General features: G+C 39.2%; 54 protein-coding genes and 2 pseudogenes (1 of these 56 running past the window's edge). 11 read left to right on the forward strand and 45 right to left on the reverse strand.

Features of this window, described 5'->3' with window-relative positions; all coding sequences use genetic code 11:
- Positions 1–195: 195 nt before the first annotated feature.
- The 3 genes from QNI22_RS33880 to QNI22_RS40525 all read left to right on the forward strand — a co-directional run bounded on the left by QNI22_RS33880 (position 196) and on the right by QNI22_RS40525 (position 1,299).
- Positions 196–381 carry a hypothetical protein gene (locus QNI22_RS33880; protein WP_314518071.1) on the forward strand — a complete coding sequence of 62 codons (186 nt, stop codon included), beginning with the start codon at positions 196–198 and terminating at the stop codon, positions 379–381.
- A gap of 271 nt (positions 382–652) precedes the next feature.
- Positions 653–997: a DDE-type integrase/transposase/recombinase gene (locus QNI22_RS33885; RefSeq protein WP_419836261.1), complete on the forward strand. Its 345-nt coding sequence runs from the start codon at positions 653–655 to the stop codon at positions 995–997.
- 41 nt (positions 998–1,038) lie between these two features.
- Positions 1,039–1,299, forward strand: coding sequence for an integrase core domain-containing protein (locus QNI22_RS40525; RefSeq protein WP_474004539.1), 261 nt, complete (start codon positions 1,039–1,041; stop codon positions 1,297–1,299).
- A 175-nt stretch (positions 1,300–1,474) separates the two neighbouring features.
- On the opposite strand, the gene QNI22_RS33890 is transcribed toward QNI22_RS40525, so the two are convergent.
- Positions 1,475–1,855, reverse strand: coding sequence for a winged helix-turn-helix transcriptional regulator (locus tag QNI22_RS33890; protein WP_314518072.1), 381 nt, complete (start codon positions 1,853–1,855; stop codon positions 1,475–1,477).
- A gap of 95 nt (positions 1,856–1,950) precedes the next feature.
- Between QNI22_RS33890 and QNI22_RS33895 the strand changes: the two genes are divergently transcribed.
- Positions 1,951–2,403, forward strand: a complete 453-nt coding sequence (locus QNI22_RS33895) for a DUF2147 domain-containing protein (protein ID WP_314518073.1) — start codon at positions 1,951–1,953, stop codon at positions 2,401–2,403.
- A gap of 9 nt (positions 2,404–2,412) precedes the next feature.
- Entirely contained in the window at positions 2,413–3,435 is a 1,023-nt protein-coding gene (locus QNI22_RS33900) for a zinc-binding dehydrogenase (RefSeq protein ID WP_314518074.1), read from the forward strand.
- Between the two features lie 261 nt (positions 3,436–3,696).
- Here QNI22_RS33900 and QNI22_RS33905 read toward each other — a convergent pair whose 3' ends face one another.
- The 11 genes from QNI22_RS33905 to QNI22_RS33955 form a co-directional block, all read right to left on the reverse strand.
- Positions 3,697–3,921 carry a hypothetical protein gene (locus QNI22_RS33905; RefSeq protein ID WP_314518076.1) on the reverse strand — a complete coding sequence of 75 codons (225 nt, stop codon included), beginning with the start codon at positions 3,919–3,921 and terminating at the stop codon, positions 3,697–3,699.
- 92 nt (positions 3,922–4,013) lie between these two features.
- Positions 4,014–5,414: a hypothetical protein gene (locus QNI22_RS33910; RefSeq protein WP_314518080.1), complete on the reverse strand. Its 1,401-nt coding sequence runs from the start codon at positions 5,412–5,414 to the stop codon at positions 4,014–4,016.
- A 164-nt stretch (positions 5,415–5,578) separates the two neighbouring features.
- Complete coding sequence (locus tag QNI22_RS33915) at positions 5,579–6,220, reverse strand: tetratricopeptide repeat protein (RefSeq protein ID WP_314518082.1); 642 nt, start codon at positions 6,218–6,220, stop codon at positions 5,579–5,581.
- A 308-nt stretch (positions 6,221–6,528) separates the two neighbouring features.
- On the reverse strand, positions 6,529–6,696 hold the full coding sequence (locus QNI22_RS33920; protein ID WP_314518084.1) for a hypothetical protein: 168 nt from the start codon (positions 6,694–6,696) through the stop codon (positions 6,529–6,531).
- Positions 6,697–7,034: 338 nt separating this feature from the next.
- A complete protein-coding gene (locus tag QNI22_RS33925; RefSeq protein WP_314518085.1) occupies positions 7,035–7,952 on the reverse strand; it encodes a helix-turn-helix domain-containing protein in 918 nt (305 codons plus the stop codon).
- Positions 7,953–8,311: 359 nt separating this feature from the next.
- Positions 8,312–9,118, reverse strand: a complete 807-nt coding sequence (locus QNI22_RS33930; RefSeq protein WP_314518091.1) for an SDR family oxidoreductase — start codon at positions 9,116–9,118, stop codon at positions 8,312–8,314.
- A 24-nt stretch (positions 9,119–9,142) separates the two neighbouring features.
- A complete protein-coding gene (locus QNI22_RS33935) occupies positions 9,143–10,006 on the reverse strand; it encodes an SDR family oxidoreductase (protein ID WP_314518093.1) in 864 nt (287 codons plus the stop codon).
- A gap of 79 nt (positions 10,007–10,085) precedes the next feature.
- Positions 10,086–10,778 carry a hypothetical protein gene (locus QNI22_RS33940; protein WP_314518096.1) on the reverse strand — a complete coding sequence of 231 codons (693 nt, stop codon included), beginning with the start codon at positions 10,776–10,778 and terminating at the stop codon, positions 10,086–10,088.
- A gap of 219 nt (positions 10,779–10,997) precedes the next feature.
- Positions 10,998–11,720, reverse strand: coding sequence for an SDR family oxidoreductase (locus QNI22_RS33945; RefSeq protein WP_314518098.1), 723 nt, complete (start codon positions 11,718–11,720; stop codon positions 10,998–11,000).
- 90 nt (positions 11,721–11,810) lie between these two features.
- Positions 11,811–12,290 carry an SDR family NAD(P)-dependent oxidoreductase gene (locus QNI22_RS33950; protein ID WP_314518099.1) on the reverse strand — a complete coding sequence of 160 codons (480 nt, stop codon included), beginning with the start codon at positions 12,288–12,290 and terminating at the stop codon, positions 11,811–11,813.
- A 72-nt stretch (positions 12,291–12,362) separates the two neighbouring features.
- A complete protein-coding gene (locus QNI22_RS33955) occupies positions 12,363–13,067 on the reverse strand; it encodes an SDR family NAD(P)-dependent oxidoreductase (protein WP_314518101.1) in 705 nt (234 codons plus the stop codon).
- A 160-nt stretch (positions 13,068–13,227) separates the two neighbouring features.
- On the opposite strand from QNI22_RS33955, the gene QNI22_RS33960 reads away from it, so the two are divergent.
- Positions 13,228–13,560 carry a hypothetical protein gene (locus QNI22_RS33960; RefSeq protein ID WP_314518103.1) on the forward strand — a complete coding sequence of 111 codons (333 nt, stop codon included), beginning with the start codon at positions 13,228–13,230 and terminating at the stop codon, positions 13,558–13,560.
- Between the two features lie 279 nt (positions 13,561–13,839).
- Here QNI22_RS33960 and QNI22_RS40415 read toward each other — a convergent pair whose 3' ends face one another.
- The gene (locus QNI22_RS40415) at positions 13,840–13,995 is read right to left on the reverse strand and encodes a winged helix-turn-helix domain-containing protein (RefSeq protein WP_419836263.1); all 156 of its coding nucleotides are present in this window, start codon (positions 13,993–13,995) and stop codon (positions 13,840–13,842) included.
- A gap of 26 nt (positions 13,996–14,021) precedes the next feature.
- Here QNI22_RS40415 and QNI22_RS33965 point away from each other — a divergent pair, with 26 nt between their 5' ends.
- Positions 14,022–14,306, forward strand: a complete 285-nt coding sequence (locus QNI22_RS33965; protein ID WP_314518106.1) for a hypothetical protein — start codon at positions 14,022–14,024, stop codon at positions 14,304–14,306.
- Between the two features lie 79 nt (positions 14,307–14,385).
- Here the strand turns inward: QNI22_RS33965 and QNI22_RS33970 are convergent, their stop codons facing one another.
- From QNI22_RS33970 to QNI22_RS40420, 3 genes and pseudogenes are all read right to left on the reverse strand, one after another.
- Complete coding sequence (locus QNI22_RS33970) at positions 14,386–14,772, reverse strand: DUF6876 family protein (RefSeq protein WP_314518109.1); 387 nt, start codon at positions 14,770–14,772, stop codon at positions 14,386–14,388.
- Between the two features lie 454 nt (positions 14,773–15,226).
- Positions 15,227–15,472 (reverse strand): JAB domain-containing protein, encoded by a 246-nt coding sequence (locus tag QNI22_RS33975; RefSeq protein WP_314518111.1) that lies wholly within the window; start codon positions 15,470–15,472, stop codon positions 15,227–15,229.
- Positions 15,458–15,619: pseudogene (locus tag QNI22_RS40420) on the reverse strand (IS982 family transposase); the annotation flags it as partial. The gene QNI22_RS33975 and the pseudogene QNI22_RS40420, both read right to left, overlap by 15 nt.
- 319 nt (positions 15,620–15,938) lie before the next feature.
- On the opposite strand from QNI22_RS40420, the gene QNI22_RS33980 reads away from it, so the two are divergent.
- Positions 15,939–16,526 (forward strand): Crp/Fnr family transcriptional regulator, encoded by a 588-nt coding sequence (locus tag QNI22_RS33980; protein WP_314518114.1) that lies wholly within the window; start codon positions 15,939–15,941, stop codon positions 16,524–16,526.
- A gap of 290 nt (positions 16,527–16,816) precedes the next feature.
- On the opposite strand, the gene QNI22_RS33985 is transcribed toward QNI22_RS33980, so the two are convergent.
- The 5 genes from QNI22_RS33985 to QNI22_RS34005 form a co-directional block, all read right to left on the reverse strand.
- Positions 16,817–17,749: a haloalkane dehalogenase gene (locus QNI22_RS33985; RefSeq protein WP_314518116.1), complete on the reverse strand. Its 933-nt coding sequence runs from the start codon at positions 17,747–17,749 to the stop codon at positions 16,817–16,819.
- A gap of 963 nt (positions 17,750–18,712) precedes the next feature.
- A complete protein-coding gene (locus QNI22_RS33990) occupies positions 18,713–20,560 on the reverse strand; it encodes a RagB/SusD family nutrient uptake outer membrane protein (protein ID WP_314518120.1) in 1,848 nt (615 codons plus the stop codon).
- A gap of 31 nt (positions 20,561–20,591) precedes the next feature.
- The gene (locus QNI22_RS33995) at positions 20,592–24,029 is read right to left on the reverse strand and encodes a SusC/RagA family TonB-linked outer membrane protein (RefSeq protein ID WP_314518122.1); all 3,438 of its coding nucleotides are present in this window, start codon (positions 24,027–24,029) and stop codon (positions 20,592–20,594) included.
- A gap of 196 nt (positions 24,030–24,225) precedes the next feature.
- On the reverse strand, positions 24,226–25,353 hold the full coding sequence (locus QNI22_RS34000) for a FecR domain-containing protein (protein WP_314518124.1): 1,128 nt from the start codon (positions 25,351–25,353) through the stop codon (positions 24,226–24,228).
- A 77-nt stretch (positions 25,354–25,430) separates the two neighbouring features.
- Complete coding sequence (locus QNI22_RS34005) at positions 25,431–26,033, reverse strand: RNA polymerase sigma factor (RefSeq protein ID WP_314518127.1); 603 nt, start codon at positions 26,031–26,033, stop codon at positions 25,431–25,433.
- Positions 26,034–26,830: 797 nt separating this feature from the next.
- Here QNI22_RS34005 and QNI22_RS40425 point away from each other — a divergent pair.
- Positions 26,831–27,016: pseudogene (locus QNI22_RS40425) on the forward strand (Tn3 family transposase); the annotation flags it as partial.
- Positions 27,017–27,958: 942 nt separating this feature from the next.
- On the opposite strand, the gene QNI22_RS34010 reads toward QNI22_RS40425, so the two are convergent.
- The 7 genes from QNI22_RS34010 to QNI22_RS34040 form a co-directional block, all read right to left on the reverse strand.
- Positions 27,959–28,609, reverse strand: coding sequence for a helix-turn-helix transcriptional regulator (locus QNI22_RS34010; protein ID WP_314518129.1), 651 nt, complete (start codon positions 28,607–28,609; stop codon positions 27,959–27,961).
- A gap of 463 nt (positions 28,610–29,072) precedes the next feature.
- Positions 29,073–30,188 (reverse strand): ABC transporter permease, encoded by a 1,116-nt coding sequence (locus QNI22_RS34015; RefSeq protein WP_314518131.1) that lies wholly within the window; start codon positions 30,186–30,188, stop codon positions 29,073–29,075.
- Positions 30,189–30,278: 90 nt separating this feature from the next.
- Entirely contained in the window at positions 30,279–31,553 is a 1,275-nt protein-coding gene (locus tag QNI22_RS34020; RefSeq protein WP_314518133.1) for an ABC transporter permease, read from the reverse strand.
- The gene (locus tag QNI22_RS34025) at positions 31,547–32,260 is read right to left on the reverse strand and encodes an ABC transporter ATP-binding protein (protein WP_314518135.1); all 714 of its coding nucleotides are present in this window, start codon (positions 32,258–32,260) and stop codon (positions 31,547–31,549) included. Before QNI22_RS34025 ends, QNI22_RS34020 begins: the two co-directional genes overlap by 7 nt.
- Positions 32,261–32,495: 235 nt before the next feature.
- The gene (locus tag QNI22_RS34030; protein WP_314518137.1) at positions 32,496–33,908 is read right to left on the reverse strand and encodes a TolC family protein; all 1,413 of its coding nucleotides are present in this window, start codon (positions 33,906–33,908) and stop codon (positions 32,496–32,498) included.
- A gap of 92 nt (positions 33,909–34,000) precedes the next feature.
- A complete protein-coding gene (locus QNI22_RS34035) occupies positions 34,001–35,251 on the reverse strand; it encodes an efflux RND transporter periplasmic adaptor subunit (RefSeq protein ID WP_314518138.1) in 1,251 nt (416 codons plus the stop codon).
- 487 nt (positions 35,252–35,738) lie between these two features.
- A complete protein-coding gene (locus QNI22_RS34040; protein WP_314518141.1) occupies positions 35,739–36,659 on the reverse strand; it encodes a sensor histidine kinase in 921 nt (306 codons plus the stop codon).
- An 874-nt stretch (positions 36,660–37,533) separates the two neighbouring features.
- Between QNI22_RS34040 and QNI22_RS34045 the strand changes: the two genes are divergently transcribed.
- Positions 37,534–38,214 carry a LytR/AlgR family response regulator transcription factor gene (locus tag QNI22_RS34045; RefSeq protein ID WP_314518146.1) on the forward strand — a complete coding sequence of 227 codons (681 nt, stop codon included), beginning with the start codon at positions 37,534–37,536 and terminating at the stop codon, positions 38,212–38,214.
- Positions 38,215–38,379: 165 nt separating this feature from the next.
- On the opposite strand, the gene QNI22_RS34050 is transcribed toward QNI22_RS34045, so the two are convergent.
- The 11 genes from QNI22_RS34050 to QNI22_RS34100 all read right to left on the reverse strand — a co-directional run bounded on the left by QNI22_RS34050 (position 38,380) and on the right by QNI22_RS34100 (position 48,677).
- Positions 38,380–39,153, reverse strand: coding sequence for a glycosyltransferase family A protein (locus QNI22_RS34050; RefSeq protein ID WP_314518153.1), 774 nt, complete (start codon positions 39,151–39,153; stop codon positions 38,380–38,382).
- 52 nt (positions 39,154–39,205) lie between these two features.
- Positions 39,206–39,340, reverse strand: coding sequence for a hypothetical protein (locus QNI22_RS34055; RefSeq protein ID WP_314518157.1), 135 nt, complete (start codon positions 39,338–39,340; stop codon positions 39,206–39,208).
- Positions 39,341–39,376: 36 nt separating this feature from the next.
- Entirely contained in the window at positions 39,377–40,765 is a 1,389-nt protein-coding gene (locus tag QNI22_RS34060; protein ID WP_314518161.1) for a nucleotide disphospho-sugar-binding domain-containing protein, read from the reverse strand.
- Positions 40,766–41,012: 247 nt separating this feature from the next.
- Entirely contained in the window at positions 41,013–42,104 is a 1,092-nt protein-coding gene (gene lepB / locus QNI22_RS34065) for a signal peptidase I (protein WP_314518165.1), read from the reverse strand.
- A gap of 323 nt (positions 42,105–42,427) precedes the next feature.
- Positions 42,428–43,309 carry a hypothetical protein gene (locus tag QNI22_RS34070; protein WP_314518168.1) on the reverse strand — a complete coding sequence of 294 codons (882 nt, stop codon included), beginning with the start codon at positions 43,307–43,309 and terminating at the stop codon, positions 42,428–42,430.
- Positions 43,310–43,442: 133 nt separating this feature from the next.
- Positions 43,443–44,585, reverse strand: coding sequence for a cupin domain-containing protein (locus QNI22_RS34075; RefSeq protein WP_314518171.1), 1,143 nt, complete (start codon positions 44,583–44,585; stop codon positions 43,443–43,445).
- 116 nt (positions 44,586–44,701) lie between these two features.
- Positions 44,702–45,178 (reverse strand): hypothetical protein, encoded by a 477-nt coding sequence (locus QNI22_RS34080; RefSeq protein ID WP_314518174.1) that lies wholly within the window; start codon positions 45,176–45,178, stop codon positions 44,702–44,704.
- Between the two features lie 15 nt (positions 45,179–45,193).
- On the reverse strand, positions 45,194–46,441 hold the full coding sequence (locus QNI22_RS34085) for a DUF4221 family protein (protein WP_314518176.1): 1,248 nt from the start codon (positions 46,439–46,441) through the stop codon (positions 45,194–45,196).
- A 240-nt stretch (positions 46,442–46,681) separates the two neighbouring features.
- Positions 46,682–46,900: a hypothetical protein gene (locus QNI22_RS34090; RefSeq protein ID WP_314518178.1), complete on the reverse strand. Its 219-nt coding sequence runs from the start codon at positions 46,898–46,900 to the stop codon at positions 46,682–46,684.
- A 69-nt stretch (positions 46,901–46,969) separates the two neighbouring features.
- A complete protein-coding gene (locus tag QNI22_RS34095) occupies positions 46,970–47,188 on the reverse strand; it encodes a hypothetical protein (RefSeq protein WP_314518181.1) in 219 nt (72 codons plus the stop codon).
- Positions 47,189–48,527: 1,339 nt separating this feature from the next.
- Positions 48,528–48,677 (reverse strand): hypothetical protein, encoded by a 150-nt coding sequence (locus tag QNI22_RS34100; RefSeq protein WP_314518183.1) that lies wholly within the window; start codon positions 48,675–48,677, stop codon positions 48,528–48,530.
- A 453-nt stretch (positions 48,678–49,130) separates the two neighbouring features.
- Between QNI22_RS34100 and QNI22_RS34105 the strand changes: the two genes are divergently transcribed.
- Positions 49,131–50,339 (forward strand): NUMOD4 domain-containing protein, encoded by a 1,209-nt coding sequence (locus QNI22_RS34105; RefSeq protein ID WP_314518184.1) that lies wholly within the window; start codon positions 49,131–49,133, stop codon positions 50,337–50,339.
- A gap of 375 nt (positions 50,340–50,714) precedes the next feature.
- Here the strand turns inward: QNI22_RS34105 and QNI22_RS34110 are convergent, their stop codons facing one another.
- The 6 genes from QNI22_RS34110 to QNI22_RS34135 all read right to left on the reverse strand — a co-directional run.
- The gene (locus tag QNI22_RS34110; protein ID WP_314518187.1) at positions 50,715–51,659 is read right to left on the reverse strand and encodes a HipA domain-containing protein; all 945 of its coding nucleotides are present in this window, start codon (positions 51,657–51,659) and stop codon (positions 50,715–50,717) included.
- On the reverse strand, positions 51,652–52,044 hold the full coding sequence (locus QNI22_RS34115) for a HipA N-terminal domain-containing protein (RefSeq protein ID WP_314518190.1): 393 nt from the start codon (positions 52,042–52,044) through the stop codon (positions 51,652–51,654). The genes QNI22_RS34110 and QNI22_RS34115 overlap by 8 nt, the downstream gene beginning before the upstream one ends.
- Before the next feature lie 27 nt (positions 52,045–52,071).
- Positions 52,072–52,278, reverse strand: coding sequence for a helix-turn-helix domain-containing protein (locus QNI22_RS34120; protein WP_314518193.1), 207 nt, complete (start codon positions 52,276–52,278; stop codon positions 52,072–52,074).
- A 748-nt stretch (positions 52,279–53,026) separates the two neighbouring features.
- The gene (locus QNI22_RS34125) at positions 53,027–55,606 is read right to left on the reverse strand and encodes an ATP-binding protein (RefSeq protein WP_314518196.1); all 2,580 of its coding nucleotides are present in this window, start codon (positions 55,604–55,606) and stop codon (positions 53,027–53,029) included.
- Positions 55,607–56,315: 709 nt separating this feature from the next.
- Positions 56,316–56,867 (reverse strand): redoxin domain-containing protein, encoded by a 552-nt coding sequence (locus tag QNI22_RS34130; protein ID WP_314518198.1) that lies wholly within the window; start codon positions 56,865–56,867, stop codon positions 56,316–56,318.
- A 241-nt stretch (positions 56,868–57,108) separates the two neighbouring features.
- Positions 57,109–57,671, reverse strand: the final stretch of a protein-coding gene (locus tag QNI22_RS34135; protein WP_314518200.1) for a sensor histidine kinase. It continues 964 nt past the right edge of the window; the window shows 563 of its 1,527 coding nt (coding positions 965–1,527); its start codon lies off the right edge, out of view; it ends in the stop codon at positions 57,109–57,111.

Here is a 57,671-nt window from a genome sequence, read left to right on the forward strand (position 1 = left end):
GTCCTTCTATCCTGTTAACTATTTGACTTTCTTCTAATTGGCATTTAGGAAAACACTTCATAAAATAGAGATAAATATTTATCTCTATTTACTAAATTCTCTTCTCTTAGCCTGACGGCTATGTCAGCTCTGATCCGCGAGCCTAGATTACAAGATTTTAAAAGATGTAGTAGAAAAACCTGTCAAGCCATCGGCATGAAAGCTATAAGGTCCGCTGAAGCCAAAGGGATTGTTGATTACATTCGAAAAGAGCATGGAAGCAGCATTAGCCGGGCCTGTCGTATCATTGGTTACAGTCGGTCAGTGATGTATTACCGGTCTCGCAAGCAAGATGAGCCAGTGGCTGAAAAACTCCATGAATGGGCAGGGAGAAAACCATGAATCAGATACGATTCATTGAAGGCTTCTAGAAACCATTTGGCCGCATTCGTAGTGAAGGGCTGATGTGGAAATGTAGATCTCATGGGATATACTTAAGCGAGTACACAGGGTCTACAAGAAGCTGGGAATGAATTAACCTCAGATGCTCATGATGGCAGGTTGAAACGTAAGTACAAACGTCGCTTGCCCAAAAGAATAAAAGAACCATTAGTTCAACCTGGGCAGACTAATCAAACTTGGTCTATTGACCGTATCTAGTCAATAGGACTTCATGAGTGATGTGTTAACTACTGGCATGCGTTTTCGAACGTTAAATATCAACCTGCTACGTGCCTGGCATCGGCTCGATGATTACAATCGGGAAGTGTTAGCTATTGAAATAGATACTGTGCACGTAGCAAATGTAGATACTTCTCTGCCTGCTCTCAGAGTCAAGAGGGTACTTGAATCCGTGATTGAATGGAGAGGAAAGCCTACCCAGATTCGTATTGACAACGGGCCTGAGTTTTTAGCTGGGGACTTAGTGGATTGGTGTAACGCAAATAAGATTCACTTGCAATACATCCAGCCAGGCAAACCGACTCAAAATGATACTGGATCAGAGATGATTCATTGAACGTTTCAATGGCAGCTTTCGGAAAGATGTATTGGATGCGTATGTATTCAGCAGCTTATCACAAGTTTAGTAGCTTATCACAAGTTCGGATATTGACCCAAGATATATGCTTGTCGGCCGTTGAAGAGTGGATGCAGGATTACAATCATCTCCGCCCGCATGAAGCGTTAGATAATTTATCAGCTGTCCAATTTAAGCAGCGACAAATCGAGCAGCGGGCCATGAACAGAGGAAAAAAGCGTCAGAAAATTGCCAGACGCAAAACTACCCCTGAAATTTCCCACAGTTCACAACCTTGGTAGTAGTAATTGAAAAAATATTTAATTGAAATTTTCTATCTCAAACCTGTTTGAAAACAGAGGAGCCGACAAATTGTACCGCTCAGGTTGAACCAGTAAAACATCTATCTGTAGTAGAAGTCGGTGCCAGTCACCAAGGATTACAAGTCAATGAAATAGCTACCAGAAAAAATGATATTTATGACTGGACTTCTTTTAATCCTGTCTTTAATTTCATTAAATGCGATTCTCCCCAGTTACCGAGGGCAAGCACAACCTCTTCTAAACTGTTACTATATTCGGTAAGTTCGTAGAGAACGGTCACCGGAGTATCTTCTGCATAAACTCTACGCTTGATAAAACCATTGGCTTCAAGATCTTTTAATTCATTTGACAACACCCGGGCGGAAATACCTTCGACTGCTCTCTTAAGATCATTAAATCGTTTGCTTTGAGCAAAAAGCGCAATAATGATTGGCAGTTTCCATTTGCCGCCAATGACATACAACGCGTCAGCAACTGACTTTACCAGTTTTTGAGACATTATCTGATCACGTATATCAATACAATTCTGTTCCATTTAAAGTTAGGTTACCTTAAGGATACTAGTAACCTTTAGTTTACTGGTATCTTTTAATTACTAATATTAAGTATTTTTGAAAAAAAACAATTAGTATGAAAAAGAAACTAATGCTTTCCCTGTCCCTTTTTGTATTGTTCACTTTTACCGGATTTGCACAGGAAAATTTACCAGATAAAATTCTGGGTACCTGGCTGATAGAAAATAAGGAATCGAAGATCGAGATTTTTAGAAAGGGCAACACATTCAACGGAATATTGCTTTGGTCAAAAGAGATGTATGAGGCGGATGGCAAAACCTCAAGGAAAGATGTCAACAATAAGGATGCAGCTTTGAGGTTGAGAGACCTCAGGAACCTGCCCTTAGTATCCGGCTTTGTGTATAATGGAAGTGAATGGAAAAACGGGACAATCTATGATATAAAAAGTGGGGAAAACTATAGCTGCATCATCAAAATGAATGGTCCTAATAGTATGCTGGTGCGTGGCTATGTTGGGATAGCACTGCCTGGCAAAACAGTTTCCTTTTCAAGTGTAAAAAATCAATAATCTGTGACCATGATTCAAAATCCATATGATCTGAGCGGCCTGAAAAATAAAAAGGTGATTATCAGAACGCCCGGGCCGGCTGAAGTTTGCGAAATCTTTGAAGAGGATCTACCATCCCTGAATGCTGCCCAGGTTCTGGTAAAGGTAGAATATTGTGGTGTTGCCCTGGGCGATATCCTATTTCGTGAAGGCATTAGCCCTGTTGAATATCCGATGACACCCGGTTATGATGTAGTAGGCCATATCGTTGCTATTGGTACAAAGGTTTATGGTTTTAAGCCCGGCGACCGTGTTGCAGCACTTACATTAAAGGACGGTTATTCTTCATACGTATGTATAGACAGTGAAATCATTGTAGCTGTGCCCCAAGGAATAACTTCGGAGAAAGCCATTGGTGCGATGCTTAATTATGTAACGGCCTATCAGCTTCTGGTCAATAAAGCCAAATTACCTGCGGGCAGTTCCATTTTAATACATGGAGCCGCGGGAGGAGTAGGCCTTGCCGTTCTTGGCTTGGCTAAGGTTTTAAATATTACTGCTTATGGAACGGTGTCTACCCATAAAGTCAGTACAGTAACGGTCGCAGGTGGTATACCGATCGATTATACGCAAACTGATTTTGTAAAAGAGATACTTATAAAAAACGGAAAAGGTGTTGATGCGGTATTTGATCCTATTGGCGGCTCAAATTTGTGGCGGTCCTACAAGGTATTGGATAAAAACGGCCAATTGATTAGTTTCGGCGTAGGAGAAGCGTTGAAAAAAGAGGGGAATGCCAAATGGCGTTTGTTTAAAGCTGTTTGGCCGCTTATCGTATTAAAATTACTCCCAAATTCCCGAAAGGTTCGGCTTTATACCACCAGTCCCAAAAATCGACATCTTAAAGAAGTTATTGAAAGAGTATTCGCCTTCGTCGAATTAGGTAAAATTACACCGGTGATCAGCAAGGTCTTTCCGTTAACGTCAGTTATCGATGCACATAAATATCTGACCGATCAACGGCCTATGGGTAAAGTGCTGTTAAAACCATAATTGCTTGTTAATGGAGGAAACCAGGACATTGACCATCTGTCATTATAAAGAGTGACTATGTGATTTTCAAAATTTTGAAAGTGTATATCATTTGATGTTTGACCTCCTCCCATAAAAATGGACCGTAGGGAAGTAGAAAAAATCGGTGATTGCCCCACCAAATTTGAGTAAAGTCACTTTTAGAGCAAAAATTTATGCATCTGGCAAAGTATATCTCGTTTGCCAGATGCATTAGAGATTTTGTTCATTCAAACCACATGTTCATTCAAACCAATGGAAATATTCTGCAAGTTTGAAGAATATAGAAACCAGAATATTGCTTAGACATTTAGCACCAAAATCTGCTAATCGACTTTTAAACAATTCTGTCCTTTTTAATACCTCCTTGTTATTATTTCGGGTATTACGACTAGTACTAGCATCACGTTTTCCTTTTACACTTGCTTTAGTCATCCGATTATTTGGCATATTGACTTTTGCTTTCATATTTGTTTTATATTCGTTAAACATAAAGCAAAAGTCGCAGGAAGATCTTCCCTAAATTATCACGGTTAATTTATTGGGAAGAACGGGAAGAACTACTTTATAACACTCTCGAAATCAGGAGTATACTCATTTTCAGCTGTAGTGATAGTTCGAAAATTAGATGCATCCTTTGACAAGGAAAGACCTGGAAAGCGTTTTTCAAGCAATCTGCTCAACTTTTGATCATTAATGGTTTTTATTTTAGATTTTTTCCTTAAAACAGCAACCCAGGCTAAAAGCACGCTTTTATTTGGTTTCTTTTCAATCCAGGTTTCATTACTGGATATTATTCCTGTCCGTCTGTTTTCATTCTTCCCTACTCTTATATTTTTCAATGCATCAATACAAGGTTTTATCTCTTGGGAGTTATAAAATAACTCATCGAAAGAGTCAAACTCTTTTATCATTTTAGGTATCTTACTTTTGTTAATAATAATATCCTGAGCGTTAGCACTAGCTATCTTACTATAATTGTCTGCAGAATAACCATCCTTCAAATAGGTATCGTAATTTTTGAACTCATTAAAGTCAATGTATGGAAGTGGATTATAATTAACATCAAAACGAAATTGTGCCTGAACCTTATTATTTAACTTATCAAAGGTTAGTGTAATTTTGAAGTTATTCTTTACATGAGATTTTGAATAAAAATCAGCATATTGATGTTCATCTAATTCTTTTTCAATATGCTTTCCTGTAGTTCTATTAAATTTTAAGGCATTTTGTATACCTATGTTTTTTGCCTGGCCGCTTAGAAGCTCAAAATGTTTATGAAAGGCAGCAAATGACAAATTATTCTTTTCTATTTCAATTCCATTTTCTGGTATTATGCCAATTGCTTTTTTTAATTTTCTCATCCCATCCTTATCTACTCCTGCGGGACCAATTCTAAAATAAGTATTTTGATCTAGTGGCTTAAAATTTTCAAAAATTGGTCTATCCGGACTGCAACTCAGTTCGCATCCAAACGCTAATTTAAACCACTCTCCTTTTTCATGTACAACTTCTGCTAAGACAACTGTCCGGCCTGTATTATAACCTACATTATAGATTGAACGTTCTGAGACAGGGATTGGAAAGTAACACTCTCTTTTCCACTCTCTGCCAAGGTTATAAATTTTTGTAATTATTTCAGCAGGCACTTTTTTCTCAATCTCAGCTAAGTATTTATTTTCTAAAAGCTCCTTACATTCTTTGTATCCCTTTTCATAGGCATTCCAATATGTGATCAATACTTCATTTAAAGGAAACTCTTTTCCTTCACTATTATAAAAAGCATCTGAGATTCCCTGACATACATACAGAGCGGCTATAGTGGGAGAAAACGTTCTAAGATTAAGAGGCCCCTCTGAACTTTCGAAAGAAACACCATAACAGGGATAATTTCTTACTGTTTTAATTATCTCTTCAGGAATTCCGTCTGGTTGCATTAACCAAAATTCATCTTTGCTCATAATTGATTAGAGATTATCTGTTTTTCAGATAGTTTACTGCCATTGCTTTTTTCCTGATTAATCGTAGCGAATTAATTTATACTATGCAGATGTTATGGTTCTAGATACTATCGTTCGGCTTATCAATCCTGCAATTAAAACTATAGTCTTCACTCTAAGCAGACTTATAGAAGATTCTCCGCATTTCCATATTTAAATTCAACCTCTTTAATTATTTCATCTACTGTCTCTTTTAATTCTTCATTCGTCTTTTTATATTCACCAGGTAATTCAGCTTTCATAAACCAACTCAAAGTATAATACATAGGACGTTCTAATAGCAGCAAATGATTGTTCGGACTTCTGAACTTTTGTAGTAAAAAGTGATATTGTTTTACCACTAACAGAAATCTAATTAAGTCAATAATATTTTCTTCTTCCAGCTTAAACAATTCATCCTCAAAAAGGATATCACTTATCTTCAGCACCTTATCCATCTGTTTTGTCCTGTAATAGAATTTAAGCAATTCTATTCTATCTTCTCCTGTTTGATCACTTTCAGAAGCCATCAAATAATACTGTTCAGCTTTTACATAATCTCTAAATTGTTCCTCATACAATAGACCTAGATTGTACATTGCATCTGAACCCCCTTTTTCAATAGCCATCAGATAATATCTTTCAGCCTTACTATAATCTTTGTACTCATTTTCATATAAATGACCCAAATTGTTCATTGCACCTTCATATCCTTTTTCAACAGCTCTTAAATAATATTTTTCTGCATTTTCATTATCTTTACAATATTTTTGATATACAAGGTCCAAGTTATAGCTAGGTATAAAATCTCCTAGATCTGATCCGAATTTTAACAAGTTGATTAATTAATATATTCCAAAATCAATTTTATTAACATCTAATTTCAGGAATTCACTCATCACCATATTAATGGTATATAAACAAGATTCCGGATCGAATGCTAGATCGCGATCTATAATAACCTCATCATTGATAGTATTTTGTCTAACAACTTTTCAACAAATTGATCTAACTCTTTTTGTATTGCTTTATCAATAGTTTTGGTATACGTATTTTGTGAAGAAACTTTTAAATGTGTTTGGGCATATTCTAGTAACTAAAGCTTCCAAGAAAGCTCTAATTCCTCCATATGGTAAAATGCCATCGTTTTTAGGTAAGTTGCCTGTACAGAATAATTGCTTTTTCTCATTGCTTCCAGATGGTTTTCTACCTGAAGGACTAGCTCATTTCGGGTACACCAGCTCTCAGAAAACGTACCAGCCATAATACCTCTTCTTTATGCTGTTTTTTCCATATCGCATCAAATACCGGATATTAAAGAAACGCTCACAGATTCGGTAGCTTTTATTCTTACCTGATCCGCTAAGTGATTCTACCATCTGATTATCTGTCAAAACTTTAAGCTGTGCAGATATCTGATTGGTAGCTATATTCTGCCTATCTAATTTGCTAAAATAAAGTGTGTTAGCGTAATGTTAAATTTTCGTTTGTAGGTAGAAACCGCCTGGTTTTTAATCAGGCGGTTTTTGAAAAGTACCATGCGCTACAGATTGAGGTAGTCTACTTTAGTGAGACCATTGGCATTAATGAACCGTATCTGGTTCACATAAGCTGTTCCCTAAATTCCAACGGTGTCAGTCCTGTTTTAATTTTAAATAGCTTATTAAAAGACTGAGGAAATTCAAATCCCAGTTCATAAGCAATTTCCGCCGCAGTGTGCTCAGAAGTAGATAGCTTTTGTTTGGCTTTTTCAATTAATTTGGCGTGAATATGTTGTTGAGTATTCATACCTGTAAGATTTCTTAAAAGGTCGCTTAAATAACCAGAAGAAACATTCAGTTGATCAGAAAAATATTTTACTGACGGAATGCCAAGCTCCGAAGCTAATCCGGCATTATAGTAGTTGTTTAATATGGTTTCAAACCTTTCGATAACCGGGCTGTTAATGGCTTTCCTGGTAATAAACTGTCGTTTATAATACCTGTTACTGTAGTTTAAGAGAACTTCGATATACGAAATAATTAACTGCTGGCTTGTATCGTCAATAGATGTTTCCAACTCATCCTTAATATCCTCAAAGACATGGAGAATTTTAGCCTTTTCCTTTTCAGAAAGATGTAACGCTTCGTTGATATTATACCCAAAAAAACCATATTTCATTATTGATTTATGCAGATTATACCCGGCAAAAAAGTCGGGGTGAATAAACAAGCTTTGTCCTTTGCATTCAGTATCATCCATCACTGATAAGGCTTGATTCGGAGCAACAAATAGTAATCCCCCTTCGTCAAAGTCATAATATCCCTGACCATACTTCAATTTACCATTCAAATTACTTTTATACGAAACCATATAGAAATCATGCACAAGGTATCGCACCTTTGAACTGGAAGAAATCTCATCATGATTGATTTGCACAATCAACGGATGAGATGGTTTTGAAACACCAAGCGCTTTACATAAATCTGAAATGGATTTGTAATAGTGTAATTCTTTCTTAGGTACTGATTTATCTATCATAATTTTCTTTTTTTGTAACCAATTAAGGTTGTTATTTAGATAAGCTTACTACTGTCTTCCCATTAAAGCCCCGACTGTTTCCGCTATCGTTAATTCTATTCACCGGCTGCAATATGAGTTTCCAAACTTTGCAAGGTATGTTGTCTCACAGCTACTTTGTATCCTTTCTCATTAGAACACTTTAGACAGGCTCCATGCACCAACACACTATTTCTAATCTGTAAATTATGAATTGCTTTCCCTGATATAAGGGAAAGCAATATCACTAAGATGGCAATGAATGCAATAGTTGAAGTGAAAGATTTAATCATAAAATGTTTTTTCACTTCATAAATGTAAACAATCTATCCTGAATTGAATTAATGTAGCAGACCTGCTGTTACTCCCTTTCTAAAAGCTTCAGAACCTACATCTATTCTATGCTGATAAGTAGATATCGCATCATTTCCTGCAAGATATCTAAGCTGGTCTTTACCATCGGTTGCAGCCTCATACACTATCTTAGCAATAGATTCTGGCGCTGAGAATTGTAAAGGGCTGTCAGGATTATTGAAGCTTGACATGAACTTATTGAATGGTTCGACATATGCTTCGTGTTGCCCCATATCAATAGACCTGGTCATAAAATCCGTAGCGATCCCTCCGGGAGAAATTGTTTTAATTTGAATCCTTTGGGTAGCCAATTCATGCGACATACTTTCGCTCCAGCCTTCAATCGCCCATTTTGTAGCATGATAAATGGAACTGAAAGGGAAAGTTACCAATCCACCTATAGATGTGGTATTGATAATTAATCCGCTTTTTCTCTCACGCAGATGCGGGAGAAATGCCTGTGTTACCCGGATCACGCCCAGCACATTCGTATTGAACTGCCGGGTTATCTGTTCATCCACGTATCCCTCCAGCGGTCCCGCTAAACCATAACCCGCATTATTGAAAACCACATCAACAGGGGCGATTTTGATCGCCTCAGCCACTGCATTTTTTATAGATTCAATATCGGTTACATCCAACTGTAAAAGATGAATATTTGCAAGGGAAACAAGCTCTGTTTCTTTTTCAGGCTTCCGCATAGAAGCGATTACATTCCACCCTTTTTGGGCAAATAACTTTGCCGTAGCTTTTCCTAACCCGGAAGATGCGCCGGTGATAAATATTGTTTTCATTTAAAGCTTTTAATGAATTGATCGTTAAGAATTAGCCTGTGTGAAAATGCTATCGGTAAACTGTTGATAGGCTTCTTCAGAAGACGAACGACGGGCATTCAAGATGGGCTGTATATCTTCAGTTGGGGAGTATCGAAGCCGTGTGCTGTCGTCGATAGCAGCTTTGTAGATAGCGGATACCACTTTTTCTACCGCATCTATATCTGAAGTTGATGCCATAGATTGGAACATTTTTCCGGTCTGCTCCAAAAATGGAAGGTAATCATTAATCAATTGTAATCCCGTACTTTCTCCGCCTACCCGGTTGAGGAAACCCGTTTGCGTGGCACCGCCTGGTTCAATCACTTTTACCTTGATGCCTAAAGAAGCCAATTCATAACGGAGTCCTTCTGACCAACCCTCAAGCGCAAATTTCGAAGCGCTGTAAATTGAGGCCATAGGAAAGCCAATAGCTCCTGCACCTGAGCTAACGTTGATGATAACGCCGGACTTGTTTTCACGAAAATAAGGCAGGATAGCCCTTGTTACATCCATTGCCCCGAATACATTTACCGCAAATTGATTTTGAATGGCCTGCCGGCTTGCACTTTCAAAAATGCCGAAGAGCCCATATCCTGCGTTATTGACCAAAACATCAATCTTTCCGAAACGCTTAATACCAGCGTCAATGGCAGATTGAATGGACGCTGTATCCTCCACGTCCAGCTTAGTGACAAAAATGTTTTCTGAATTGCGTAAACTTGAAGTCTTGCCTGTGTCCCGCATGGTGGCAATCACGTTCCAGCCTTTTTGGGTAAAGAAGTTAGCCGCTGAAGCACCGAACCCTGAAGAGGTTCCTGTAATCAATACTGTTTTGTTCATGATCTTGATATTCTTATTGTTTGACATTGTATTTATATTGCAAATGTCTCATCAATACCAAAGCTTCAATAAACCAAAATGCGAGAATGATTATCCAAAATGAGGATTACGGTTTTTTCCAGAAAAGTTGCTCATTATTGGTGTGGCAAGTAATGACTTGCACGCCGATCTTGAGGTTTACATTGGTTTCAAAACCGTCCACTTCCGTGTCTTTAATTCCAACCGGAAGCAATTCGACATAATGCAGCACCTTGCCTTTTGTCCTGGTCTGCGAACCGAATTCACTGTTCAACGGACAAATGATCCGAAACAGGTGTTTGGCCATGAAAGTATATAAATAATCCTTTATATCATCTGCTTTTCCATGATAATTGGCATCGGCATTCAGCTTTAGCGGTTTATTGTCTATCAGGCTTTGCCTCACTTCTGCTATACTGAGCAGATTATTGTGTTCATCTGTTACATACGCATTATCCTGAGGATCCATGTATGCCCATTTTTGTAAAGAAGGAATAAACACGCTGTTAATTACATGTCCGTCTTCTGGACTGGGGTAACGACCTGAAAAGCAGATTACCGTTCGGGGCTGAAAGCCCATGTCTAGAAAGACTTCGTTCATGGCAATAGACAGCGGATAACATCCGTGCGCATGCCTGTTGCTGCGGTAACTGTCAATGATACTGATGGCATTGAGCGTATCGATATTGGGGGCGTCGTTGTGGGGCACTTCATCATGAAACCATTTTAAAAGTCTTTTAGCACGTTCGATATCCGGTTCATTATCAGCTATTATTTCCAAATGATATTTATCTCTCAACGCCTTAAGCTCTGTATGATCTACCGTTTGGTAAGTAAAATCGGGAAAAGTTTGTCTCTGGGTGTTATTGTATTCTTTCCCTAGCCTGAGATCCTTTATTTCTGGAGTCTTGTTTATCTATTCTTTCCATTTTTAAAACATTTTAGTAACTACAAAATTAGGATTGATCAGATATGTTTACTTGTATTAAAAGCTCATAAATTAAACCAATACAGCACCTCCATCGATAACCAATGACTGACCGGTGGTATAAGTTTGTTTCATCAAATAAACAAATGCTTGTCCGATGTCTTCTGGTTTACCCACTCTTTTTAAGAGCAGGGTACTTTCCAAATGTTTAAAAAAACCTTTGCGGTCGGCATCGTTCATATTTCCCCAAAGATTGGTATCAATAATTCCGGCGGCAATATTGTTTACTCGTATCGGAGCCAGTTCTACAGCCATCGCTTTGGTAAAAGCATCCATAGCACCACAAATCGTAGCACCCAAACTATAACCAGCAGCAGGACGTTGCCCGAAATTGCCACTCATTAAATTGATACTTCCGCCTTCGTTGATATGATGCCTACTATATTTAATGGCTGCAAATGCACCCCAAAAACGAATGGTGAAAAAGTCCTTTCCTTTTTCTATTTCCGTATCATCCATCATGCTCATAGATATGTTTTCTCCTGCGGTATACACCAGATGGTCGAAATTGCCAGCTCCGGCAAAGAACGTCTTTATGTTTTCTTCCTTATCAAGGCTGACAGCAAGTCCTTTACTGCTTTTAGGCAAAGTTTCCAATTCTTTGTCAATCCTCTCCTGGTTGCTTGATACAATAATAACTTCTGCACCGTCCACTGCGGCAGCCTGAGCAGTCGCTAATCCCAATCCTGAACTTCCACCCAGTATAATCACTTTTTTATTTGCTAATGTTTTCATTTTCTATGTTGTTTTTGATTATTAATTCTCCTTGCATATTTCAATTTTTTGCCTGCTCTATTTGCAGTTGGTGAATTTTTCACTCTTCATTCAAATTGAATTTGAAATAGGTTCTAAAATCACACCACGTGTCACTGTGAAAGCTTCCGTAAATATCCAATCCATTATTTTCAATCCTATCAATACTGATAAATTGTTCACGCCCGATGGCTTTGGTAGAAAATTTCTTAATTTGTTTTCCAACTGTTCATCGGAGAAGTCTTTGATGAAATTGTTTAGCATCACACCGGCATTGTTTACCCAAATGTCTACCTTACCAAAATGTGCAATACTTTTGTCGAACAGACGGCTGATTTCTTCTTTTTTGGCAACATTTGCCTTTATCGCAAACGCCTCTATGCCATTGGATTTGATTTGAGCAACAACTTCAGCGGCAGCGATCTTGAATGCGATAGCAGCGCCAACTCCTTTTGATGAGCCGGTTACAACGGCAACTTTTTCTGATAAATTCTTCATTTTGATGTATTTTAAATCTGTTGATCCAAAGGTAGAATGGATAGAAATCATCATGGTTGCGCAGAATAAAGCAGGAGTTGCAAATTTTAAAGTATTATCAACAACGATGAAAAATGGACCAATTTCCTAAGACGGAAACTTAATTCCAGAAATTTCAGAGCACCTATCAATAAAGAGTTGCTGTATTTCGTGATTTTTGCTCTCAGGATGTACCTGCCGTGGTTGTTTATGATAATAATAGCCTCCTGACTGTAGAACCTGCACATTCAGAGATGAAGCTAGCCATACCTGTTCCAAGGCATTTGAAGCTACCTGAGTCCATTGGTTGGCTACAGCAAAGGCTAATAGTACATTATGAGATTTAGAATCTGCATACGCCTGAAACCCATTCCACGTTTTGTGTTCCCATAACAAATCATCAAGACTGCTATCTCCATCACGGTGAAGTCCACTGCTCATATAAATCAGCCGCTTCGGTTTTTCAATAAGTGATGTAAGGAGATAGGGAGATAGACTGTTGATTGCGAAAACATGCGGCAATTTATCAACCGTCAGAATTTTGTTGGATTCTCTGTAACCAACACCCGCATTGTGTATAATGGCATCAAAATGTCCTAGTGCGTTTGCCTTTGCCGCCAAAGCTATTGTTTCAGATATACTGGAAAGGTCGGCTATGAGTACAGATTTAGCTTTGGGGTTGGCTTTTAGTGCATCTTCCGCTCTTTGTTCATTTCTGGCATGTAAGACTACATGATGACCATTGTTTATTAATAATTTTGCGGCCATCTTACCCAGACCATCCGAAGAACCTGTAATGAATATTCGTCCCATTTTCTTTACTTTATCTTGTTTTATAATAATTTTTGTTTCAATTATTTTTACAAGACAAAGGTATCTTGGGCAAATCACACTGTACTTACGAAAATTAAAGGAAGAGTTGCGAATTTTAAAGATGATGTGATTTACGGTATTGAACCTAATGATATGCAGTATGGATGTATGTCTTGGGGTTTTCACAAAATTGATGCTGTCCCTAGGTGTGAAAGAATTAAAAAATTTATTCAACGAAATTGGCATTGAAGTCAATACACCAGCTGCGGAATTAGTTTCATTTTCTATTAGTTCTTATTATGGTAGTATTAACGAAAAAGAGTTAAAAGCTATTTACAATGACTTGAAAAATAATCCGGTCGCTATAAAATTACTTCGAGCAAGAGTTCAGAGTTATGTTTATCAAAGGAACATTGATATACGCACTAAACAAAAGTTTACAAGTTTTTTAGGAATGAGAGTTCAATCCTACCTTCCAAAACAAAAGATGTAGTCCAGTAATGATGTACACAAAAATTAGTCAGTACTTTGAACGCTGTCAATAGTAAGTTAATAGACATAATTACACATGAAAGATCCTCTTTATCTTGTTATCGCTTTATAAGCTGTAGCTTATGCCCTCAACCCGCCCAAAAAGGTGGCGTTATTATTCCGTTATTTGAACCTACGGCTTACATATTATGAGTCAGAGATTGATCATGCTTCCAGTTTATAGCCAAACCAATATATAGTTTTAATACAATCTACATATCCTTTATCTTTAAGCTTCTTTTTAGATTTTAACATGAGAGTAGACAAAGTCAAAAGAATCCGGATTTTCAGAAGTTTCCCCGGAAAGGTGTTCGGCAATGGCCTGCCGGGACACAACCTGGTTTCTATTATTTGTCAGGAAGAGAAGTAAATCATATTCGTTTTTAGTAAGTATAATTTTCTATTCTCTGAAAAGAACTTCTTTTGTGTTTAAATCGAGACTTACCCCTCTATAATAAGCATAGTTCTACCATTGGCATATTTGATAAACCACTCTTTTTACAGGCCGAAACTGAGGCGTTAAATTACCCTTATTTTGATGACAGAGAAGACAAACGGCGCAACTGGGTGGTGAATCCTCTGGCTGGATTGTCATTAAACATAAACACTGAAGGAAAATCGTTTTTCCAGATTACAGTGCTGTATAACTTCAATTACAACAACGAGTTTAATAAACAACTCTATAATTCTCCTGGGTATTCCGGTTAGGAGCTGGATTCGGTGGGAAGAAAAAATAAATAGCGATAGGTTGTCACACTTACAGCTATTAGTTTAATATTCAGAATTATTAATACTCGGTCGGCAGCAGCAGGACTCTATCTGACAACCACAGTGTGAGATGATCGGCTCCAAAATCTGAGTAGGGAATGATTTCTTTAAATAGTTCCCTGTCGTTTCCATCTGAACAATGCAGTTCAAAAATGTCTTCTCTCAGCCAGATTAGTTTCCAAACCTGAAAGTCTTCTTTAAGCAGATTCTTATTGAGCGCTGCTTCAATGAGGATTTTGTCCACGAGCCAGTAACAGCTATAGGTTTGGGCCATATACTGCACCCCTTCCGTATAGTAGAGGCGGGAAACCATGTGGCGGTAATACGATTCACTCCCTGTAAAGTGAGCCAGCTCTTGGTTTAAATTCGGGATACGATTAGCAGATCCGTTAGAAGAAGCATTCATAGAAATAAAAGATTTTGGTGAGGCCTAACCTTGTGTCAGGCGATAGCTTCACATCGGATGAAAAAAGCATCGGCTTTGGGTAGGATTAGCAGATAGTCTCTTGTTTTCAGGGGCTGAGTCCGTTTTACGGCGGGATAGATAGTGGACAGGCTAAATAGGAATCAGGGCACAGCCTTTACCCTTGAAAAGATCCTTTTTATTCATCTATCTTTGCTTTCGCCTGTCACATAGTAGTGGGCGGGAAAAAAGATAAGTCGCGCGTCAATCCTGGACTTATCTTACAAACGGCATTTGAGAAGCTGCGTGTGGGTTATAATGGGACAATCAAATCATCCGGATAGAAGAATCCATATTTATTCCTCCAACCTATCTTGCATAAATTCTTGTGTAAGTGATAGTAAATGAAAATAGGTCAACTATAACGCTACAACTCAATACACACAGAAAAGAAGGGCTATAAAAGCCCTTCGTCTGCAAAGGAGAAATACCCTTCACTGCTTAAAATCAGATAATCCAGCAAAGGTAACTCAAGTACATGACCAGCTTTGCGAAGCTTGTCTGTCAGGTCTTTATCTGCCTGAGAGGGTTTGAGATTCCCCAATGGATGGTTATGAGCGACAATAATAGAAGAAGCATTACAGCCAAGTGCTGCCTGAAAGATCAGCTTTACATCCGTGATAGTTCCTTCAGAATGAGTCAAAGCAGGTTGCGAGCAGGTTTACGTATTTTACCTACCCGATAGCTGTTTTGATAGAATTGGAAGGCAATAGCTAAATCATCCGCTTCGATAAGCATTCACTTCGATAAAGAGTTCGATTAGCTTATTTTCACTAATTTGAGCGTGCATAAAGGCAATGAAGCAAAAACAAGATTTAGCTACTCATTTTTTACCTACTCATTTTTTATTCCGGAAAGCTGGTGTTTGCAGTTGATCACCACCTATTTTGATACCATTTTTGAACATTCCAGATCCACAGCACGTCCTAGTGCAAGCTCTTTTGATACCAGAAGAAAAACCAGCTTTCTATATAGTAATCTATTCGTTAACTGCTTTAAAATATAATGTTTGTTTGTAAAAATGGCTATTCTGTATTTGTTTCGTTAAAGCCTTCTGTTAACTTGAAGCTGCTTTAAAGCAGCCTTTCAAAATTTCTTGCATCCAACACATGAGTGATTTCCAGCCATTACTTGATTATGTCAAAACATTTATCGAACTCACCAAAGAAGAAGAAGCCTATTTCCTCTCGCTGTTAGTCCTTACCAAAGTAAAGAAGCGGCAATTGATCGTGCAACCAAACTTTGTTTGCCAGCACATGAATTATGTCAGAGAGGGAGCCATGAGGTCCTATCTGGTGGATAACAAAGGCATTGAGCATACCATTGCACTGGCAATCGAAGGGGGGTGGATTAACGACTGCAACAGCTATATTTTTCAGGAGCCCGCCACCTTTTTTGTGCAAGCCTTGGAAAACTCGGTTATTATCCAGCTCAGCTACCAAAGCGAGCAGCTACTGCTCGCTAACATACCTCAATTCGAGCGATTCTTCCGAATTACAGCTCGGTGCGAGGTGGCCACTATTCAGAAGCGGGTATTATCGAATATCAGTCAAACGGCCGAACAGCGCTATGAAGACTTTGCGATGCGCTATCCGGCCTTGTTAAACCGCATTCCACAGTATGCTATTGCTTCCTACTTAGGATTTACCACCGAGTTCCTGAGCAAAATTCGCAATAAGAAACTTAAAAAGGGCTGAGTTATTTCACTTCCTAGTCCAGTTATTTTCCGCTCTCGCTGCTCATAGGAATTTTGCAGCTTCTCTATAGCCACTGAAAATTCGTACTCAAAATCAATGAGCAAATTAGTGTTTCTATCAGTAGCGACTACACAGTCACTGCGTTTTGAAAATGGCTTGGCCCAGATTTTCCCAAAACACGCAAATCGCCAGGATCAAAATAAACTTTCTCATTCCTACCGCTTAAGCTTACCCCTAAAATGACAGTGATACATGTATGCACTACACGCCTTCCCTAGACGCAGCAAACACTATTTTCTCAAGCTGTGAACGAAGCTGGCCAGTGCCTTGCCAATTACATCAGGGGCGGTTTCCTGAATAAAATGAACCCCGGAAACTTTTAGGTGCTGCTGATTGGGCCACTTACTTGAAAACTCGTGGAGCCGCCCGCGACCGAACAGTCCTGGCTCTGCCTGAATATAGAGCTTAGCAACAGTAGACTTGGCCAGCCAGGCAGAATAATCAGCTACGATTTCTTGCGTGTATTCTGGCTTCCCATTCATGGGAATGTCTGAACCCAGCTGTACCCTGCGGTCTTCTCCAGGAATCAGAAACGGCTTTTCGTAGTAAGCTTGCTCAATGGCAGTAAATTTTCTTTCACTGAAAAGGAAATGCTCCACTATAAAGTTCTCCCACAAAACTTTGTCGGGAGTGAAATTCTTGAACGCCTCCAGAGTCTGCTCAGAAAAATCCGAAGCCTGTGGTGGCATTACGATGGATTCCATGTAGGCAATACCCTGCAGCCGCTGCTTATTTTGATGGGCCCAGTGAAATCCAAGCTGAGAACCCATGTCATGAAGCACCAGAATCACATTCCGGTCAAGACCTAATTCTTCCCAAAGCGCAAACAGAAATTTTTTCTGGGTAGCAAAATTGTACCGATGCTCTCCTAGCGAAGGGCTTAATTTGTCCGAGTCGCCCATACCGATCAGGTCAGCGGCAATTAAGCGACCAAGGCCATCTACATGCGGCATAATATTGCGCCAAAGATAGGAGGAGGTCGGATTACCATGTTGAAAAACAATGGGATCTCCTTTTCCCTCATCAATATAAGCCATTCGGGAACCGTTAATCTCAAGGTATTTTTTTTGAGCAAATGGCTGTTCGTGCGTTCTATTGAGAATCCTCAAGTCTCTCCCCTCGGGAGTAGATTTGTTATTTTCTTCTGCCGTATGATTTTCCATACTATCTGATATTTGAGTTGTTTTTTTACTAAAAATGCATCCGTTTAGAAATGCAACATTGAAGGCTGACTTAGCAAAGCTACGGCAGGAGCCTGCGACAAAAAATGAAATAAATTAAGAAATTACGTTGAACTACTTCAACTTTTCTTCCGGTTAGTCAAACTGCTGCCGCTGGCTACAAACATGCAAATTGAAGATTCCAAACAAATTCTGGTGTGCCTATTTAGCTTTGGGCAAGCTTAGGGAGGCGAATGTCAAATACAATTATAAATGCAAATCAATAAATATGCGTCAGCCCGTCTGTAAGGTCGGGCATTTTTATTACCACATAGGGCAACTAAACATGTAGAGAAAGGTGATGAGTAGAAACAGGTTATAAAAAGCAATAAGCCTTCTGAAAAATACCAAAGGAAAACTTAAGAAGGCCTATTTGCATTCAGTAGGCAAGAAAGCTATGCATTAAAAAGTATTTACCGATTGAAAAATTAAAAATACCTATACACTTAAACTGCTCTACAGCACAGTATCCTTACCTGATTCAGCTGTGAGGCTGAAGCTCACAGAACGGAAAAGCGCTACAAATATGAATTTGTAGCGCTATATCGAACCCGAATGGCCTTAGCCTTTCTTTTTCAACTACTCTACATCCTCAATCTAGTCAACACCCTTGAGTTGGAAGACATAAATTTGGGATAATGCATGTTGGTAGAGACAAAAAGGGAATGAGAAATTCATCTCATTCCCTTTTTGTCGCATTACCTATATCCATTTCCAATCAGAATCTGGCTTACCCTCTTATGGGATGTATACTCTATGGGATGAATACTCTATCCATATAGGATGTATACATGATAACTTCTTTGAAAATATTTAGGTTTAACTGTCATTATAAGTAAACACAAAATAAGTAAACGCAAATCCAGGTCTTCATTTTGAAACCTACACTTGCCACTTTAACCAGCATTACTTCCAGAATGGATTTTGCACCAGATTAGGGTTCTTATCAATTTCAGACTGAGGAACAGGAAACCAGTAATTCTTTTTAGAAAAAACCCGGCGCTGATAAACAGTCCGTTTAAAGTACGCTTTCGGATTCTTCTCATCATCGCTAATTTCGGTCCCGTTAAAATTCATACCCCAAAAATCACGATTCAGGACTTGTTCCCCCATCTTCCATCTGCGGATATCACTGTAGCGAATTCCTTCACAGTTTAGTTCTACCCGTCTTTCTCGTCTGATAGCAGCTCTGATTTCATCCTGGCTTCCGGCAGCTACTTCCGGTAAGCCGGCTCTTTCTCTGACCAGATTTACATACGTAAGAATATCCGGATTCCCTGGATCTGACTCATTTAAGGCTTCGGCATAGTTGAGGTATGCTTCTCCTAACCTGTAGAGGATACCTGGACGGTAAGGATTCGTACGATTTCGCGGGTCATGATCCGGATGCACTTTTTTTCGTAACAGATAGCCACTTTGAGGTGCATCATGGGTAGGACCACCATCCCATTCATCTATCATAAACCGGGTTGTACGGTTCTCTCTTCTGTGCCAGGCTCTGTTGTATAATACAGATATATAAAAGCGGGGTTCGCGATTGCAGTACATATTGTAGGTACCCGCTAAGGTAACTTTACCCCCTCCCTGTACTTCACTCCATTTTGTATTGCGGAATTCATCAGCCGTTGAAAAGCCTTTCTCAACATAGCCAGAATTAGGATCATCGATAGGCAGGCCATTTTTCATAAAGAACGCATCTACCAGCGATTGGGTAACACCCAGTCCGCCATTGCCTCCAGTGCCACGTGGTTGTGTGTGTCTATCGTATTCCCATGTCTCACAATTAGGTCTTGCAAAAAGAATTTCGGTATTGCCATCCGTCGTTCTTTTAAACATCATATTCTGATACGACAAAAACGGATCAATGCTTCCATTATCATTGTATTCATAGTATAGCTTATGTCCGGCGGCATGCGCTCTGTCAATCAATAGCTTGCAGGCATCACTAGCCCGCTTCCATTTATTGGCATCATAGGTAGTATTGAATAAGGCTTCCCCTTTGTCATTTACAAAGCCATTGTAATCCGGATTGCCATTTGCCAGGGGACTTGCCGCAAATAAGAGCATACGTGCCCGTACAGCTAAACACATAATGGATGTAGCCCTGCCAAATTTTGCATTACTGGCATACTTGTCAGGCAATAAGCCGGATAGTTCCAGCATTTCGGAATCTACCCAGTCTATTACCTTGTCAAAAGGAGTCTGGCCTATCAACAGTTCTTCTGTGGTTGCATCACTTGGCGTAATCCCCAGTACAAGGGGTATAGGGCCATAGGCTTCTGCCATAAGCCAATAATAATATGCAATCAGGAAACGTGCTTCATACTTCATATTATCGGCATCCTCCTGTGTAAACTGTTGTGCCAGATTGGGTTTGACATTTTCGATCAGAATATAAGCTGACCGTATCCTTCTGGGTAATTCATACCAGTAATTGGGCCCCCAAAATGAATTTGTATTCCAGTTGCCGGTTTGTTTGGCAATCACATCCCATCCGAATTGTTCCCATCTGGGGTTAGGGCACATGTCATCAGATAAAGGATCGTAACTAATATTACGCGCATAATCCCAATACGGATCCGGAATGTTGGCATATACCCCTGCCAGCCATTCTTCGGTTCGGGTTTTGTCTTTAAAAACCATTTCCTGTGTAAGCAAATCATCTGGCATCTTGTCCAGAAAATCAGAACAGGACTCTGATAAAAGAACCAGCAAGAAGAGTATTGTATATCTGAGTAATGTATATTTATTCATCTTTTCCCGTATGTTAAGTAGGTCGTAAAATTTAAAAGTCAAACGTCATACCGATAGAAACCGATTTCATAATTGGATATCTGTAGCCATTATTCGGTTTATTATCTGGCCGGGTATCAATTTCAGGGTCCCAGAGTTTAAAGGAGGAGAATGTGAAAAGGTTATTTCCTGTTACAAATATCCGGCTGTCTTTTATGCCTATTCTGCCCATTACATTTTTGGGTAAGCTGTATCCTATTTCAATGCGTCTAACCCTGAGAAAACTCATGTCTTTTAGCCACCAACTGGACGTCTGCGTATTATTGGCCAGTGTACTTATCTGGCTGGAGGCATTGGATAACCGGGGCCAGAAGACATTCTGACTTGGATTTTCGGCCGTCCAGCGGTCATTGGCATTTGAGTAAATATTTCCTAACGCGCCATTGCCAGAGCCAGGCATAAACGAGGTTGCATCTCCAATAATTCGAGAGGTTCTTCCTGTACCTTGAAAGAAGGTTCCGGCATCAAAATTCTTGTATTGCACATTAACTCCAAAGCCATAGATAACCTGAGGATCAACTGTTCCTCCAATGGCGGATACATCAAGCGCGTCCACAGCTCCATCCTTATTAACATCCTTATATTTAATGTCTCCGGGTTGTACAGGGCCAAAGGTTTGTCTTGGCAGTGTACTTATCAATTGGCCAGTTGAAACGTCAGCAAAGTCCTCAGTAGTAAATAATCCTTCTGCTACCAGGCCCATAATCTGCCCTACAGGTTTCCCTGTAAGGGATCGGTTGGTACCAATGACAGCAGATGCCTCATCCTTCTCAATGATTTTATTTTTAGCGTAGGTAAACGTACCCCGTACAGATAAAAGCAAGTCAGCGGATAGTTGTTTGTTTACATTCAGGGAAATATCCACTCCCTGATTGTCTACTTTGCCATAATTGGCCCAGGGCTTTTCAACAAATCCGCTTGAACTTGGAAGGTTTTCACGCCTTAAAAAGATATCTTTCCGTTGTTCTTTGAAAAAATCAGCCTGGAATTGGACACTATTATTAAGCAATCCTAATTCAAGACCCAGATTTGCTTTGGTAACGGTCTCCCAGGTTAGATTTGCCACTCCATAATCACCTTCTCTTCGTCCTCCTCTTCCATAATCATTATTTACGCCCCAGGTGTAACCCCCTGTTTCACCAATGGTTGTAATGTAGGCAAAGCGACGTCCATCTAACCGATCATTTCCAACTTTCCCAAGAGAGGCTCTTAGTTTAATTTTTGAAAAAGTAGCTTTTAAAGGTTCCATAACGTCCTCTTCGGTCAGGATCCACCCAATAGCAGCGGATGGGAAAAAGCCATAGCGCTTTCCTTTGGCAAAGTTTTCTGAACCATTATACCCAAAATTCACCTCAGCAATATACCGTCGGTCATATGAATACGAAAGGCGGGCTGCCATTCCCTGATTTCGGTAAGGAAGTGCTTCTCCTTTATCATAGTTGCGTCTGTTACCAAGAAGCAATGCATCCAGAAAATGCTTTCCAAAGGCTCTTGAATAAGTAAGGCTACCTTCCATATACACACTTTTATCACCCCATTCAGAAGTCTTTTCATACCCCAGAAAATCCTGTCCATTCCTGTAAATGACAAGATTCAGAGAGCCATCTTCATTTCGGCCTACAGAGGGACTATAATAATTGGGATCCTTACTTCTTTTGACACCAGTAGCAGAAAACCGGTCAAACGCAAACTTTACTCTTCCTTTTAAACCTGGTATTACTTTATCAAAATCCTGCTCAACCCCAAACAACGACTCAAGTTTACTATCGCTGACACGCTGATATCCCCTTTGGGTAGCTAGTGCCCATGGATTGGCCCTCTCGGGAACAACCGGAATTTCTCCGCTGGAGTATTTGGTCGGATGTACGAAAGGAGGTGTCTCAAAAGCCAGAAAAAACAGATCATCGATTGATTGAGGAGGACGATTCATATCCTGCAGGTAGCCTCCAATATTTATTCGTAGCAGTGTTGAGGGAGTGATATCCAAATCAACATTTGAACGCACATTATACCGATGTAGCTTTAGGGAAGAATCCCACATCTGCGCCGGGTCACGTGCTACAATGCCTTTTTCCGAATAGTAAGACCCTACCAGTGAATAGCGCAATGCTTCGCTGCCCCCAGAGGCAGTCAGGTTATACCGGCTATTGGAGGCATGATCGTTTGTGATAGCATCCAGCCAGTTCACATCGGGATACAAATCCGGGTCTGTCTGATTGCGGGTATTGTCAATTCTATCCTGAGAATAGGGAATTGCAGGAGCGTTTGTTTCCCGGGCAATTGTATTGAGGAGTTCCATATAGTCAGCAGCATTCAAAAAGGAAGGTAGCTTGGCTGGTTTTGTAAAGCCTTGTTCGTATCGAAAGCTGATAGACGGCTTGCCGATTTTGCCCCTTTTTGTATTGATCAGGATTACCCCATTGGCACCCCGAACACCGTATACAGCACTGGCAGAGGCATCTTTCAAAACAGAAAATGATTCGATTTCCGCAGGGTCAATGTTGTTTAGCGAACGCTCCACCCCGTCAACAAGTACCAATGGATCTCGTGCTCCCTGGAAGGTAGAAATACCTCGTATCCAAAAAGTAGAATTATCATAGCCTGGCTCTCCGGAACGTTGCACCGCTATAATACCGGCCACCTGACCAGCCAGGTTGTTACTAACTGATCGGGTAGTACCAAACGACTGAAGTTTTCCTGGTTCAATGGTTGTAATGGCTCCTGCCACCGTATATTCTTTTTGTGTACCAAAGGCCACTACCACTACCTCATCCAACGTTTTAGAATCAACAATCAACTTAACATTTACTGTTGTCTGCTCACCCAATACTACTTCTTCTGTTTTGTAACCGATATAGGAAAAAACAAGAATGAGTTTCTCTCCTGTAACAGCAAGAGAATAGTTGCCCTCTGAGTCAGTAGTAGCACCGAGTGTAGTACCTTTTACACTCACGCTCACCCCTGGAAGTGAGGCACCCGTATCATCAGTCACTTTACCTGTAACAATCCTGTCTGTTACAGAGATACCCGGAGAATTTATCACAGTGCCTACACTATTCTGCGGCTGTTTTTGTAAAATGATGTAATTGCCCGAAAGCTGATAACTGATATGTAACGGATAAAAAATCCCTTCCAGAATCCGGGATAACTTCTGGTCTTTGTAATCAAACGAAATCTTCTGATCAATGGCAATTGCCTGGGGATTGTAGGTAAATTTTATGTTGACTGACTTTTCCAGTACTGACAAAACATGTTTAATGGTTTCACCTTCAGCCTTAATTGAAATTACCTTATCCATTACATTTTGCCCATATATATCCGTTGGCGTAGCCATAGCCATGCCCGATACAATCAACATAAGCAGAAACTGAATACTGGTAAATTTTGTAATAGCAACAATCAACCTTTGAAGTGTATGATATCTTTTCATAACTTTGTTAAGTTTAGGTTCATGAAATAGTGGACAAAGCGAATCCTGTAGCTTTGTGTGGAGTGCTAATCGTTACAAAGCTGGGATTGAAGAGAACAGATCGGTGATGCTGGTAACATCACCATCTTTTTTATGATTAGGGTTGTGTATTTTTTCTATCTCATAGGCAAAACAATTTTGGTGAGGAATGGATCGATTAACATCCGGAACTGGTGATAATTACCTTAGCATCAATGACTTCATAGCTAGCCCCTATGGTCTGACATATGATTTTTACTTTTTCGAACAGGGATTCATTTCCCATTGGCGCAGTTAAAAAACAATTTTTCATTGTCTCTGCATTGAACATGATTTCAATGCCATACGCAGCTTCCAGCGTTTTGAAAACTTCTGCAATGGGAGTGTTCTCGAATGTAAAATCAGCTTGGGTAATCTTTGCATTCAATACCTGAGGCGAGTCAACAATCATTTTGTTAAATGACTGTTCGGTCCTTTGATAGCTTACGCACTGGTTGGGTAGAAGAGTGACTCCTTCCTTACTATTGGTTATCGATGTGGGTACTACATTAGCATCTGTTTTAAGGGTATAAACCGAGACCTTGCCAGTCTTTACAGAAACCACTATGTTTTTTCCATCTTCCGGAGCCTCAATATGGAAACTGGTGCCAAGTACCTTGGTAAAGACTTCATTGGAATGAACAATAAACGGTTTGTATGGATTTTTAGCAACTTCAAAAAAGGCATTTCCCAACAGATATACATCCCGTGTAGAATCGTTGGTATAATCTGTTTTATACTTGAGCCGGCTTTTGTTTTCAAGTACAATCACACTTCCATCAGACAAGAGAACCTTTACCGGCTTTCCAGTCTGGTTTACCTGCTCCTGATACTCTCCCTTCACACTATTATGGTAAACATACAGATCTGAACGCGGTTTGGTTGTATCTTGTCGAATCACAAACCATACCATTACGCACAAGCATAGTAATAATACACTGGCAGCAGCCAGGAAACGGATCTGACTGGCAGATCGGGTTCTGGGCTTTTCTGTATCTGAAGAGATATGGATTTGTGTTTTAGCTTCTGTTCTGGCCTGAATTTTATCCCATAACGCATCTATGATTACAGGGTCCTGGTTTGTTTCCTGTGCTCTTTTCAGGTTGAGTACCAGTATACGTGCCTGGTCTACCTTTGTAGCTATTTCAGGATGTCCATCCAGATACTGCTCCCAGTAGGCAATTGCCCACGGATCGGATTGATGTACCCAGTTAATAAAACTCTGGTCTGAGGCAAAATCCTCGATCGTATAGTGAGTATAGTCCATTTGTATGGGAATGCATTAGGCTTTCCATATACTAATGGACAAATCTTTTCTTTTTAACTCTTTTTTTTAATTATTTTTTACCAAAAAAATAAGAAAAAAAGAAAACAGCCTACCGATACCTGGAGGTTAAGTTTTAATTTACGAAGGGCACTGTAAATAAAATTACAGGCAGACTGATAGTTTACCCCCATTATCTGGGCAACTTCCTCATTGGAGAAGTTATGGTAGTAACGAAGGTTAATGGCTTCTTTTTGTCTTTTGGGGAGTTGCTCCAGAATCGTTTTCAGATTTTCCATTTGTAACGATTGAACTTCAATACCAATCAGCTGACTTTCATGGGAGGGATATGAAAAATAATCCTGATTCACTTCTGTATCATATTCTGTACTTTGCAAGCTGAAGAAACCCTTTGTATTTGTATTGTGATAAATCTTATAGCGAAGCGCCTTAAATAAATAAAATTTCACTGAGGTAGTCTCTGCAATTCGTTCTCGGCTTTCCCATAATTCAAAAAACAAGTCCTGAATGCTATCTTCAACTAAGGTACGATCAGAAGTAATCTTATTGCCATAATTTAGTAATGCAGTCACATATTTTCTATAGATAGAGGCAAATGCAGCCCTATCTCCAGCCCTGAAAGAATGCCATAAAGTATCGAACTGCGAATTAGAAGAGGTCATAATACAGCGTTATAGTAAATGCGGAATGAAATTTATATAAATAAATGCAGATTTCATCTATTCTTAACAGAGAAAAGTTCATTTTAATCACAGGAAAGTTCAAAAAACGAAGAATATGTTTTATAGCTGTAAAACAGCCATATCCAGAGACTACTCAACTTTATATCTGGCAATAACAGAGCTGTTATACAGAAAAGGTTAGAAACTAGTGAAGTCAGTTATACTAAAAACTTTCCAGAATTCACCGTCTTATCAGTAAGAATAAAGAATCGGGTGTCTTTTCGACTTAAATCCTACTAGGAGTCAGTAAGCCATGTAGGGCTTTGGTAAATAGTTTCTTTAATCCTTTTCAAACCTATTTACTTCTCATTTTGTCCGTCTGGGATACAAATCAGTTTACACTTTCTTGCTATATACCAATTTTTGTCTTGTCAACTCTTATAGATGCCAATGTATTGGAGCAAAAACTCACGAACCTTGTTGCGAGCAAGACTTTGAATCTGAAAGACAAAGCGATGTCATTTGTATGCGAGTAGTCGCCAGTATAAAGCTTAAGCAGGTAAGCGCCTGAACACTTCTTCACAGGCTAAACTCGTACTCGTGGCAATATACAGTTTATCAGGTGCTGAACGAACTAGACAAAGTACTTAGAAGGATTTTCTGCTTTGATATATGGATGGTGGAAAGCTACGAAAGCAAATCTATGATCATTTAGAAAAAATCGAGAGTGCACATCAGTTTCTGAAGCCGTCTTTTATGGTAATAATGAGCAAATATAATTTGCCAGTAAAGAAGAACAGTTACTCTCCGATGGTTGCAAACGGCTTATCCAGAATGCCATTATTAGCTGGAATTATCTGTATCTTACAAAAAAGGTCAAGCAGGTTTGTCCATCCGAAAGAGAACAATTAATTCAGACAATCTCTCAATCTTCGCCTATAAGTTGGCAACGTCTTAGTACCCACTATCAACCTGCAGGGTGAATTTAATTTTTCAGAGAAGTTATTAAAAACGCGATTCCGTTTGATTGGAAGCATTTAGTAAAAGTGATGCCGAGGGAGCAAAAAAACCAATAAATACTTAAATATCAGCCATTTACATCTTTAAAGACATAATTTTACCCCAAACTTTTAAGAGAGGTGCAATCCAATTCCAAGATTGGTCACTAATTTCATAACGTCTACCCATCTGGTAAAATTGATAAGTAAGTATCAGCACAGCCTAATAAGTTAAAGGCACAGCCCAGATCTTTCCTCTACAATAGCTTCTAGACATTTTCCAAAGAATGGCTAAAGTTAACAGATAGCTACTGTATTCTTGTATAAAGATTGTCTGTAGTTGTATACAGGTTGTAGTAGAAGAACTTGATTAATATGATACTTCCAACTTGCCTAACAATCTGGTTTGCACACACTATTTAAATAGACTATTTTAGTGGAAGGCAACCATAAGATAGGAAGAAAGATTAATTAGCCTGTCCCTCTTTTACTTTTAACACAAATAGCTATTTGCAATTTTCTATTTGTATAATATTGTCTTACACAGAAAGTACAGAGCGATCTGTCAGTTGTTGTAGGTATAAGATCTATTATATATGTAGAATAGTGTATTCTGATCTGCTTTTTAAATAAAAGCCCGATTTTGCGCTTTTATTTTCAGTTACCTGATAAGCTATTTTATATTAGAATCTTGGCTTACTCACAATTTTATCAGCTACATCCAAAGTCTAATTTTTCAAATGATTGATTACCTTCAGCCAGATTGCTTTCACCTACACTACAGAGCTGCCTTATTATTGGCAAAGGCTGATATTATCCAAACCAACTATACCATCTGCACTTTGAACTATACTTTATTGATCGCATTTGAATTGCAACTTCTAGTATACAAGTGGCTCTGAGTGATATGCTCAAAAGACTAATTTATTACAGACGCATCGTCTGTAATAAATGAACATATTGCATCAGTTGATCTGAGCCATCGATACCTATCTTCCGGATGATATTGCTTTTGTGATTTTTGACAGTATGATAGCTTTTATTTATTTTACTGGTCAGTTGTCTGTTGGACAGGCCTCTTGAAAAAAGGTACAAAATCTTGATTTCTACATAACTTAAGGATAAAAAGGAACATAAGTCATTGGGTAAGGCAGGCTCATTGTATTGAATAAAATTGCTAAGATAAAATTGGTTGGCTCTTCGTCTCCTGCTGGCTGCTATATCGTTTAATAATTCATTGACAGAAAATACGCCTGTGACCTTGTGTTTTTTTAAAAAATGAATGCCTTCATCACTGATCGAGTTGCTGATAAAGGCTATTTGCAACCTTTTGGCAAGCTGTAACATAATATAAAGCACTTCTAGAAAATTATGTCTGGGAAAATTGCATTTAACAGTTACCAGATTGGAGGGATTAAGGCTGCTCAAGTAGTGATTTATATCTTGATAATAATTCACTCTCATATCGAAAACAGGTAAATCTTCGTCATCAAAATCGAGAATGACAAAATTGTTTCTAAGCTCGGTAATCACTTTTAATGGACGGTTTGTCATCAGAGTATCAATAGCGGGCAACATATAATTTTACATTAGGTAAGGGTTATAAAATCTTGATAAATAATGGTAATTAAAAAAGTGTAAAATTATTTCTAAGGCCTGAAATTCAGCTAAGTATCTTTACCATAACCGAACAAACCTGTGCTAGTAACATTTGACCGCTAGCAAAGAATGAGGCCATATTACTCCAAATGGAGCTTTGAGAAACTACTGAACGTCTTGTTAGTAGTAAATTAGTAGTAAAGCGGTTCTTACTACGCTACTTATGCGGTATTTTCCAACTCAAATATGGAATCGAATTGACGATGACAGAATAATAGCAGGAGATAATAGGATATAGTTTGTGCTCTCACGCTGCTTGTTTCAGTCCTTCTTAAAGAAAAGAAACCTTAGCAACCAGCCAATCTATCTCAATAAGATAACCCATTAAAACCAGTTGTTTGCTCTAAAAAATGGCATACACAGTATACTCTTGGTTGCGAGTCTAATTTTCCTTTAATGCCTCCACCACAGAAAGATTTGCGATGCGAAATCCAGGATAAGCAGAACAGCCAATAGCCAGCAGAAGTATCAGCACAATGGATGAGATGATGGCAAGCAGAAAGATAGAAGTGTTGATGTTAAACGCTCCCACAATAGGAAAAGGAAGGACAACTACAGCTCCTATCAAAAGACCTATTCCGCAAATGAGTATACTTTCCAAAACAATTTGCCTACCAATGCTTCCTTTGGTTGCACCAATAGCTCTGCGAAGTCCGATTTCCTGCTTCCGCTTGGAAACATCCAACCAAATCAGGCCTACTAATCCGATAATTATGTTAATGATTAAATAGCTGGCAACAATGGCAAAAAAGAACAAGGGGATCAGCGAAAAAGTATTATTAGTCTTACGCTCCGAAAAGAAAGGTAGTATTTTCACATTCTTCTTTGTCAAAAGGGCGGATAGGTCTTTTTTCAGATTTCCGATCTGGTTTATATCCGAATTAGTTTTGAGCAAAACGACACCTTCTTCTGTGATCTGCCGGCTTTTAAGCTGAGTTATAATCACCTCTGAATAGTCGCTAAAATCGTTAATGGTCTTGTAATTCTCCACTACTGCTGCCACCACTGCCAATTCATTGGCATTACCTAGGCTAACTTTTTTTCCGATAGGGGATTGTTCCGGAAATAATTTCTCTTTCAAGGTTTGGTTGATTGCCACTAAAGGCAAAGCATCTCCAAGTTTGTAATTATCAAACCACTCACCCTCCACAAGTTTTAATCCCAGTACATTCTGATAGTTCTTATCAGCTTCGTACCACAAAGCTGACACCTGATTGGTATTGGTTTTGACAGTCAGCAGCGGGTGACCATTCTGATAAGGAATTGCTTGAGAAGAAAATGAAAACGCTCTAATTCCCTCAATGGATCGCAGGTAATTCTGTAATACAGTTTCCAGTATGGCCTCGTCTGCTGTAAAGTCGGTTTGCAAACTGTCAGCAGTTGGATATTCTCTGCTTGAAAAAGAAAGAATATAAACATGCTGGCCATTCAATCCAATATCCTTTGCATAATTTTGAAGGTTGTTAAAAAGAATGGTCAGAACAGCAAAAGCAGCCATAAAACAGAAGAAAACCTCCACAACAATAAAATAAGTCTTCTTCCTTCTTGAAAGAATAAGTTTTAATAAGTGTCCGAACATAGTATTGCCTTATTTATAATTATTGATCGCATCAACCGGATTGATTTTGGACATTCTCCACGCTGGAATCACTCCAGATAAAAAACTGAACAAGAGGGTAAATAACATGCCCATCACTAATGCTATACAGTCTAGTTTGAGCAGTAGGTTATCAATTATCTGGCTGTAATTAAAAATGCCTATCAGAGCCAGTACCAGACAGATGCTCAGGCCAAAGCCAATAAAGTTTAAAACCATATTTTCAATCAGAAATTGAAAGAACAACTGTTGCCTTGTAGCCCCAAAGGAACGCCTTATTCCTATCTCTGACCATCTTTCCATGATTCTACTTGTATTGATATTTATCAGATTAAGGGCTGGCAAGAGCATGCAGAAAACAGAAAACAACACATAACAAAGTAAAAAAGTGTTCAACTCATCCTCTCGGTTGGGCCCGATCGATATACGGGTAAAACTTGATAAAAAATCATCTGCATAAATAAAAACCTTGTTGAAGCCTTGGTGATAGGCAGGAAGGTCTGATTCGATCAGGCCCTTTAACTTGTTAAATTCTTCCTCCATGGCCGTAAGTCCGTTGGCCTTTTGAGAATATAAAACAACATTATAATCTCCTATGAATGTACGGTCTTTGGCATCTCGCATATAGATCTCATCGGACGGATTAGCCAAACTTGAGTAGGGAATGTAGGCATCGGCCATTACGTAACGCTGAAAGATAGAAGCATCCTTGACAAGACCAATGATACGAAATAGTTTTCCATTCAGATTGAGGGTTTGCCCTCTGACATCTGTTTTACCAAATATTTTTTGGGCCATTGCGCTGGCAAGCACAATGACTGGCTCTTTGGCCAAGCACTGCTGGCGATTGAACTGGCTGCCCCACAGAAAGTTAAAATGATAAACATCCCAGAACTGTTCGTTGACAAACCGCACAGCAAAAGTACTTTCCTGATTATTGGTAAAAACAGGCAGCGACTTGGGAGAGGAGATAATTGCTATTTGCTGGGGTTGTTTGAGTTTAGAAATGAAATTATCAATTAGTGTAAGACTCAACCCTCCTGCTGAATAGTATCCTTTTTGCGTATTCATCACCTTTATTTTGGTAATATATAAACAAGCTCCCCGGTTGGTATCCGGGTATGAAGGGTTAATGAAATTTTCAATTAAGGAGGTAAAAAAAACCAAAAAGGTCAGTGTGATTACGGTTCCAATCAAACTGATTGCAGTAAAGAAAAGATTTCTTTTCAACAGAATTATCGAAAATTTGAGATAGGTCTTCAGCATAAGTGAGAGTCGTGGTAAGTACTGTTTTCTTCCAGAAAAGGCTTTTGGAGAATGATTCCATCTTTCATTCTTATGATGTAATCTGTTTTACCTGCAATGGAAGGATCGTGGGTAACCATCACAATAGTGATCTGATCAGTTGAATTCAATTGCTTTAAGAGCTCCATGATCTTTTCGCCCATTTCTGTATCCAGGTTTCCGGTAGGCTCATCTGCCAGAATTACCTCTGGATTACCCACCAAAGCCCGCGCAATAGCAACCCGTTGCCTCTGGCCTCCGGAAAGCTGGCTGGGCAGATGGTAGAGCCGATTGGTTAAACCCACTTTCTGCAAAGCAGCTTTGGCCATTTCAATCCGCTGTTTAGTCTTTATATTGCGATAAATGAGTGGCAATTCCACATTGTCCAGCACCGGCAGGTCATGAATCAGGTGATAATTTTGAAACACAAATCCAAACTTGCGATTTCTTAATTGCGATAACTGCCTGTCACTCAAATGGGTAACAGACTGACCATCAACAAGCATCTCGCCATCGGTTGGCGTATCCAAAAGACCTATGGTATTGAGTAAGGTTGACTTACCACATCCGGACGGGCCCATGATGGAAATAAATTTGCCTTTTTCAACATGCAGATTGATTGCGTTCAAGGCCTTTGTCTGCAAATGTTCAGTCTGGTATATTTTGTTGACGTTTCGTAGTGTTATCATTGTAGCCTTGTGTTGAATGTAGTTAAGCTTTCAGTATATACTTTCATTATTTATGGGTGTTACTCTGCCTTGCCGGCGCTGTCGAGCTTGTATGAATGTACTATCTAGTTAACTTTCTCGAACAACCAGACGTCGGTTTAGTCCTTTTAGCCTTTCAAGCAGCAGCTTTCAAGTTAGAATTTTCAAGTTGGTGTTTTCAAGTATGCCCCGCTTCCCAATACAGGAGAACAAACCTCTAGGGCGTCCCTGCTTGCGGAGACTGTTTATCTTCCATGGTCAACATTTTAAGGTAATAGTATGAATACCAGTAGTTTCTCAATGCATTTACATAATCGCGACTACCCTGATCCTTTTCCTGAGAGGCAATGCTGAATTCAAAGGTATTGATAGTGCCGAGCATAAACTTTTCTTTGGTAATCTCATACTTGTGTAAGGCTACTTGTTCAGCCTTTTTGCTCAACTGAATCTGTTGTTTGTACATTTTAAACAATGCGACATAGGTTGATATCTCTTGGACTAAAGAGAGCAGGTGTTGTTCATTGGAATATTTGATTAATTCTTTATTTACCCGAGCCATGTTTATCTTCGCTTTTCCCCTACCCCAATCGATCAGGGGAATCGATAGGTCAAGGGAGACAATCTGCTGGTTGAGTATATTACTATATAATTGGCCGAAGCTGGTAAAACTGTTTGATAATCCAAGATTGGCGTTTATGACTGCACTAAACCTACTTTCCCGGAGTGCTTTGTCATAACTCATGTCTGCCTCTTGTAACCTTCGTTTGGCTGTTACAAGATCGGAACGGTTTTCGAGTGCTTTCTGCAAAGTACGACTAGAATCCATAGTAAAAGCTGAGTCCAGATCCGGTACTTGGAAACTAGTCTCCAAGTTTTCATTAAAACCCACAAATGAATTAAATGACTGAGTATTTATCTGAAGTTCACTTTTTGCTTGCAGATAGGCTTTTTCTGACTTAAGAATTTCCAGTTCAAGTTGTAATAGCTCATTTTTCGACACTTTACCCATATCAAATCGCAAAAGTGCCAGTTTATAAATATGCTTGTTGGTAGCCAAGTTGGCAAATGCCAGCTCTTTGTCTGCTTGCGAAAGCAGACAGGCGAAGAATTGTTCACAGGTTTTCAGACTTATATTTGCCAACGACTCCTGTAGTATCTTAGTATTTTCTTCGTATTTCAACGATTCAATTTTTTCATTCCACTTTAGGGCATTGAAGCCAAAAAGAGGTTGCTGTAAACCGATTCCAATGGGAATGCCAGTGAATATTCTTTTCCTGTTGTCATAATCTTCAAACATCTGTACCTGAGAGGTCAGGTAAACGGTTCCTCCGGTCTTTCTGATCACTTGGCTTAAATCCAACCGAACCTGGGAGTAATTGTTGCGTACAGCCCTGAATTCAATGTTTCCATCCGGCTGTACTACCTGTTTGTAGCTCCGGCTAAAGGAAGGGAGCGTGCTTTGCAGCGTTAGCTGAGGTTTGTAATCGACCAGAAACGCTTTATACTGCCACTCAATGGTTCGTATATTTGTACTGATCTGCTGTGATGAAACCGATACAGTCTGGCTTTGGCGGATCGCTTCCTGTAAAGTAATCGAAGTCTGCGCGAAAGTAGCAAGTGTGGCGCTCAAGCATATGATAATTGTACTAATTCCCAGACCAAAGACCAAATCAAATAGTCTGGCAGTATTTATCCTTTGGTTGTTCATGTGGTTTATCAACATTAGTCAACTTTTATTTTTTCAGCCGTAGTTATCTCACTCAAATCGGTTAGAATAATTTCCTCATCAGGTTTCAGGCCGCTGAGTACTTCAATTGACTCGGTATCGGTCATTCCAAATGTAATCTTCCGTTTATAAGCCATTCCATTGCGGATAACATACAAGTCCTGTTCTTTGAATCCTTTGTAGAATACGCCTTTGGGAATAAGCAATGTATTGTTCTTAAAGGAAGTGATCAGGGATAACTCAACTTTCATGTTTGGCTTTAAAAATTGTAACTGTGTGTTTACGTTTTCTAGTGTTACTTCAAAATACAGTAACCCATTTTGAATGGCGGTCTGGACGCTAGTAATCCGCCCGGGTAAAGACCTATTTTGAATGGTGACATTGACCCCCATACCTGGTTTGACAGATGCTCCGAATGATTCGGACACCTTGCCCACTATTTTGAAGCTGGATATATCTGCCACTTTGGCTACCACATCTCCCGGCTTTACATTGCTGCCAATGCTTTTATTGATCCAGCTGACAACACCTTTGCGTGGTGAGATTACATCCAAACCCTGAATTTTGGACTCGTATTCGCTTATATCGGCTTGTTGCATTTTAGTGTTTATCACCGCCTCGTTCAATTCTTGCCTGAGTACGACTTCCTGGGTACGGATCTCGTTTTGTAACTTATGCGCTTCAATCTGGGCAATCTTTAATTTCAGTTCGGCCTGCTCTACTGTTTCCCGTGTATTTCCTCCTGCTTCAAATAATTTTTTTTCCGTGGTTAAAAAATTTCTGAGGTTACCTATGTCAAGCTTTTTGATCGAGTCCATCGCCCTCAAATCGTACATTTTCTTCCAAATCTCATACTGAAGCCGTTTAATTTTGTTTTGCTGCAGAGCAAGCTGGTCTTTCATTTTCTGGTAAGTTGCTTGCGTAGGTTCCTTTTCCAACACCATTAGGAGTTGACCCTCTTCTACTGACTTTCCGTCGTGGACCAGAACCTGTTCGATCTTAGTCTGAACAGTACTGGTTAGCAGTTCTTCATATTCGGGCAGCACTTCCCCAAAACAATTGATGACATTTCTAATTGAGCCCATCGAAGCTTTTGCAGTCGAAAGGGTGGATAACTTTAACGAGGGGGTAAGCAGGCGAGTAGTCAGTACGATTGTAACAATCAGCACTGTTGCCATTGTGATCAGGTAAAAAAGTCGCTTTTTCTTTCTCTGTCTTTTTTGTTGGACTGCAATTTCAAAATCCATAGCTGAAATGATTGTAATGGAGCTTGTTGTGATAAAGATTGTGATAGGAAATCTTTCTGCTGTAACTGTCTGTTGAGCCTAACGGGTGACCATTCGCCCTGGTAATCAGCATAGTAGCTAATCTGTAACTCAATTGAGTTATACTGGAACAAAGGTGCTTTTAAAAAATACTGGGATGTAAAAAATGTGATAGACCTCATTTAAAAGTGATTAAACCGCAAATTTTGGGATGAATACGGTAGAATACACTTGTTCTAATAATAAGATCTAAGATAAAAAGGATGCTGAAAAGTTGGAAAAAGCACCTGAACAGCATTATCTTCCATGCATACTAATATCATCCAAGGGTACCTTCACAGGATTGAATGGGTACAATTACAGCCAGACAATGAAAACATTGATGAGAACATGGATCAATCCATGTACAACTCAACACAAAAGGCAGCGCTCATTGCCAAAAGATCATGGATTAGGCATGTTGGTCAACTCATGCATCAAACTCGACTAGAAGCTCGACCACGAATTCGTTTTCATTTTGGTCAATCTGCAATCTGTGCTTGTGATGATACAACAGTTGAAGTCGTTTTCTGACATTTTCAAGCCCTACTCCCGATTCCTGTCTCAGATCTTTCTTTTGACTGGAATGGATACTGTTTTTTACCAGCAACCTTAACGAATTGTCCTGGCAGTGCAAAAGGATATGTATCCAGGAAACATGCTGATAGCTGATTCCATGTTTGAAGGCATTTTCAACAAAAGGGATAATCAACATCGGCGCTATCCGTTGGGGGCAATGGGAAGCTGGAAGATCGGTTGTAATTGAAATACCGACATAAGGGCTCAGTCGCAGGGTCTGGATTTGGATATAATTTTTTAGATAGTCCAATTCACGTTCCAGTGGAATATAGTCAGAGAGGTTGTCATGAAGCATAAATCGCATTATATCTCCCAGCTTTTGGATGCCTTCTGCTACTCGTAAACTATTATCCTGTAAGGCTACACTGTATAGGTTATTTAAAATATTGAATAGAAAATGTGGATTTAACTGCGCCTTCAACAAAACAAGTTCAGCGTTTTTCTTTTCAATCCGTTCCAATAATTGCATGCGTAGTTCACTAGAGGAAAAACCCTTCCAGGCAAGAAAAGGGATTAAACTCAGAGAGATTACACTGTGGAACAACCATAGTAGCCATGGATTAACAGACGGTTCACCGTTTATAAAGATGACAGACCCGATTCCGGTCATCAGAATGGAAAAAATGCAATAAATCCATAGGCTTTTTGTTAAAGACTTATAGGAGTAGAAACGAGGAAGGATCTCATACCTAAGACCAGTATAGCAAACAAACAGTAAAGGGATGGAGACAACCAATACTCCCCCCAACGGTTTAGGAATCGGGACGTGCATAGTATCTAGGATGAACAAACCACCCCCCCATAAAACCAAAAACATTGTAAACTCCTGAAGAAAGTAGACAGATAAATATCTTTTTATAAGCTGATGAAGGAAGGACATTTTTATAGTTATTTATTCATTTATGCCTAAACTACAGGTAGGAAAGTACATTCCATCCAGGTAGATATAAAATAGGGCTACTTGTAAGCAAAGAGGTAATTAGGAATGAGGTAATCAAAAACGAGAAATTCGATTGACACTTTGTTGCTTATAATCCTAGTAGGTATAAAAGTAACAACGTTGATCTGCCAGGGTTAAGAGTACATCACGTTTCCACTTTGGATATAATACTTCTAATTAGGTATATCATAGTACTATAAATGAACAATCAATCTTATTTAACTCTTTAATCAATCTATAGACTCATCTAGGTACGGTAACTTTTCGGATTCGTAATAAGGCCAGGGTCTAATTTACATCTTATCTCTTTTGTTTCAAATGCCCAATACCACTTGTGTTATCACTAATTGCTTATCTGGCAACTTGTTTGTGCTGCTGAACAGTTGGGGTATTTTTAGTAAATCGTATCAAACAGATAGTATCAAACATACATTATCGAACAGATAGTATTAAACCAGTAAATGTGGCCTGTCTTTCTTAAAAGTAACAGGCTTATTTTCGGTAAGGATTGCAGATCAACTAAGTATTTCTAAAAATATTTTGCCGATTCTGCTTTCAACCTTATTTTAGGTTCTGAGTATTCGAGTAAGCATTGAGGCCGGTAAGTATTCGATACATAACTCAAATCTGCTGGCTTTCAGATTCTGATTACTCAATCCTATTGCCACCCTACCTATTATATACATAGCATTACCAAGTAAACCCTATGAATGCCATTGCAATTGATGATGAACCTGAAGCGCTTAAAATTATTGAACTTTTTTCATTAAAAGTTCCTTCACTTGCATTTAAAAAATCATTTTCAGACCCGGTCCAAGCCATTGACTATTTACAAAAAGAAACCGTAGAATTACTATTTTTGGACGTAGACATGCCGGATTTGTCCGGATTGGAGCTTTTAGCTACTATTTCTGTTCAACCACTGGTAATTTTTACCACAGCTCATTCCCACTATGCAGTGGAAAGCTACGAGTTCAATACCATTGATTATTTGCTCAAACCCTTTTCATTTAGCCGCTTTCTTAAATCCTGTCAGAAAGCGTTCGAAGTCTATCAGCTCAAAAAGGCTCCCTATAAAACAGATTCTGAAAATAATTATCTGTTTATTAAAAGTGGATATCAACAAATTAAAGTCTTTTATGAAGAAATACTTTTCTTAGAGAGTGCAGGCAATTACCTGATTATAAATCTGGCCAACAACCGGAAAATTCCTACACGACTAACCACCGTTGAGGCCCTGGAAATATTGCCTAGCAGGCTTTTTGTACAAATACACCGTTCCTATATTGTAGCCAGAAATAAAATAGAAAAACTTGACAAATATGATGTAACCGTTGCCGGAATCCCCTTGCCCATTGGAGCAAATTACAAAAATAGTATACTTTGATCGTCTATTGTTTTTTAGTGCAATTGCTTGCCATATAAAGTTCTTGCCAAAGTTCTGGTAGCACCTAAGAGCATTCGCCTAGAAAGGCACTCTGCTCTGATCAAAGGCGTTCACTCAAGGTAAAGTCTAAAGTCCGGACAAAGGATGATTTATCCAGACTGGCAACTACTTGGGCCACAGAATGGGTTGCCATCGGTGTTGGGTAATCAGATACTTGAAAATTTCTGTCCTACGGGTCAAAAAATCATTTTTTTTCCAAGAAGCAAACATATCATAGCTGTAGGTACATTTTAAATTCCCGGTAGTTACCGCTTGCTGTTTGGGAACAATTGTAGCAATATTGCCAAGCAATTTACAGCTAGCTGATAGGTGAATGTCCTCTCCTGTCTCGAAGGTAAAGGGCTGAATGTTCCAAAAATACTTTAGCCATTCAGTTTTCATAAAAAAACTTGTACACCCAAAATCAACCACAGTATCATTTTCACAAAGTGTCGTTTGTGGTCTATTGTGACCATCACCAATAAAATAGGTAGTCAGATAATCTTTGTGCTTTGGCAGTTCCGGTGTTAAATCCCCCTTTGGCAAGATGCGACCATTTGGAGAAATGATAGAATTTTTCTCCTCTATCATTTGTAGACATAATTCAATCCATCCCTTTGAAGGAATCACGTCATCATCCAGTATCCATAAGTATTTTGTGTTGACCAGATGGGCAATACTGAATCTGCAGAAATACTTTAAATCTATCGAACTGTAAAAGTAGTCCACCATCGGATGATACTTTTTGATGATCTTTTCTACTGATATGTGATTGCATTGTTGCAGGAGCCAGATTTTCTGGGGTGTAACCGATTGGGAAAGTAAAGCCTCAATTTGCTCTTCAATGTAGTTTCGTCGCCATACATTTAAAATTACGGTTACCTGGGAAGAAGTCAGCATTTTGTATAAATGTTTTTTTATAAGGTGAAACAGGACTTAATTTAAACAGACATTAATTTAAGAAAGTAGCTTTTTCTTTTTCCAGTGTTTGCAGCCAGGAGATTGCACCAGTTGTGACCAGCCAGCAGTAGTGAATGTTTAGGCGGTAAATTTTAGCATAAGGAAAAATGTCATGCATCCAAGCCATACTTCTGTTGGCTGGGTTTGGGACACGAGTTTAAAATTAGTTTAGGTACCCCAGTTCACTGTTTACAATGTTTAAAATTGTCTGCTCAGTGTATCGCTGCCGAGTACGTTCCTGCAATCGGCTAATATTATCCCGATAACTGGGATTGGTTAACAGATCATTGATTTTATCTTTGATTATCTGTCTGGTATCTTTGTGTAAGCATCCACGCAAGCCAATTTTGTGATGAACCACCCGGGCTGCGTTCCCTGGCTGATCATAGTTTGGATTTACCGGATATACAATCATCGGAACACAGAAATGGATACTTTCTTTGATTGAGTTGAGTCCTCCGTGGGTAATAAAGACAGATGCCTTGGGTAAGACATAGGTTTGAGGTACATAGTCGAAGATCGCTACATTGGAGGTAGGTGCAGCCGTATGGTTGAACAATCCGCTGATAATAAACTGAACCGAGTCAAATGCTGTACTAACGTCAATAATCCTGCTTATAAACTCACTAAGCATCTGCCGCTGTTTTTGGTAGAGTGTCCCAAAAGAGATATATACAAATGTTAATGGTTGATTGAGTAGATGGACCAGCCGCGCAATGTCATTCTTATTTATCTGTTCCTGCCGGTTCAATGCTATCTGAGATCCCAGATAAATTCTGTCGTTCTCCCGAGACAGCCTGCTGACTGACCGGGTAGTAAATACCCTGCGTAACGGACTCGTATAAGGTTGAAATTCCATTTCCTGTGGACAAAGAATCAATTCCTTCACATGTGTAAAACCGATACCAAGTGGCAATTGGTCAATGAGTTTATACTTTGCGGGTATGGCTAGCTGACGAGCTTGTCTGCGGACAATTTGCCGGGTAGTGTTTCCAACCAACAATATCTTTTCCTTCAATTCCCTTAATGAATCCTTAACAAGGAACAGATACCACTCAAACCAGGTGTTCAGTTTTTGATCAGGCAGGCGATCGCTCTGTGGCAAAGGCAAATAAGGCAGATAGCTTGCCAACATGGTATTAAGAAGAAAGAATTTGGTACAGGTATTTTTAATGCAGGGATAAATATTGACAAAGTCAGATCCTATAAAAGAATCTAGAAAAATAATTTCAGGCTCTAATCTTTCGATCAGTTCATTGAGTAACTGCTTACGCAGCTTATACTCATTGTGACTGATTCTGTTCAGGATTACATCTTTTTTATTTTTCCCAAAGCGCTTGAGGTAGTTGACTTCATCGACAAAGCTTAAATTGGGACAACAGTTTGCCAGTTTGACTATTTCAAATCCTTGCTTTTCAACATACAAGTCAAGAGCTGGATCTACCCCACCTGTTAGGTAAATTTTGTAATGTTGTTGAAGAATTTTGGCAATTCCTAATATTGCATTAATATGACCTTTGGCCGGAAAGGTGATAAACAATATTTTTTTCATAGATACAAACAGGTAAACTACGGTATAGGGATGGAACGATTTTAAGTTGTGGCAGACAAAACAAGAAGCTTCATCTGCCCCCTTTCATCAAAACAGGTAGATTACATGTTTTGGGTAAAAATTCAGATGAAAATAAATTGATAAAAGTGCTAACGGGTAATTTCTCTTAGCGTAATATAAGCCTTTAGTAAAAAGGAATTATCCTACCATTAGTAAGTTACCGAGCTGGTCATGTTGCTAATTCACATTACTGGATCATCTGACCTATTCGTTTGTAGCGAGTATTTCCTTGCTGATTATCTTTTGACCACCAGATCAGGGTTGCTTTGCCAATAATGTGGTCTTCTGGCACAAAACCCCAGAACCTTGAATCATATGATACACCGCGATTATCACCCAGTACAAAATAATAGTTCTTTTTAAAAGTATACTTAACGGTTTCTCCCTTAATCAGAACTCTTTCACTGATTGTCCTGGCAAGCTGGATAGCAACAGAATCCGAGCTTTCCTGCTGCGAACCTGTGATTTGCTCATATTCTTTGAGCAAAGGGAGGTAGGTATGAATGGTTTGCTTGTTTATCCATACCTGCTTTCCTGCTTTTGGAATCTGTACAGGTCCGAAAAAATCCATATTCCATTCCTGTCCGGGTACGTGAGGATAGATGTTCAGGTCTGCAAAGTCTTTTGTTGCGATTAACTCCTGACAGCTTTTTACAAAAGGAAGAGTTTGAATTTTGCCTATCCATGCCGGGTTTATCCGAAGTATATAGCAAATCGAATCGATTGACAATACATTTTTCTCCAACATCATTTGTGAATAAAAATTCTCAAAAACGATTCCACCCATCATCGATTCGGTTAACAATTGAGTACTGATCAGCCGATAGGTTTTAAGCATTTTATCTGGCAAAGCGATAAGTTTGTCGTTGACAACTAACTTGCCTGCATTGATATGAATCACATCGCCTGGTAGACCTACGCACCTTTTGATGTAGGGAGTTTTAAGATCAAAAGGTTTGTCTTCTACTGGTATGTTGAAAGCAATCACATCTCCGTGTTGCACCTGATTAAACCCTTGCAGGCGGATGTAGGGCAAATGAAAAAGGGTAGAATACATTTTGATTTTTTGAAAGGTATTGTTTACATCCTGAAAAGGGATTTTCAGGACAGTGGACGGCATCCGTGGGCCATAACTAAGTTTGGAGACCAATACATAATCACCTACCAGCAACTCTCCCTCCATTGAATCACTGGTTATTTTAAAACTGTCGAAGAAAAAAATCCTGAAGATGAATACAAACAGGATCGAAAAAAAGGTAGTTTTAATTAAGGGTTGCATTGTGCGAAAGGTTAATAATTTCATTTTAGTTGCTACAGACAGATCGGCAGTATGTAGAGCCGTGTTCTTACCTCAGCGATCTTATCTCGGTGAATGGCACTCTCATTACAGAAGCAGTTAGGGAACCGCAGGTATTGCATAGTTGCGTGTTATCCTCCTATACGCTATTAATTTTAGTTATTTTAATACTTTTGTTTGCTTATCACTCTTGACAGACCCAAGTTCTTGACCAGACGCTTACAGATCGGGCTGTATTTTTGATTGCTCATGATGACTTTATTTCTGCTTCTGTGCCAATGGCTTATACTCATACTAGCTACTTATCAATCCACTCTTGTCAGAAGCTGATCAGAAGCAGCCGGATACAACTTTCCATATTCCTCCCTTAGAATTTGTGAAAACTGCTCCATTAGTAAAACAAGCTTAGTGCTTTGTCCAACATTGTAACTTTTCAGAAGCGTATGTGATAACTGAGCCTGATCCGGATAATACCGGGCGAACAGGCTTTGGCAAAGGGTTATATTACGGGTATAGCATTTTTCCCGTTCCAAGACTAATTCCTGAGCACTTCGCAGTAAATGTTTGATTACATGGTTAAAAATAATCTGCTGATTAAAGTCGGCTTGCATACGATCCATTTGAGTAGCCATCGCCAGCTTTTGTGGCAGATTATGTAATAGAAAAATACAATCTTTGTTGGGTTTGAACCTAGTAAAACCCTTCTCAATCGGTTCTCCATAAACCCGCATGGAAAGCACTGAAACAACAAACTGTAAATATCTATTATTTGCTATTGCTGACTCATTGATCACATAGGTATCAAAATATTTGATGAACGGGTATTTGTGTTGAAGCGAATTGTTTATATAGGCAAATACTTTTTGTAAATCGATAGCAACAAAGTCTTTCAAAACTACCACTGTATCAAAATCCGTTTTACCCTTTACCTCACCGTTCAGATGAGACCCTCTCAGGTATACGCTTATCACTGCATCCTTCCACAGGATTGTGTACTGTTTTACCAAATCGTCGATTATTATTCGTGTTACCGTAGGAAGGGGACGGTTGATACTGTGAAAAAATCCATCAGTGCCCACTAAAAAAAAATCATTTGGATGTGTTTGCTGCAAAGAATCAGAATTTGATGACGAGTCATTATCAATTTGCAAACTGTTACTGGGTTGATGGCCGCTATAATAGAACATAGATTACATAATGCAGATAGTAAAACAGATAGTAAATACAAGGAAAGAAAAAGAATCGATCAGCTCACCGGCCATACGTATACCGGCTTAAGTCAGTGACTTGCACTGACTAATCGGCAATGAAGGATTGGTTTTATTTGGTCGTGATCTGGATCAGGCTTTTATTGGCAAGTCGTTTGGAGAGATACTTGAAACTTTCCAAAGGAATATCTTCAAAAAGCACAGGAAGATCAGTGGAGGGATTATCCAGCAAACGCCGCATGAAGTCTTCCTCTTCTCCTTTTCTGACCGAAGAGGGAATGTCTTTTCCCAGTGGGTGGATTTGAAAATGATTCAAATCAGTTTGGGTTTGCACACTGTCTAACAACAACAGGTGGTTGAACATATCTTTGGTATCTGCAAATTTTGAGTCTGTATAGTTTTCCTCAGATCTGGTAGTAAGCATCTCCCTGAGTGCGGTTGCCATCTGGGCAATCAACTCTTCTTTGTTTACAGCAGAGCCATTGGTCTGATTAAAATCAAAGAAAGGTTCCCGAAAATAAGCAATTGACTCCACCTTTTGGATTAGTTGCTGAACAATATCCGTTCTAAGAATGGGATGAAAACCCAGCGTAATGTGGATGGAAGGCTCTTTCTGGGTGAAAGCATCATGGACAACACCTCTGGGAACGTAAAGAATATCCCCTTCCTGCAACGTTATCTGGTGATCGGCCTGCCTGGTCAGATAAGCCTGCTTTTGTTCGGGGGTTAACTTTTGCCCCTTTAAGGGTGCGGGTATGGGCAGATCATAAATATTCCACTCCTTACTACCATAAAGCTGAATAACCATCACCTCGTGGGCATCCAGGTGAGGGTCAAACCCCCTCGAACCGGCAGGGGTAATATAAATATTGGCATGCACTTCCATCCGCAGTTCCTTTTCAAGCTGATAAATAAATCGGTTCAGATTTGTAAAATGGAATTGAGCAGCCTGGATAACAATTGTGTTGCCTTGCTCGAATAGTTCAAATACCTTGGTCTTGTTCAAAAAATTGAACTGGCTCGTCTGATTGGCCAGCTGGTACTTTTTGATGTCTAATTCTGCACCATTGCCTACCATACGAACAAACGGATAGGCAATAGCAGGTGCGCTCAGATAGTCGTTGATCTGGTTGACATTTACTATCTGATCGGCAAACTCGGACGGCTTGGAGATAAATAAGGGGGTTTTTCTCCAGTAGTTTGCCGCAAAGTCCTCAACCGTTACCGGGGCGATCAGTTTTTCAAAAGTTTCCATACTAAATTAATTGAGAGTGGCTGTTAAATAATCGCTAAAGTGATGATTGTTGTTTGTAGTTCCCATAGGGATATTTTCTAATAGGTATTTCAGACAGATTGCTGACTTGCAGACATTTAGATCTGATCCAAATTTGCGTAGACCTGTTCTCCTCCTCTGGGATTTATTTCATGGATTGCTTGTACATTTCCTTCATCCAGAAAAATAACTTTGGGAAATGTCGATACGAAAGGTTCCCGATTGAAGGCCTGAACATAATCGACAAATACATCCTGGTTAATCAGGGCCTGTTCGCCAAGTCGTATGCGGGCGGTCTTTTTGGACTTGTGTCCGGTGACGATAAAGAGTATCCCTTTTCGATTCCTTGGCAAATAGTTGTTCAGCAGGTAGTTTTCCGCTCCGTTAATACAGCCATCACAGCCCTGAGAGGGAACAAAAAAAACGGCACGGTATCCTGACAGATTTTTCCCTGTCAGTTGGGTCACCTGCCTGATCAAATCATAATCAGCATTGGATTGGGAACAGCCAGCCAGCAGGGCGGTAGTCAAAAGGGATAGGTACACTTTAAGGTATATTTTTATCTTGGCATTCATAAGAGTACAGTCAAGTTAGATTTGGGTTTTTGAGATTGTTTTCGGTTGTTTTAAAGCACGCAACTCAAAACGTTGAAATACCAGGTGGTTATCTGTTTCAAGCTTTTTCAACAGGTACAATCCATCCCTGTCAACAAAAAAGTTATTTGCATCATAATTGCTCTGGGGCAATAGAATCTCACCAATTTTGTCAAAGTGGCGGTTCAGAATTATGATAGATTTCTGCTTGTGACTGTACAGAGGCTGAGAGCGATCAAATTGTTTGGCAGCCAATTCGGCGAACCGATAATACACATGGCGATATGGATCGAAAATAACCGATGTATAGCAGGGTGTTTTAAAATAATATTCAATCTTTGTCAGCTTGTCCAGAAACTCATAATAGATGGGCGAGTAATCCATTGATTTGATGTGCGGGATATATCTGCTTGCCGCATAATGTTTCTCTATTTGTCCATTTTGGGTATTGTAGGCAGTCAGAAAAGGATCAGCCATAAAGCTGATGATCAACAGGCTTTTTTCGGAATTCTGGTCATAAAATATCTGTCTGAGTCCACCTCCCCCCCCCCAGTTTCCTCCCCAATAAAACGTGGGGTAATGAACAAGCCGATCTACTGTTCCGCTCTGGTAATTAAATCTTACTATATTGTTTCTGACCTTATCACTACCAAACATCCCCCCCTCATTGGAGAAGTTACCAGCCAGATATAACTCTGATTTGGTTTTATCCCATAAAATAGGACGGTTGGTAAATGGACTGGGCCATACACTCTGTTGTCCCAGGTTAACTTTATCAACCATGTCACGGCTCATGAGTTTTCCCTTAAGAATGCTGATAAGAGACAATGTGGAGCTTTTGTAATCATAGACAAAAACAGAATCTTCATTAAGGATCGAGTAGCCCTGAATCCGATCTCCCTTTTTAAAACCAAATTGTTCCAGTGATAAAACTTTTATCAGATTACCTCCTGCCAGATCATAATAGTAGATCATCCTGTTCTCCCGATTCAGGAAAGTTAGATACTTTTTTCCCGAAATATGGCTGTGAAAGACCTGATAGTAGTCGATTGCCTCAGGTACAGTTAAGCTATCGAGCTTCCAGATTCGCGATTGAGCAATCGTCAATGTGACCGAATCAGTCACATTGACAGCAGGAGCCAGCACTAGAATGGGCTCAGCCTTAACCCCATACCAATAGATAACTGCTGACAGTAAGCACACGCCTGATAAGGTGAATATGAATGATTTTAATAAACGATTCATGCTTTGAGGATTTTGGTACAACTATTTTTTCGCTCTCACACCAATCATTCCGACTCTGATCTACTGTCGAAGGGATGGTTTAGTTTAAATCTGTCTTTGAAATTGAGCTGTAATTAAACAGCTAAGTGCTGAGGAATCGTCCTATTTGTTCCAGTCAGAAAACTCAACAGAATAACCATCAACCTTTCAAACTTTAGTTTTACGATGGTTATTCTGACTGGATTGGTAATAAGTCAGGAGCTATTGACAGTCCCCACCCCACCAAGCTTTCATACAATGCTCATTACCCGACACAGCTGATTCACAATCTCCACCTGTTCCGGATGAGCAGTATGAGTAACTTTTCGAATCGTCGGGCAAAAGTGCGCCGGTAGTGGCAATAGCAAATCCGACTACCATTTGCAGTTTCTGAACCTTAGGGTTTCTGGCAGCAGCTTTAAACTTTTGAAGTATTGTCATATTTGTGGTTAATTTTTGGATGAAAAAAATGTTGAAAGTAGATAGAATTGAAGGCGTGTTTCCGAAAGTCTATTGACAGTCTCCTCCAAACCAAGCTTTTTCACATACTTCATTTCCCCGCGTTGTCCATTCACAGTCTCCACCCGAACCATAATTGCAATAATTGTAACTTTTCGAATCGTCGGGCAAAAGTGCGCCGGTAGTGGCAATAGCAAATCCGACTACCATTTGCAGTTTCTGAACCTTAGGGTTTCTGGCAGCAGCTTTAAACTTTTGAAGTATTGTCATATTTGTGGTTAATTTTTGGATGAAAAAAAATATTGAAAGGGCAAGCAATATGAATATTGTTTTTTTGATTTTTTTAGTAAAATTTTCTCATTTTCCATTCCTATTAAATTAAATACAGAAAATAAGTAACTTCTAGCAACAGAAAGAAATACTGCATTTACACTTTTATTTAAGATGATGGTATTCTAGTGAATAGAGATGTTTCAATATATAATTCCGCAAGAACAACCAAATTATACTTAGCAAGTCAGAGCTATTGAAATCCATCAACTATGCCAAGCAAAAGATGCGCTGCTTATCATTGCCAAGCCTGACCACCTTTTACGGATTGGATATTTTATTTCTTCGCTGTTAGAATCCAGCGTTCATTTTAAAGGCTGTGATCTTCCCAAAGCAGATCATTTTACTATTCATCTGTTTGCTACTCTGGCAGAGAAAGAACGGAAGATGATTTCAGAAAGAACAAAAGCTTTTTGCAGAGTAAAAAGAAAAGGATTCCAATTAGGAACGCCTGCCAAGTTGAATAGTGAAGTGCGAAAGAAAGCAATGGATATTAGAAAAATGCACTCTCTAATGAGCACAACATTAAGCAAAAGCAATGGCCTTGCTCCTTAGAAAAGAGACCTTATCTGTTCAGCAGATTGCAGCCCACTTGAACGAGCTGGGATATGTAAACCGGTATGGAAAACCTTTTCAGGTACTAGTATAAAACGCTTGATTGCTCTAGTTTGATTGCGGTAGTTTAATTCAAAAGCTCTATCTAGAACCTGATTAAAAATAAGGCAGCAGGATTATAAATAATTATGTCAAATTGCCATCAAGGCCACCACTATAATTTCAATCATCTGAGATTTATCAATGGCATTTCATTGGCCTCAGCCTGCAATTTGCCAGTAGTTCATCTTGACTTCTTTTTGGTGTTAATAATTATTTAAAGGAATCTGCGAATTTACTTTTTTATCAGCCACATATAAAATCCGGTCAGAAACTGTAAAATCAATCTGAAGCTTTTGGCAAGCCTGCCTTAAATCAATCAAATATTGCAGGTAGGCCTCAATTTTGCCACTTAATTCCTTCCTTTACACTGATCCGAAAGTCCGGATTTGTACGTTTTTCCTTCATACAGTAACCAATACATTCGTTGATCTATTACCTGATATATCGTAGAATTACGAAAGCGTAGGATTGCAGATGCTATAGGAAGTTGTAACCCTTTACTTTTTAGTAAAGCTCTCTTTACCGTATGAGTTTTGACGAAATCTATGTCAGAGGTTGTAAGGTCAATCTGATTAATAAGGTAAAGCGTATGATCACTCAATAAGGCATACCGGTTCACTTTCTAAAGAATTATCTTACTGATAAGCTGCTGATTAAAGGGATCGTTGCCTATTGAGTCGAGTTTTTGTGGTAACTCTTTTTGATAGGTAAACTCATACTCGTTATCAGAAAGACTAAACTCACTGGTATATATTGTGATCGGATTTGACATGTATAGTTTACAGCTAGTTTCTACTCTAAAGTATATACGAAATCAACTTCAAGTTATTCTCATCAGCGATATAACCGTACAGGTATAAAAAAGGAGTAGGAATCTTTTTTTATCTAGTAAAGTAAATGACCTATGCATGTTCTTTTGTGTAAATCTTTAGTCTCCCATACAGGATAACACGCAATAAATACTCTCACCTGCTTATTGTGAAATGCAGTCATCTTTTAGTAAGAAAACAACGTAATCAGAAAATAACGCATGGATAGTTATTATGTAGTTTACCCTTTATCACTATCCATCAATAGGGTTAAAATGCCACTGGTAAATGAACAAGTTGGAAAAACAAGGGTTAACTAGTATTATTACACTCATACTCTTTATCTCTGGTAGAATATACATAGTAGAGTATATATGTTTGAATATCCCTGTTAGATCATAATCCATGTTAGATAGATGAATACAGAGCCATTACATTCAGTTAGTCAGACTTCACCCACGCTGAGAAGATCCTATTATACAGAGATTCTGTCAAATTTGTCGCTCAATGATTTACCTTCTGAACAGTGGAAAGAAATTCCAGAGTACCAACATTATCAGATCTCCAATTATGGCCGGTTAAAATCACTTGCCCGACGGGTTGAAATGCCTCAGGGACGTTTTCGGATACAAACCGACCAGATCAAAAAAGTATTTGCAACCCGGCATACGAATAAGCATCTGAAAATAGAGCCCATCCATATCTTTTGCTCGCTTTGCAAAGAAGGGATCAAAAAGAATATATCAGTGGCTCGCCTGGTCTACTCTCTGTTTGTAGAACCATTTGATCTGAATGACTTTTCCAAAGTGGTTTCCTACAAGGATTCCAATGGAGAAAATGTGCATTATACCAATCTGGAACTATTAACCATCTCTGAGCAGAAATATAAGATGTTTCGTAAAGGACGGGCACAAAGCTGGCGTTCGGATCAGAAACAAGCCGTAGCTCAATATGCTATGGATGGAAAGCTCGTTGCAACGCATGAGAGTATCTATGCCGCAGAGTCAGCTACAGGGCTCAATACTGGAAGTATCTATATGGCCATAACTGGCAGATGCTTTAGTGCTGGAGGTTTTCGCTGGCTCCCGATTGATCAAAAAGAGCAGGCAAAACAGACTATTGCGTCTGGCAACGAAAAAAGTAAAGTTGTTTCTCCCTATAATCAGAAATTATGGCAGAAGTTAGGCTGCCCTCCTATTACTCCCAATGCGTTACCAGCCTGTTTGAATCTATCCATGGATACAATGCCTTCAGAAGAATGGAAACCGATTTATGGGTATGAAACCTTATATGAAATATCCAATCTGGGACGGGTTCGCAAAAAAGCAGGCTGGAATTCGGCCAGGGGACAAAAGATCTGGCTCCCCGCTCAGATTATGCATCTAAAATATGAAAAACGCGCGTTATCCATCGGTCTCACTCAACATCAGAGAAAGCGTTTTATTTCCATTACCAGACTTGTCTACTCTCATTTTATAGAAGCATTTGACATTTCAGATCGCCACATTTTGATTCTGGGAGCAGAGAATCCTCTTGATCTAAAAATCAGTCAGCTAAAAAAGGTAACAGCCAAGGAGCATAAACAACAAGTACATAAAAATCGTAAAGCAGCTCAATCCCTATAAGACCTTCAAGTTTTGATTCTTACTACTAAAAAAGTATATAACAAATGAATAAGTAAAATATCCTATCCAAGCATGGATGTAATCAAATATGGATGTAATATGGAATAAGAGCAGCTAATAGCTGGTACTATCACTGATCTGTAAAAACTGAAACCCATTGGCTTTTACTACCCCTGATAAAAAAGGTTCGAATAGTGGTTCGAACCTTTTACGAGTACTCATCTTCTGTGACTACATATAAGAGAAGCAGCTTTTCCATCCTTTTTCTGCGTCTTCATTGCTCTATTGGATTTTGATGGGAATCAAAAGGTAATCTCACAAAAGTAATCTCACACAAAAGGTAATCTCACCGGTTGGCCAGCTATTGCCGGTTGCTTATATGAAAAGGCTTGTCCGTTTATGTATTAATTCTTTGTAGGCTTTTTGCCGATCCAAATCCAGAAACGAACTTTCTATTAACTGAGTAGCTTCAGGCAACCATTTTACTAATTTTTTATACACTGAATTGATTTGTTTCTCATTTAATTTTAAAACAACACCACCCAAAATGTCAAAATACCCTTTATTGTAGTTTTCCTTTTTTCCCCCTAACAGTAAAGCTATGTCCTCCTTGTCTTTTGGCAATATCATTTTCACATTGATAAGATCGTAGAAAGGCGAAAGCACCCAACCCGCATCGGATAACAGCATTGAATAGTTTTTCAAGTGCATGTCGTTGTTTCCGATGATATAGTTGAAAACCGTCGATTCAAAAAAACGCAACTTGTCCAATAAGGTGTTTACAGATAATTCGCCAATAGTTTTTCCTAACATTTCCATAGTACCCATGTATTTATTTGCCAGCTCAAGAATTTGCAGAAAATCAATCATGTGATTTTTGGAGCCATCCGGGTTACGGTCAATTCGTTTGGTAATAAAACACAATTCCCCGGATTGCAATCGAATCATGTTGACAGGTACAGTGTCAATTTTGAATAATCTGGCTAATTTCATAGAAAGATGCTCATTTTCGGGCATTTGCGGATACTGCGCATTTTGTGGTTTCAAAATATACTGTCCCTCTAACGCATCCATAATCGTTAATCGCCCCTGATGGCCATCTTCCAGATTTTTTTTAATCCACCCCAATGACAATTTGGGTTGAACTCCCGGCACTGTGATGGATAAGAGTGCGGCTTCTTTGGCCAGTTTTTCCATTTCGGATAACCGATAGGGTAAAATCGGGGCAGCTTTGGTTCCGAAGAACTCTTTGATACACTTTGGATGATAGTCGATCTGATTTTCACTCAACTCCCTATAACAATATAAACACTTAGGCATTGCTTTCTATAATTACAGGAGGAACACTTATGACAGGATGCATGACAGGATCAACACTTATGACAGGATGGACACTTACTGCACCAATAGCATTCTGACAACAGGCAAGAAGAAGCCCCATACGATCATTTTTATTAACTTTCCAGCTTTCAGCTGCTATATTTAATAGCCATCCTTCAGGAATCAGTCCATCAAAAAACGGAAACAGCCTTTTGCTTCTGTATGGCCTGATAGTTACTGGCATTTTAAAGGTAATGAATTGCTTAGGATAGAGTTGTGCATACGTTTTCTCATACACAAAGACATACTCGCCACTGTCTTCTTCTGTCAAAATTCCTGCCTGTATAGTATTGTATTTAACTATCGCTTCTCGCATGACTTGCATTTATATATATGTTGTTTGTACTTACTGTCAGTATTTAGGGTTTATATTGATGGGACCCAAAATATGGCCAAATAGCTCTAGTACCTGATTTACCTTTGACACACTCAGGTTCTGCTTTCCTTGTTCAATCTTTCTAATTACAGTCAGAGCAACCCCTGCCCTTTCGGCAAATTCTTCCTGGGTCAGACCCAATTGCTTTCGTTTGCTCTTGACAAAGTCAGATAATTCCTTCATAGTATATGCTTTTGCATACAAATATAACAATAGTTATCATATTATATCTAATTACATATAATAAAAAGTATTAACATCATATTATATGTAATTAGATATAATTCAGATTCTTCCTCCGTTTTAAGACTCCTAGTTGCGATATGTCAAAGTTACTACTACATAGTGTGGGTAATTTATCTTTACTGAGTAAGCTGTAGTTATTTATTTTTCTATATGCAGCGTCCAAGTCATTGTCCTGGAATCTTCAGAGATAGCCAGTTCCGTGTAATTTCACCTGTGCATATCTGCATCTTTATTGGTTATAATCAAGTATGCCCTATTCCAATCAGAAGAACTAAAAACCCATATTGTCTAAACCAGCTGCTTTCTTGTGCCTTGTTTTTTTTCTTGCTTATCATTCTTTTTTGATCCCGTTTTTTTGGTTTTTCAGGCGTTTTATCTTTTGGAGTGCTCTTCACCACTTATCTTCACCACTTGTTTTTTCCTGAAGTTGTATTCTTTTTTGGTTCTCTTGTACTACCTCTATTCTGACTCTCTACAGAATGTTGATTTTCCTTTTTAGGTCTGTAGTATCCATAAAAATGATGACCTGGATTGTAATTTTCAGCAATTGTGAAGCGAGGATTGTAAAGGTATGTACTTTCCTGTATACATAATACGGGTATGCATAATATGCAAATAATTCGTCAATCCTTACAGATTGACGAGGGATAAGTAGCTAAAGGGAAAGGACGGTAAGTGGAAATAGCTAGAAAGCAGGAAAAAAGAGAGTGAATGTAGCTCCCTTACCTAGTTCACTACTTGCCATGATAGTTCCGCCATGATTAGTCACCACTTTCTCACAGATTGCCAATCCAATTCCTGTTCCGCTGTACTCCTGCTTGCTGTGTAAGCGCTGGAACATCTGAAAGATCCGCTCGGCATACGCGGGCTCAAATCCAATTCCATTGTCTGAGACCTCAATCCGGTGATAGTGTTGAAGGTATTGTTTGCTATTGCGGTTTATTCTACCTGCAATGGGTAAGGCCGAAGCGGAAATCAGCTGATACTTTACTTCTATGAAAGGGGCTACATCCGGCTTGTGAAATTTGAGCGCATTAGAAAGCAGATTCTGAAACAGTTGTGCTAACTGGGAAGCATCCCCCTCAATAACTGGTAAAGGATCAACCTGAATACGGGCTTGGGTTTCCTCCATGAGTAGCTCCAGCTCAATAAGAACTGAATTGATCACCTGGTTTAAAGGAACAGGTGCTAAACTGTCTTTTTGAGTCGAGATTTTTGAGAAGGTGAGTAGATCTCTGATCAGAATCGACATCCGGTTGGCCGCCGATTGCATGCGTTGTAGGAATTGAATGCCTTCGCCTAACTGAGCGCCATACTGGCTTTGCAACAGATTACCAAAAGATTGCACCTTTCGAAGGGGCTCCTGCAGATCATGGCTAGCAATCGATGCAAACTGCTCCAGATTTTCATTGGAGCGAGCCAGTAATTGATTGGCTTCCAAGAGATCTTCATTGGAATGTTTCAAATCCGTTAGCAAGTGCTCTTGTTGCTGCTGCAACTTTTTGACAGACGTAAAGTCATGAAAGGTAACGAGCAAATCCTCATCGAGCTTCCTGGCCGACACATCCATCCAAACATCGAACTCTTCAGTCAGATAATTCTGTTCAAAACGGATCGGTTCTCTGGTAAGCCATACCTGACAATACTTTTCAAATACCCCATTGCTAAAATATACCGGAAAACACTCTCCATGAAGCCTACCTATAAGTTGGTTTATAGGACTGGAGGCATAGCTGGCAAGGGCTTTATTGACAGTTTTAAAACGAAAATCAATAATAGTGCCTTCCTGGCTCCAAACCGGCTTAGCCAGAAAGATACCTGTTTGGGTGCTATCAATGACAGTTTGCAACTGAATGGCTGAGGCTTCAAGTGAGAGCTTGTCACGCCTGCTTTCGGTAATATCAATAAAAGTCTGAACCAACCCATTTTCGCCTAACGGAGCAATGGAAAGATGAAACCATCCCTGAAAAGCGTCTCTTTTGTAGTAAAATTCCGTTTGGGCAGCTTTACCGCTTTGGAGCACCTGGCAGTTGATTTGGAAGAGTTCTGAATCCAGAATACCAGGAAAAACTGTTGAGTATTTTTTACCTTCTGCTGCTTGCTGGCTTATTCCCAATATACGGCTAAAGGACTTATTGACTTTGATAATTTCAAAGTCTACCATCTCCCCATCCCTATCTCTCACTGCCTGATAGGCAAAGATACCATTTTGGGAGGCATCCAATATACTATCAAGCAAGAGGGTCTGCTGCTGGTTGATTTGCTCTTGTAACTTGGTTTGGGAAATGTCAATATAATTGAGCAGATATCCGTCTGCAAATTTAACAAAAGAATAGGCTATCCATTTTTTCAGATGGATAGAATAATATTCCAGGTATTCGGTTTTGTCCTGCTCGACGACCTGACGGCAAATGTCAAAAAAATGAGAAGTACCCTGACGCAATGCAATTAATTCTCTGACCGAATAGGTATAAAGCTCCTCTAGCGTAAACCCTGTAATTTCGGAGCATTTCCGATTACCAATCTTCATTCTAAAATCAACTATCTCTCCTTTTGTATCCCTGACCGATTCATAAAGAGCAGCTCCATAAGGAGAATGTTCTAGCAGATTATTCAAAAGTTGTGTCTGCCGTTCTTTTTCCATCTGAGCTTTTACCAGTTCGGTACGGTCACGGGTAATGCTTAAAACGCCATTATTAACCTTACTTCGCTGTACATTAAAATACCGGTCCAATAAAGGGCTGTGATAGGTAAATTCACTATGCTCACCACTATTCCACACCTGCAGACACTGTTCAAAAATACGACTTCGGGAAACAGGGTCCATTAATGGTGTTTCCAATACAGAAGAATGCAAAACCTGCTCCCGGTTTGCATTCAAAATTCGACAGGCGGCAGCATTGCAATAGGCTACCTGAAAATCAGTTACTATACGTAAATCGTTTCCTACAAGTATATCCGTTACACCAGCTGATTCTGTTTTATCAGCTGAGTCTGTCCTGTCAATGGATATGTTGAACTGGTGAACAGTCCGATCAGGAAAAGGCTTGTGTTGCAGATCACTATGCTGATTGCTGTCCAGGTTCGTATGGGAAGATGTTGACAGCATACTAGGCAGATCTTGCTTACTTCTATCCAAGTCTGAAAAGACAGGTATAAACCAGACTACGGAATCAGGCTGACTATCAAATAGCTGTGAAATTAATAATTCGTTTTGGTGCTCGGGATACATCAACTTATCTTCATTCATCTTATCTTGGTTCATCGCAGTTAGTTATAAAATGGTAGAATAGAATAAGACTTTGCCCTGAACGCTTTCTCTGAATGCTTTCCCTAAATGCAGTTTGATCTCAGACCACAGTTCAGATAAGATTGGAATAAGATACTATTGAAGCATCGCATCGGGCAATCCCTTTTCTGAAGACATTAAACCGAGCAATAGTAAAAACCGTGCTCTTTATTTCTAAACTTCCCTGCCTATTTGTTACTCTCTCATGCTGCCCTATCAGTTTTACCATTATGTTTAACCCATACTGATAGGCATTTGCTTAGCATTCAACTAATGAAACTATAATTTGTTCAAATTCTTTTGATAAACAGGTCTGCAAAGAAACACATGTAGTAGACTTTGTTTAATAGTAGCTAAACAAGTAAGATAGTATCTTACGAACAAAAATAAGGATAAGTTCCAACCGTTAACTTATTTCTATTACATATCTTCTGTGCAATGCACTTATACTATGCACCTAGGATGACTGGGAGGATATATCAGCAGGATATTTGCAGAATCGATGTTAGTAAAATCCTTCAGATACAGATTGTATCGGATTATGTGTAGAATTGTGTGGCCGAAATGATTGATGATCCTCTTTCTTATGGCTGGTGTGTTACTAAGTCTAGTGCATCCGTTTAAGTACATCGTTCCATTGCCAAGCCTTTAAATGAAAGAATACTCAATTAGGTTACAGAGTATGCTACTTTTTTTCAACGAAAGCTCTTATTTTCTCAACACTCATACGATCGTTCAAACGCTCAGAATAATGAACCTGCTCAATAATGAGGCCTTCAGATAATAGGAATTCAGCAGGCATCGTATTAAAGGCCTCTCCTTCAGCCATCGCATGTAGCGGTACACCCAGCGAGGAGGCTTTAAACGCTGTTTGTACAAAAGAAGAAATATGACTCATAGTGGCTTTATAGCTGGAAGGCTCGAGTCCATAGGCACTGTACCATCTTTTTTCAGGGTCAGAAATCAAAGGGATTGGGGAAATTTCTTTGTGAAAAATACTTTGTAACAAGACATTTTCTGGCGATTCAAAGAAAAAAATCATCTCAAGGCCTTTTTCGAGTAATTCTTCCCTTACTTTCAACAGTTTATGAACTCTAATATTACAAAACGGACAACCAGCATGTCGGAAAAAGCCAACAAATACTTTTTTATCCTTATACTCTTCCAGATCTATCATTCTTCCATAAATATCTTTTAATCTAAATACTGGCGCAGAAAGATTTTGTACTAGTTTCATTGACTTTTTTATTTTACACAATCTAAGTATTAATACTTAACTATACTTAGTAGGTAACCTAAGAATCAAAAGGATAGATTAGTACAGGAGCTAGGTGTAATAGCTAGGCATAGTAGGGAGTCAATAGTTAAATGGGACTTACCGCTTATAAAGTCTGATTGTACTTTGTCTGCAAAGTATGAATATAGATTATAAATTAGGATAAAGCGCTATCAAAGACTATATATGTAAATATATAGAATCAATCTTTTAATACAGGGCATTCTACAGGTAAAAATAGCGTAAAGGTAGCTCCCTGTCCTATCTGGCTTGAAGCAATAATAGCACCTTGATGGTTAAGAACCACTTTCTGACAAATGGCAAGTCCTATACCGGTTCCTTCATATTCGTTTTTACTGTGTAAGCGCTGGAATACCTGGAAGATACGCTCGGCATACTCAGCTTCAAAACCGATCCCGTTATCTGAAATGACGATACGGTGATACAACTGCGAGCTGTGTCCTATTCGTACTGCAGCTGGAAGCTCTTCTTTTGTAACCTTTTGGTAGTGAATGGTAATATAAGGTGGTATATCCTTAAGGCGAAATTTTAATGAGTTACTCAACAGGTTTAGAAACAGTTGTTCAAGCTGTAAGCTATCGCCTGTTATAACAGGCAACGGATCAATCTGAATTTGGGCAGCAGTTTCTTCGATACGAAGTTCGAGTTGCGTTAAGACGTTGTGTAGTACCTGATCTAAAGCTACCCGGCCAAGTGGCTGTTGAGAAGCAGTTAACTTGGATAAAGTAAGCAAGTCCTTTATCA

This window comes from Xanthocytophaga agilis (assembly GCF_030068605.1).
GTDB classification, from domain to species: domain Bacteria; phylum Bacteroidota; class Bacteroidia; order Cytophagales; family 172606-1; genus Xanthocytophaga; species Xanthocytophaga agilis.

Coding starts and splice junctions, on each gene's coding strand:
- QNI22_RS34075 (WP_314518171.1), bottom strand. CDS start 44,585: ATGGAAACTTTTGAAAAACTGATCGCCCCGGTAACGGTTGAGGACTTT.
- QNI22_RS34055 (WP_314518157.1), bottom strand. CDS start 39,340: ATGGCTTGGATGCATGACATTTTTCCTTATGCTAAAATTTACCGCCTA.
- QNI22_RS34025 (WP_314518135.1), bottom strand. CDS start 32,260: ATGATAACACTACGAAACGTCAACAAAATATACCAGACTGAACATTTG.
- QNI22_RS33930 (WP_314518091.1), bottom strand. CDS start 9,118: ATGAAAACAATATTTATCACCGGCGCATCTTCCGGGTTAGGAAAAGCT.
- QNI22_RS34015 (WP_314518131.1), bottom strand. CDS start 30,188: ATGGCTGCTTTTGCTGTTCTGACCATTCTTTTTAACAACCTTCAAAAT.
- QNI22_RS34100 (WP_314518183.1), bottom strand. CDS start 48,677: ATGTCAAATCCGATCACAATATATACCAGTGAGTTTAGTCTTTCTGAT.
- QNI22_RS33995 (WP_314518122.1), bottom strand. CDS start 24,029: ATGAAAAGATATCATACACTTCAAAGGTTGATTGTTGCTATTACAAAA.
- QNI22_RS34095 (WP_314518181.1), bottom strand. CDS start 47,188: ATGACAATACTTCAAAAGTTTAAAGCTGCTGCCAGAAACCCTAAGGTT.
- QNI22_RS33890 (WP_314518072.1), bottom strand. CDS start 1,855: ATGGAACAGAATTGTATTGATATACGTGATCAGATAATGTCTCAAAAA.
- QNI22_RS33990 (WP_314518120.1), bottom strand. CDS start 20,560: ATGAATAAATATACATTACTCAGATATACAATACTCTTCTTGCTGGTT.
- QNI22_RS34020 (WP_314518133.1), bottom strand. CDS start 31,553: ATGCTGAAGACCTATCTCAAATTTTCGATAATTCTGTTGAAAAGAAAT.
- QNI22_RS33885 (WP_419836261.1), top strand. CDS start 653: ATGAGTGATGTGTTAACTACTGGCATGCGTTTTCGAACGTTAAATATC.
- QNI22_RS34090 (WP_314518178.1), bottom strand. CDS start 46,900: ATGACAATACTTCAAAAGTTTAAAGCTGCTGCCAGAAACCCTAAGGTT.
- lepB (WP_314518165.1), bottom strand. CDS start 42,104: ATGCAACCCTTAATTAAAACTACCTTTTTTTCGATCCTGTTTGTATTC.
- QNI22_RS34070 (WP_314518168.1), bottom strand. CDS start 43,309: ATGTTCTATTATAGCGGCCATCAACCCAGTAACAGTTTGCAAATTGAT.
- QNI22_RS34115 (WP_314518190.1), bottom strand. CDS start 52,044: ATGCAAGTCATGCGAGAAGCGATAGTTAAATACAATACTATACAGGCA.
- QNI22_RS34110 (WP_314518187.1), bottom strand. CDS start 51,659: ATGCCTAAGTGTTTATATTGTTATAGGGAGTTGAGTGAAAATCAGATC.
- QNI22_RS34050 (WP_314518153.1), bottom strand. CDS start 39,153: ATGCTGACTTCTTCCCAGGTAACCGTAATTTTAAATGTATGGCGACGA.
- QNI22_RS33970 (WP_314518109.1), bottom strand. CDS start 14,772: ATGAATGCTTCTTCTAACGGATCTGCTAATCGTATCCCGAATTTAAAC.
- QNI22_RS34000 (WP_314518124.1), bottom strand. CDS start 25,353: ATGGACTATACTCACTATACGATCGAGGATTTTGCCTCAGACCAGAGT.
- QNI22_RS34130 (WP_314518198.1), bottom strand. CDS start 56,867: ATGAAACTAGTACAAAATCTTTCTGCGCCAGTATTTAGATTAAAAGAT.
- QNI22_RS34120 (WP_314518193.1), bottom strand. CDS start 52,278: ATGAAGGAATTATCTGACTTTGTCAAGAGCAAACGAAAGCAATTGGGT.
- QNI22_RS33950 (WP_314518099.1), bottom strand. CDS start 12,290: ATGATGATTTCTATCCATTCTACCTTTGGATCAACAGATTTAAAATAC.
- QNI22_RS33920 (WP_314518084.1), bottom strand. CDS start 6,696: ATGGCTGGTACGTTTTCTGAGAGCTGGTGTACCCGAAATGAGCTAGTC.
- QNI22_RS34060 (WP_314518161.1), bottom strand. CDS start 40,765: ATGAAAAAAATATTGTTTATCACCTTTCCGGCCAAAGGTCATATTAAT.
- QNI22_RS33945 (WP_314518098.1), bottom strand. CDS start 11,720: ATGAAAACATTAGCAAATAAAAAAGTGATTATACTGGGTGGAAGTTCA.
- QNI22_RS34105 (WP_314518184.1), top strand. CDS start 49,131: ATGAATACAGAGCCATTACATTCAGTTAGTCAGACTTCACCCACGCTG.
- QNI22_RS34085 (WP_314518176.1), bottom strand. CDS start 46,441: ATGAATCGTTTATTAAAATCATTCATATTCACCTTATCAGGCGTGTGC.
- QNI22_RS33955 (WP_314518101.1), bottom strand. CDS start 13,067: ATGGGACGAATATTCATTACAGGTTCTTCGGATGGTCTGGGTAAGATG.
- QNI22_RS34040 (WP_314518141.1), bottom strand. CDS start 36,659: ATGCACGTCCCGATTCCTAAACCGTTGGGGGGAGTATTGGTTGTCTCC.
- QNI22_RS34010 (WP_314518129.1), bottom strand. CDS start 28,609: ATGTTGCCCGCTATTGATACTCTGATGACAAACCGTCCATTAAAAGTG.
- QNI22_RS33925 (WP_314518085.1), bottom strand. CDS start 7,952: ATGATAGATAAATCAGTACCTAAGAAAGAATTACACTATTACAAATCC.
- QNI22_RS33880 (WP_314518071.1), top strand. CDS start 196: ATGAAAGCTATAAGGTCCGCTGAAGCCAAAGGGATTGTTGATTACATT.
- QNI22_RS34035 (WP_314518138.1), bottom strand. CDS start 35,251: ATGGATTTTGAAATTGCAGTCCAACAAAAAAGACAGAGAAAGAAAAAG.
- QNI22_RS34045 (WP_314518146.1), top strand. CDS start 37,534: ATGAATGCCATTGCAATTGATGATGAACCTGAAGCGCTTAAAATTATT.
- QNI22_RS33935 (WP_314518093.1), bottom strand. CDS start 10,006: ATGTCAAACAATAAGAATATCAAGATCATGAACAAAACAGTATTGATT.
- QNI22_RS33985 (WP_314518116.1), bottom strand. CDS start 17,749: ATGGAAAATCATACGGCAGAAGAAAATAACAAATCTACTCCCGAGGGG.
- QNI22_RS40525 (WP_474004539.1), top strand. CDS start 1,039: ATGTATTCAGCAGCTTATCACAAGTTTAGTAGCTTATCACAAGTTCGG.
- QNI22_RS34080 (WP_314518174.1), bottom strand. CDS start 45,178: ATGAATGCCAAGATAAAAATATACCTTAAAGTGTACCTATCCCTTTTG.
- QNI22_RS33910 (WP_314518080.1), bottom strand. CDS start 5,414: ATGAGCAAAGATGAATTTTGGTTAATGCAACCAGACGGAATTCCTGAA.
- QNI22_RS34125 (WP_314518196.1), bottom strand. CDS start 55,606: ATGAACCAAGATAAGATGAATGAAGATAAGTTGATGTATCCCGAGCAC.
- QNI22_RS33905 (WP_314518076.1), bottom strand. CDS start 3,921: ATGAAAGCAAAAGTCAATATGCCAAATAATCGGATGACTAAAGCAAGT.
- QNI22_RS33900 (WP_314518074.1), top strand. CDS start 2,413: ATGATTCAAAATCCATATGATCTGAGCGGCCTGAAAAATAAAAAGGTG.
- QNI22_RS33895 (WP_314518073.1), top strand. CDS start 1,951: ATGAAAAAGAAACTAATGCTTTCCCTGTCCCTTTTTGTATTGTTCACT.
- QNI22_RS33960 (WP_314518103.1), top strand. CDS start 13,228: ATGGATGTATGTCTTGGGGTTTTCACAAAATTGATGCTGTCCCTAGGT.
- QNI22_RS33980 (WP_314518114.1), top strand. CDS start 15,939: ATGAGTGATTTCCAGCCATTACTTGATTATGTCAAAACATTTATCGAA.
- QNI22_RS34005 (WP_314518127.1), bottom strand. CDS start 26,033: ATGACCTCTTCTAATTCGCAGTTCGATACTTTATGGCATTCTTTCAGG.